The 57,671-nt window shown below is 71.7% G+C and carries 51 protein-coding genes and 1 pseudogene (1 of these 52 running past the window's edge); 31 read left to right on the top strand and 21 right to left on the bottom strand.

The features are described from left to right. Both ACZ4FV_RS15325 and ACZ4FV_RS15320 read left to right on the top strand, forming a co-directional pair. Positions 1-844 carry the 3' portion of a hypothetical protein gene (locus tag ACZ4FV_RS15325; RefSeq protein ID WP_395859237.1) on the top strand. 92 nt of this gene lie to the left of the window's left edge, so the window shows 844 of its 936 coding nt (coding positions 93-936); its start codon lies off the left edge, out of view; it ends in the stop codon at positions 842-844. A 222-nt stretch (positions 845-1,066) separates the two neighbouring features. Continuing rightward, complete coding sequence (locus ACZ4FV_RS15320) at positions 1,067-1,381, top strand: hypothetical protein (RefSeq protein ID WP_395859236.1); 315 nt, start codon at positions 1,067-1,069, stop codon at positions 1,379-1,381. Positions 1,382-1,453: 72 nt separating this feature from the next. Here ACZ4FV_RS15320 and ACZ4FV_RS15315 read toward each other — a convergent pair whose 3' ends face one another. Then, entirely contained in the window at positions 1,454-1,885 is a 432-nt protein-coding gene (locus ACZ4FV_RS15315) for a hypothetical protein (protein WP_395859235.1), read from the bottom strand. Between the two features lie 173 nt (positions 1,886-2,058). Between ACZ4FV_RS15315 and ACZ4FV_RS15310 the strand changes: the two genes are divergently transcribed. Then, the gene (locus ACZ4FV_RS15310; RefSeq protein WP_395859234.1) at positions 2,059-3,003 is read left to right on the top strand and encodes a ribose-phosphate diphosphokinase; all 945 of its coding nucleotides are present in this window, start codon (positions 2,059-2,061) and stop codon (positions 3,001-3,003) included. 43 nt (positions 3,004-3,046) lie between these two features. Here the strand turns inward: ACZ4FV_RS15310 and ACZ4FV_RS15305 are convergent, their stop codons facing one another. Further along, complete coding sequence (locus tag ACZ4FV_RS15305) at positions 3,047-4,261, bottom strand: DUF6114 domain-containing protein (RefSeq protein WP_465322752.1); 1,215 nt, start codon at positions 4,259-4,261, stop codon at positions 3,047-3,049. 66 nt (positions 4,262-4,327) lie between these two features. Further along, positions 4,328-4,981: a DUF6230 family protein gene (locus ACZ4FV_RS15300; RefSeq protein WP_395859232.1), complete on the bottom strand. Its 654-nt coding sequence runs from the start codon at positions 4,979-4,981 to the stop codon at positions 4,328-4,330. A 554-nt stretch (positions 4,982-5,535) separates the two neighbouring features. On the opposite strand from ACZ4FV_RS15300, the gene ACZ4FV_RS15295 reads away from it, so the two are divergent. Then, positions 5,536-5,739, top strand: coding sequence for a hypothetical protein (locus tag ACZ4FV_RS15295; RefSeq protein ID WP_395859231.1), 204 nt, complete (start codon positions 5,536-5,538; stop codon positions 5,737-5,739). Between the two features lie 274 nt (positions 5,740-6,013). Here ACZ4FV_RS15295 and ACZ4FV_RS15290 read toward each other — a convergent pair whose 3' ends face one another. Then, a complete protein-coding gene (locus ACZ4FV_RS15290; RefSeq protein WP_465322751.1) occupies positions 6,014-7,723 on the bottom strand; it encodes an amidohydrolase in 1,710 nt (569 codons plus the stop codon). Positions 7,724-8,052: 329 nt separating this feature from the next. Between ACZ4FV_RS15290 and ACZ4FV_RS15285 the strand changes: the two genes are divergently transcribed. The 7 genes from ACZ4FV_RS15285 to ACZ4FV_RS15255 all read left to right on the top strand — a co-directional run bounded on the left by ACZ4FV_RS15285 (position 8,053) and on the right by ACZ4FV_RS15255 (position 15,407). Then, positions 8,053-8,445: a type 1 glutamine amidotransferase gene (locus ACZ4FV_RS15285; protein WP_395859229.1), complete on the top strand. Its 393-nt coding sequence runs from the start codon at positions 8,053-8,055 to the stop codon at positions 8,443-8,445. Positions 8,446-8,510: 65 nt separating this feature from the next. Next, positions 8,511-8,744: a hypothetical protein gene (locus tag ACZ4FV_RS15280; protein WP_465322750.1), complete on the top strand. Its 234-nt coding sequence runs from the start codon at positions 8,511-8,513 to the stop codon at positions 8,742-8,744. A 1,212-nt stretch (positions 8,745-9,956) separates the two neighbouring features. Beyond that, entirely contained in the window at positions 9,957-11,024 is a 1,068-nt protein-coding gene (locus ACZ4FV_RS15275; RefSeq protein WP_395859227.1) for a phytanoyl-CoA dioxygenase family protein, read from the top strand. Next, positions 11,006-12,319, top strand: coding sequence for a DUF6271 family protein (locus ACZ4FV_RS15270; protein ID WP_465322749.1), 1,314 nt, complete (start codon positions 11,006-11,008; stop codon positions 12,317-12,319). Before ACZ4FV_RS15275 ends, ACZ4FV_RS15270 begins: the two co-directional genes overlap by 19 nt. A gap of 37 nt (positions 12,320-12,356) precedes the next feature. Then, positions 12,357-13,580, top strand: coding sequence for a type III PLP-dependent enzyme (locus ACZ4FV_RS15265; RefSeq protein WP_395859225.1), 1,224 nt, complete (start codon positions 12,357-12,359; stop codon positions 13,578-13,580). Next, positions 13,577-14,146: a GNAT family N-acetyltransferase gene (locus tag ACZ4FV_RS15260; RefSeq protein ID WP_395859224.1), complete on the top strand. Its 570-nt coding sequence runs from the start codon at positions 13,577-13,579 to the stop codon at positions 14,144-14,146. Before ACZ4FV_RS15265 ends, ACZ4FV_RS15260 begins: the two co-directional genes overlap by 4 nt. Before the next feature lie 10 nt (positions 14,147-14,156). Beyond that, positions 14,157-15,407, top strand: coding sequence for an MFS transporter (locus ACZ4FV_RS15255; RefSeq protein WP_395859223.1), 1,251 nt, complete (start codon positions 14,157-14,159; stop codon positions 15,405-15,407). A gap of 134 nt (positions 15,408-15,541) precedes the next feature. On the opposite strand, the gene ACZ4FV_RS15250 is transcribed toward ACZ4FV_RS15255, so the two are convergent. From ACZ4FV_RS15250 to ACZ4FV_RS15230, 5 genes and pseudogenes are all read right to left on the bottom strand, one after another. Continuing rightward, a complete protein-coding gene (locus ACZ4FV_RS15250; RefSeq protein ID WP_402232806.1) occupies positions 15,542-16,690 on the bottom strand; it encodes an NAD(P)/FAD-dependent oxidoreductase in 1,149 nt (382 codons plus the stop codon). 39 nt (positions 16,691-16,729) lie between these two features. Continuing rightward, positions 16,730-16,918, bottom strand: a complete 189-nt coding sequence (locus ACZ4FV_RS15245) for a ferredoxin (RefSeq protein ID WP_395859222.1) — start codon at positions 16,916-16,918, stop codon at positions 16,730-16,732. 95 nt (positions 16,919-17,013) lie between these two features. Next, complete coding sequence (locus ACZ4FV_RS15240; protein ID WP_465322773.1) at positions 17,014-17,868, bottom strand: fumarylacetoacetate hydrolase family protein; 855 nt, start codon at positions 17,866-17,868, stop codon at positions 17,014-17,016. Further along, positions 17,865-18,782 carry a DODA-type extradiol aromatic ring-opening family dioxygenase gene (locus tag ACZ4FV_RS15235; RefSeq protein ID WP_402232802.1) on the bottom strand — a complete coding sequence of 306 codons (918 nt, stop codon included), beginning with the start codon at positions 18,780-18,782 and terminating at the stop codon, positions 17,865-17,867. The genes ACZ4FV_RS15240 and ACZ4FV_RS15235 overlap by 4 nt, the downstream gene beginning before the upstream one ends. Continuing rightward, a pseudogene (locus tag ACZ4FV_RS15230) lies at positions 18,778-20,245 on the bottom strand (aldehyde dehydrogenase); the annotation flags it as partial. The pseudogene ACZ4FV_RS15230 and the gene ACZ4FV_RS15235, both read right to left, overlap by 5 nt. Positions 20,246-20,469: 224 nt before the next feature. On the opposite strand from ACZ4FV_RS15230, the gene ACZ4FV_RS15225 reads away from it, so the two are divergent. Further along, a complete protein-coding gene (locus tag ACZ4FV_RS15225) occupies positions 20,470-21,951 on the top strand; it encodes an aldehyde dehydrogenase (RefSeq protein ID WP_465322748.1) in 1,482 nt (493 codons plus the stop codon). 94 nt (positions 21,952-22,045) lie between these two features. Then, entirely contained in the window at positions 22,046-22,765 is a 720-nt protein-coding gene (locus ACZ4FV_RS15220; RefSeq protein WP_465322747.1) for a gamma-glutamyl-gamma-aminobutyrate hydrolase family protein, read from the top strand. A 118-nt stretch (positions 22,766-22,883) separates the two neighbouring features. Here the strand turns inward: ACZ4FV_RS15220 and ACZ4FV_RS15215 are convergent, their stop codons facing one another. Beyond that, positions 22,884-23,456, bottom strand: a complete 573-nt coding sequence (locus tag ACZ4FV_RS15215) for a MarR family winged helix-turn-helix transcriptional regulator (RefSeq protein WP_331771316.1) — start codon at positions 23,454-23,456, stop codon at positions 22,884-22,886. A gap of 163 nt (positions 23,457-23,619) precedes the next feature. Between ACZ4FV_RS15215 and ACZ4FV_RS15210 the strand changes: the two genes are divergently transcribed. After that, on the top strand, positions 23,620-25,080 hold the full coding sequence (locus ACZ4FV_RS15210) for an APC family permease (RefSeq protein ID WP_465322746.1): 1,461 nt from the start codon (positions 23,620-23,622) through the stop codon (positions 25,078-25,080). A gap of 97 nt (positions 25,081-25,177) precedes the next feature. Here ACZ4FV_RS15210 and ACZ4FV_RS15205 read toward each other — a convergent pair whose 3' ends face one another. After that, a complete protein-coding gene (locus ACZ4FV_RS15205) occupies positions 25,178-25,984 on the bottom strand; it encodes an acetoacetate decarboxylase family protein (RefSeq protein WP_395859215.1) in 807 nt (268 codons plus the stop codon). A 251-nt stretch (positions 25,985-26,235) separates the two neighbouring features. Between ACZ4FV_RS15205 and ACZ4FV_RS15200 the strand changes: the two genes are divergently transcribed. The 6 genes from ACZ4FV_RS15200 to ACZ4FV_RS15175 all read left to right on the top strand — a co-directional run bounded on the left by ACZ4FV_RS15200 (position 26,236) and on the right by ACZ4FV_RS15175 (position 35,482). After that, a complete protein-coding gene (locus ACZ4FV_RS15200; protein WP_465322745.1) occupies positions 26,236-27,594 on the top strand; it encodes a glutamine synthetase family protein in 1,359 nt (452 codons plus the stop codon). Positions 27,595-27,753: 159 nt separating this feature from the next. Continuing rightward, positions 27,754-29,001: a cytochrome P450 gene (locus ACZ4FV_RS15195; RefSeq protein ID WP_395859333.1), complete on the top strand. Its 1,248-nt coding sequence runs from the start codon at positions 27,754-27,756 to the stop codon at positions 28,999-29,001. A gap of 443 nt (positions 29,002-29,444) precedes the next feature. Further along, the gene (gene lanA / locus ACZ4FV_RS15190) at positions 29,445-29,624 is read left to right on the top strand and encodes an SCO0268 family class II lanthipeptide (protein WP_395859213.1); all 180 of its coding nucleotides are present in this window, start codon (positions 29,445-29,447) and stop codon (positions 29,622-29,624) included. A gap of 95 nt (positions 29,625-29,719) precedes the next feature. Then, positions 29,720-32,998: a lantibiotic dehydratase gene (locus ACZ4FV_RS15185; protein ID WP_465322744.1), complete on the top strand. Its 3,279-nt coding sequence runs from the start codon at positions 29,720-29,722 to the stop codon at positions 32,996-32,998. Then, a complete protein-coding gene (locus ACZ4FV_RS15180) occupies positions 32,991-34,346 on the top strand; it encodes a lanthionine synthetase C family protein (protein ID WP_465322743.1) in 1,356 nt (451 codons plus the stop codon). The genes ACZ4FV_RS15185 and ACZ4FV_RS15180 overlap by 8 nt, the downstream gene beginning before the upstream one ends. A 158-nt stretch (positions 34,347-34,504) precedes the next feature. Continuing rightward, complete coding sequence (locus ACZ4FV_RS15175) at positions 34,505-35,482, top strand: PI-PLC domain-containing protein (protein WP_465322742.1); 978 nt, start codon at positions 34,505-34,507, stop codon at positions 35,480-35,482. Between the two features lie 260 nt (positions 35,483-35,742). On the opposite strand, the gene ACZ4FV_RS15170 is transcribed toward ACZ4FV_RS15175, so the two are convergent. Both ACZ4FV_RS15170 and ACZ4FV_RS15165 read right to left on the bottom strand, forming a co-directional pair. Continuing rightward, entirely contained in the window at positions 35,743-36,441 is a 699-nt protein-coding gene (locus ACZ4FV_RS15170) for an HU family DNA-binding protein (RefSeq protein WP_395859209.1), read from the bottom strand. A gap of 710 nt (positions 36,442-37,151) precedes the next feature. Then, entirely contained in the window at positions 37,152-37,538 is a 387-nt protein-coding gene (locus ACZ4FV_RS15165; protein WP_395859332.1) for an MmcQ/YjbR family DNA-binding protein, read from the bottom strand. Between the two features lie 110 nt (positions 37,539-37,648). On the opposite strand from ACZ4FV_RS15165, the gene ACZ4FV_RS15160 reads away from it, so the two are divergent. From ACZ4FV_RS15160 to ACZ4FV_RS15145, 4 genes are all read left to right on the top strand, one after another. Further along, positions 37,649-38,176, top strand: a complete 528-nt coding sequence (locus ACZ4FV_RS15160; protein ID WP_395859208.1) for a gamma carbonic anhydrase family protein — start codon at positions 37,649-37,651, stop codon at positions 38,174-38,176. 598 nt (positions 38,177-38,774) lie between these two features. Further along, positions 38,775-39,947, top strand: coding sequence for a globin domain-containing protein (locus ACZ4FV_RS15155; protein WP_395859207.1), 1,173 nt, complete (start codon positions 38,775-38,777; stop codon positions 39,945-39,947). 210 nt (positions 39,948-40,157) lie between these two features. Then, positions 40,158-41,264 (top strand): nitric oxide synthase oxygenase, encoded by a 1,107-nt coding sequence (locus ACZ4FV_RS15150; protein WP_395859331.1) that lies wholly within the window; start codon positions 40,158-40,160, stop codon positions 41,262-41,264. A gap of 220 nt (positions 41,265-41,484) precedes the next feature. Further along, positions 41,485-41,694 (top strand): cold-shock protein, encoded by a 210-nt coding sequence (locus tag ACZ4FV_RS15145; RefSeq protein ID WP_395859206.1) that lies wholly within the window; start codon positions 41,485-41,487, stop codon positions 41,692-41,694. Positions 41,695-41,829: 135 nt separating this feature from the next. Here the strand turns inward: ACZ4FV_RS15145 and ACZ4FV_RS15140 are convergent, their stop codons facing one another. Further along, positions 41,830-42,216, bottom strand: a complete 387-nt coding sequence (locus ACZ4FV_RS15140) for a hypothetical protein (protein ID WP_402232495.1) — start codon at positions 42,214-42,216, stop codon at positions 41,830-41,832. A 188-nt stretch (positions 42,217-42,404) separates the two neighbouring features. Here ACZ4FV_RS15140 and ACZ4FV_RS15135 point away from each other — a divergent pair, with 188 nt between their 5' ends. The 3 genes from ACZ4FV_RS15135 (at position 42,405) to ACZ4FV_RS15125 (ending at position 46,280) form a co-directional block, all read left to right on the top strand. Beyond that, positions 42,405-44,390 (top strand): ABC1 kinase family protein, encoded by a 1,986-nt coding sequence (locus tag ACZ4FV_RS15135; RefSeq protein WP_395859204.1) that lies wholly within the window; start codon positions 42,405-42,407, stop codon positions 44,388-44,390. 146 nt (positions 44,391-44,536) lie between these two features. Next, positions 44,537-45,241 carry a hypothetical protein gene (locus ACZ4FV_RS15130; RefSeq protein ID WP_465322741.1) on the top strand — a complete coding sequence of 235 codons (705 nt, stop codon included), beginning with the start codon at positions 44,537-44,539 and terminating at the stop codon, positions 45,239-45,241. Between the two features lie 280 nt (positions 45,242-45,521). After that, positions 45,522-46,280, top strand: a complete 759-nt coding sequence (locus ACZ4FV_RS15125; protein WP_395859202.1) for a class I SAM-dependent methyltransferase — start codon at positions 45,522-45,524, stop codon at positions 46,278-46,280. 121 nt (positions 46,281-46,401) lie between these two features. Here the strand turns inward: ACZ4FV_RS15125 and ACZ4FV_RS15120 are convergent, their stop codons facing one another. After that, positions 46,402-48,003: an ABC-F family ATP-binding cassette domain-containing protein gene (locus tag ACZ4FV_RS15120; RefSeq protein ID WP_395859201.1), complete on the bottom strand. Its 1,602-nt coding sequence runs from the start codon at positions 48,001-48,003 to the stop codon at positions 46,402-46,404. A gap of 256 nt (positions 48,004-48,259) precedes the next feature. On the opposite strand from ACZ4FV_RS15120, the gene ACZ4FV_RS15115 reads away from it, so the two are divergent. Then, a complete protein-coding gene (locus tag ACZ4FV_RS15115) occupies positions 48,260-48,457 on the top strand; it encodes a hypothetical protein (protein WP_395859200.1) in 198 nt (65 codons plus the stop codon). Positions 48,458-48,968: 511 nt separating this feature from the next. Here the strand turns inward: ACZ4FV_RS15115 and ACZ4FV_RS15110 are convergent. The 6 genes from ACZ4FV_RS15110 to ACZ4FV_RS15085 form a co-directional block, all read right to left on the bottom strand. Further along, positions 48,969-49,889, bottom strand: coding sequence for a DUF6777 domain-containing protein (locus tag ACZ4FV_RS15110; RefSeq protein WP_395859199.1), 921 nt, complete (start codon positions 49,887-49,889; stop codon positions 48,969-48,971). A 556-nt stretch (positions 49,890-50,445) separates the two neighbouring features. Further along, positions 50,446-51,108, bottom strand: coding sequence for an SDR family oxidoreductase (locus tag ACZ4FV_RS15105; RefSeq protein ID WP_465322740.1), 663 nt, complete (start codon positions 51,106-51,108; stop codon positions 50,446-50,448). Between the two features lie 38 nt (positions 51,109-51,146). Next, entirely contained in the window at positions 51,147-51,476 is a 330-nt protein-coding gene (locus ACZ4FV_RS15100; RefSeq protein ID WP_402232489.1) for an AzlD domain-containing protein, read from the bottom strand. A gap of 64 nt (positions 51,477-51,540) precedes the next feature. Then, complete coding sequence (locus tag ACZ4FV_RS15095; protein WP_395859195.1) at positions 51,541-52,323, bottom strand: DUF3152 domain-containing protein; 783 nt, start codon at positions 52,321-52,323, stop codon at positions 51,541-51,543. A gap of 134 nt (positions 52,324-52,457) precedes the next feature. Next, entirely contained in the window at positions 52,458-53,381 is a 924-nt protein-coding gene (locus tag ACZ4FV_RS15090) for a hypothetical protein (RefSeq protein WP_395859194.1), read from the bottom strand. Positions 53,382-53,670: 289 nt separating this feature from the next. After that, positions 53,671-54,183, bottom strand: a complete 513-nt coding sequence (locus tag ACZ4FV_RS15085) for a SigE family RNA polymerase sigma factor (RefSeq protein WP_465322739.1) — start codon at positions 54,181-54,183, stop codon at positions 53,671-53,673. 181 nt (positions 54,184-54,364) lie between these two features. Here ACZ4FV_RS15085 and ACZ4FV_RS15080 point away from each other — a divergent pair, with 181 nt between their 5' ends. The 3 genes from ACZ4FV_RS15080 (at position 54,365) to ACZ4FV_RS15070 (ending at position 57,460) form a co-directional block, all read left to right on the top strand. After that, complete coding sequence (locus ACZ4FV_RS15080; RefSeq protein ID WP_402232483.1) at positions 54,365-55,675, top strand: WS/DGAT domain-containing protein; 1,311 nt, start codon at positions 54,365-54,367, stop codon at positions 55,673-55,675. Positions 55,676-55,977: 302 nt separating this feature from the next. Then, a complete protein-coding gene (locus tag ACZ4FV_RS15075; protein ID WP_465322738.1) occupies positions 55,978-56,544 on the top strand; it encodes an NADPH-dependent FMN reductase in 567 nt (188 codons plus the stop codon). A 418-nt stretch (positions 56,545-56,962) separates the two neighbouring features. After that, a complete protein-coding gene (locus ACZ4FV_RS15070; protein ID WP_395859190.1) occupies positions 56,963-57,460 on the top strand; it encodes a cupin domain-containing protein in 498 nt (165 codons plus the stop codon). Positions 57,461-57,671 lie beyond the last annotated feature (211 nt).

The following is a 57,671-nucleotide window of genomic DNA, read 5'->3' as shown; positions in this document are numbered from 1 at the left end:
GCTGGCGGCCCGCGGCCTGGCCCTGCACCGGGTGCAGCACCGGTTGGCCCAGCGCGGCGTGCAGGTGGGGGTGACCAGTCTCAGCTACTGGCAGCAGGGGGCCCGGCGGCCGCAGCGCGCCGAGTCGCTGCGCGCGGTGCGGGCGCTCGAAGAGGTCCTGGAGTTGCCGCCGCACGCGCTGACCAGGCTGCTGGAGCCGGCGGTCGCCGAGCGTACGGCGTCGCGGTCCTATCGCGCGGTGGTGGAGGCGTCCGGCTCGCTCGGCCCCTTGTTGACCGACCTGGAATCACCCGCCGACGGCGGCCTGCACACCGTGTGCCAGCTCGAACAGGTCCGGGTCGGGCCCCGGCGTGAACTCCTGGATCGCGCCTCGCAGCACGTGGTGCGCGCGCATCGCGACGGGGTGGACCGCTATCTCGCCATCCACATCGGCGACCGGGGCTGCGCGCCCGAGCGAGTGCGTGTCCGGGCGACCGAGAACTGCCGTGTGGGGCGCGTGCGTTGGAGCCGGGACGCGGCCGTGCTCGTGGCGGAGCTGTTGTTCGACGCGCGGCTGCGCTCCGGGGACACCTACGTCTTCGGCTACGGCTTCGAGGACGGCACCGGCGGACCCAGCGACGAGTACGTGCGCGGCTTCACCTTCCCGTGCGGCCAGTACGTGCTCCAGGTCCGCTTCGATCCCACCGCCCTACCGGTGCACTGCCGTCGCTTCGCCCGGACCACGGCAGGCGCCCCACGTACCGGACGGCGCGACCTGACCCTCAACGGCCGACACTGTGTGGTCCACCTCGCCGAACAGGACGTCGCCCCGGGCATCCTGGGCATCGGCTGGGACTGGACCTGATCGCCGTCGGCGTCCGAGCGCCCGGCACTCGCCCGCGCGGACCCGCTCACCCGAAGGGCGCACCACCGGGGGCGATCCCGCACCGGATGACGTTGGATGGGCGGGAAATCGCCGGCGACCACCGGGGCAGCCCCACCCGTCCACCACCGGACGGACACTCGACGGCCGGGACGCGACGACCGCGGCGCGCGATCCGCGCACCCGAAGGAAGGAACGACACGCGTGAGCGAGACGACGGAACGGCCGGTCCTGCGGGCCGCGGGCTCACATCTGTATCCCGGCGCGCTGGTGCGCCTGCACACGCCCGGGACGACGGACCCGCACCGAGCCGGCAGGGCACCGGGCGACCTGCTGTTCGCCGACGGTTCGCGAACGACCGCGCAGGTGCTGATCGACCCGGACGAGCGGGCGACCCTGTGGGTGGCCGAGTACACCACCGCCCGCGGCACCACCATCTCCGAACGGGTCTGGTCGACACACCCATCCCCCGACGGCTCGGGCGACGTAATCCTCCGCATCGGCACCCGACTGCCGTAGAGCGCCCCGCCCCCGCTCGCCACGCGCAACCCACGCGCGGTCGAGCAGACGTATGCCCGGTGCGCCCGATGCTCAGGCAGGCACGGCGAATCGCGCGGACACATCGCGACCGCCTCGGGTGATCACGGCCGCGACCAGCAGGACGCCCAGTGGCGGCAGCAGGAGCGGCGCCACCAGGCCGGAGCCGGCCAGTGCCGAGACGGCGATCGCCGCGCCGTGGGCCACGATCGCGGCCCCGATGCCCCGGCGGGCGCTGCCGTGCACCCGCAGCCGCCGAACCAGCGAACGACACACCCAAGCCGCCTGCACGCAGGCGCCCGCGGCCACCGTCCACATCAGGGCCCGCGACACGAAGACCTCGCGCGAGTCGGGCCCGTCGCCCTCCGGCCCGAAGCCGAACACCATGACGTCACCCATGAACCACACGAACCCGAGGGCCCAGAGCGCTTCCAGCACGACGACCACCATCGCCGACCCCGCCGCCAACCTTCGTAGCGTCTTCATGAGGGCATTGTGGTCCGTCGGCCGTCCCGGTGGGTGTGCCCGCCGGGATCGGTCCGTCGTCGGGTCCGTCGGGTCCGTCGGGGCCGTTGGTTCGGTGGGTTGGGGGGTGGGCCTTAGCATGTGGCCGGAATGCCGACTCGAGTGCGGCGATTCGATGACACAAGGAGCGGTTCGTGCGAGAGATCGCCGTGTTCAGCGGTAGCGCACACCCCGAACTGGCCGCCCAGGTCTGCGCGCACCTGGGTGTGCCGCTCAGTCCGACCCGGGTGAACAGATTCGCGAACGACTGTCTGGAGGTACAACTTCAGGCCAACTGTCGCGAGCACGACGTCTTCCTGATCCAGCCGCTGGTCGCTCCCGTGCAGGAGAACCTGGTCGAGTTGTTGCTGATGTGCGACGCCGCGCGCGGTGCGTCGGCGGGCCGGATCACCGTGGTGATGCCGCACTACGCCTACGCGCGCTCGGACAAGAAGGACGCGCCGCGCATCTCGATCGGCGGTCGGTTGGTCGCCGACCTCATGGTCGCCTCCGGTGCGAGCCGGGTGCTGGCGATGACGTTGCACTCGCCGCAGGTGCACGGGTTCTTCTCGGTTCCGGTCGACCATCTGCACGCGCTGCGTGAACTGGCCGAGCACTTCCGGCGCCACGACCTGTCCAACACCACCGTGGTCTCGCCGGACCTGGGCAACGCCAAGGAGGCCGCCGCGTTCGCCCGGATGCTCGGCGCCCAGGTCGCGGCGGGTGCCAAGCAGCGCTTCGCCGACGACCGGGTGGCGATCAGCGCGGTGATCGGCGAGGTCGCCGGCCGGGACGTGATCGTCCTGGACGACGAGATCGCCAAGGGCAGTACGGTGCTCGAACTGCTGGACCGTCTCCGCGAGTTGGGCGCCCGCTCGATTCGCGTCGCGTGCACCCACGGGCTGTTCGCCGCCGGCGCCCTCAAGCGCCTGTCGGATCAGCCCGACGTGCTGGAGATCGTCTGCACCAACACGGTCCCGATCCCCACCGAGGAACACACCGACAAGCTGCACGTGTTGTCGATCGCCCCCGCCCTCGCCGAGGCGGTCCGCCGCATCCACAACGGAGAAAGCGTCAGCGCCCTGTTCGACACCCCGTGACACGCGGTTCGGGCGGCGTGGGGTCGGGGTCGGTCGGGTCGGATCAGGTCAGGTTCAAGTCGGTGGTGATCTTGTCCGTGAGGACGAGGGCCTGTTCGGCGCGCACGTCGGTCATGAAGACGAACGGCGGGATGATCGGTGGGAGCGGCAGCCCGTCGGCGGCGAAATCGAGGCAGATCAGGCCCTCGATACAGCCGTGCAGGCGGGTGAGGTAGATCCGTACGTTGCCGTCCAGATCCAGCCGGGTCGTGTCGATCCGCATCCTCGGGCCGTCGCCGTCGCGGGTGGCGAGGCGGTAGTCGCGCAGGTGCGCGGCCCGCATGGTCAGCACGAGCACCCGCAACGGCCCGCGCGCGGTCTCCAGGGTGGTCACGCCGGCGAGGGCGAAGCCGATCGGGGCGAAGAAGCTCGCCGTGATGGTCGGAGGTGTGGCGCCGACGACGATCCTGGTCGTCGTCGGCGCCGACGCGGCGGCCGCCCTGGTGCCGCCGCACGCCTCGGCCGTGGCCCGCGCGGTACACGGCTTCGAGGCGGTCTCGGCCGCCTGGGCCCGGTTCCCGTCCGAGCCGAGTACGGACGCGACGATCAGCAACGGCAGCGCGACCGCCAGGGCCGAGGCTGCGCCGCCGGCGCGGCGCCGGTTGAACCGCCGCCGAGCCTTCGCGGGGGCGGGACGATCCGCCCCCTGATCCGCCCTCCGATCGGGCTCCTCGTCCGACTCCTCGTTCGACCGCGCGGCGGGGTCCGGCACCAAGCCGGGCCCGGGCCCCGGCCCGCCGAGCAGCGTGATCGAGGTGACGGACCCGACCGGCGCGGGCGGTGTGCTCGGCCGCGAACGAGGTTTCTCCCGAACGGACTCGGTCGCCCCGACCGCACGCACCGGCCGCCACGCGAAGCCCATCGCGCTGCCGAGCACGCCGAGCAGCATGCCCAGCAGGAAGCCGCCGAGATTGGCCACGACGAACGACGCGATCGAGGCGACCAGCGCGACGATGCCCACGAAGTGCCGGTGCTGCGCCGCGAACCACATGAACAGGCCCGCGACCATCAGGATCACGCCGATGGCCAGACTCGCGATCCCGGCGATGCCCAGGCTGACCATCACCGGCAGCGGGGACAGCGGCACGGCCAGGATCTCCAGGCCGCCCGCGATCAGGTACACGCCGCTCCAGAACGGCCTGGTCCGCCGCCAGCGGCGAATCACCCGGCGCTCGGCTCGAAACGGCAGATGCCGGTCCAACCACGATCTCGGCTCCATGTCGGTTCCGTTCTCCGGAGGTGACGTGGGATCGGAGGATGAGTTCGCAAGAGCGGTGACGTGGGATCAGAAGCAGCCCCGGCCGTCGAGGCTCACCCCGACCCGCAGTCCCTTGAGGTTGAACGTGCCGCCGGTGGCGGACCACGCGTGCGAGCGCACGCCGGCCACCGTGACGTCGCCGGCCTGGAGTCCGAACGTGCCGCGTTCACCCTGCGCACCCGGCACCTTGTCCAGGGTGGAGGCGTCCCGGCCGATCTCCACGGTCCCGAACCGGGCGTCGCCGACCAGGTCTTCGGCACCGATGATGAGGTTCTTCGCGGTCACCTCGCCCGCGTCGCCGCCGGCCGTGAGCTTGAAGGTGATGTCCCCCAGCGGGGTCTTGACCTTGGCCGACTGGCAGATGTCACTGAGCGTGGCATCGCCGATGGCGAGCATCGAGACCGGGTGGCCCTTGCCGTCGAGCGAGGTGTTGGTGCTCACGTACGACGACAGTCCGGCGCTGGTCAGCTTGCCCGAGCTGACCTGGAAGCTTGCCCCGGAGACGGCGAACGAGGCGGCCAACGCACCCTGGGCCATGGCCAGGGTGAGGAAGCCGACCGCGCCGAGGCCGACGATGCCGAGCGCCCCCGCGCGCCGCCAACCGGTGCCGCCCTCGTCGGCCTCCGCCGACGGGACCGTGTCGAGGTGGGATTGTGCGGCCGAGCCGTTTCGTGCGGACACTGTGTTCCCCTCTCGTGGGACCTGGCCGTTCACGGGTCGCCGAGGCGACGCGCACGCACGCACGGCACGGTGGACGCCGAAGGGCAGCGCGGCGGAGTGGTGGAGTGGGCCGTACTCGAGTGCGGTGGGACGGCGGAGCGGAGTTGCCTTCGACGCTGTGCGTATACCGTGCCGGGCCCGAGAGTAGGCTTCGATTTGAATAAAAGTCAACGAACTCCGCATAACTTGCCGCCATTTCGTACCTCCTCGCGGATCGGGGCGGTGCTCTCCGCGCTCTCGAGGGGTGGGAGGCCGGTGCAGGGCGAGGGTGACGAGCAGAGCGCCGATCATGCCCGCCGCGGTCGGCAGCACCACCACGAACTCCCCGTCGGCGGTGGCGGTGCGCAACGCCTCCCCGGCCTTGCCGCCGGTGCCGATCGGCGGTGCCGGGCGCGCTGAACCGCACGCTCGGCCGCCGTCCCCGCCTCGGCCCTCCGTTCGGCGCAATCGCCGTGTTCTTCGCCGGGCTTCGGGGTACTGGGTTCGCCCCTCGATCCGACGGCGGGAGAGACGCGATGGAGATCGGCACGAAGGTCAGGACGACCCGGCTGCTCGACGGCGGCCTGCGGCAGGTGGTGCCCGCGGACGCCGAGGGCTACGTGGTGGCCAAGCTGTTCGGCGGTGAGGTCGAGGTCGCCTTCACCCTGCGGGGCCTGCTCGGCGGCACCCGTACCGTCAACGTCCCGGTCGCCCCGACACACCTGGCGGTCCAGCCCTAGCGGCGGGGCTCGCGTCAGCAGCGCGGAAGGAGGTCCTCGCGCGGCACCGACCGCGTCGGGCCGTTCCAGGGACTGCGTATGCGGCGTGCCGGTCAGCTCGCGGTACACCGAACCGGAAATGCGCGCGGCCACGCCCGCCGTGAACTCCGGCCTCGACCGCGATCCGCGGCAGAGCCGGCAGGTCGCGCGGGTCGGTCGGCGTCCAGTTCTCGCCGAGTACCAGGATCAGGCGTGGGGCGGGCATGGGCATTCCTTCCTCGGGGGCGACGCCGACCTACGCGGCATACACGATCCGGCCGTCGAAGATGGTCAGCGCGACCGGGAGATCGGCGATCTCGCGCGGGCCGGTGATGGTCAGGTCGCCGTCGAGGACACAGATGTCGGCGACCTTGCCCGGCTCGAGGGAGCCCTTCCAGTCCTCGGCGAAGTCCTGACGCGCGGCGTTGATCGTGTACGCGCGCACCGCCGTGGCCAGGTCCACACACTGCTCGGGACCGCTGGCCCGACCGGTCGCCTTCGATTCGCGCAGCATCATCGCGGACACGCCGCGGCGCCAGTCGGGGTGGGTGATCGGCGCGTCCGAGCTCGCGGTGACCGCGATGCCCGCGTCCACGGCGCTGCGTACCGGCCACTGGTAGGCGGACCGCTCGGGGCCGACCACGTCGTCCATCAGGTCGGCGATCGTCCATTTGATCGCCGGGTTCATGTTCACCCCCCAGCCGTGCTCGGCGAGGGTACGCAGACTGCGCGGCGTGCAGAAGTCGCCGTGGATGACGTAGTGGCGCTCGTCCCGCCGCGGGTGCGCGCGGGCGGCCTCCTCGAACGCCTCGACCAGCGCGTCGATGGCCCGATCGCCGGTGACGTGGACACCGATCTGATGTCCGGCGGCGTGCGCGTGCCCGACGATGGCGCGCAGTTCGTCCACCCGCAGGGTGTCCGAGTCGCCGTGCATGCACAGGCAGCCGTTGCCGCCGCCGACGTACTCCTCGCGCATCCACGCGGTACGGCTAGGCGGTATCCCGTCGGCGAAGACCTTGACGCCCAGGATTCGCAGCAGTCGGGGGTCGAGGTCGGCGATCCCGTCCGGGAGCGGCTCGGCCAAGCGCTCGGGCAGTATGTCGGCTGCCTCGCCCATCGCCAGCGGGAGCAGCAACACGCTCACCCTGGCGTCGAGTTCGCCGGTGCGGGCCAGATCCGCGTAGACCGAGAGGGTCTCCGGGCCGGCCGCACCGAGGAACAACGAGCCGCCGCCGGGGCCCAGGCCCGGTTCGGTGAAGCTGGTGATGCCCTCGGCGTGGCAGATCGCGACCGCCGCACGAACGGCCCGCTCGCGTTCGGCCCGGGTCATCGGCGGCACGGCCGCGTTGACCAGGTTCTGGGCGCCCTCTCGGAGCAGCCCGGTGGGCTCGCCGGCGGCGTCCACCTCGATGATGCCGCCGGGTGGCGCGATCGTGTTCCGGTCGATGCCCGCGACCTGGAGGGCGCGGGTGTTCAGCCACGCGGTGTGCCCGCTGAACTCGTAGAGCAGGACCGGTCGATCGGCGACCACGGCGTCCAGGTCCCGGCGGTGCGGGGATCGGGGGTCAAACGCGCTCGACGCCCGGCACTCCGCCAGGTAGCCGATGTCCCAGCCGTTGCCGATCACCCACGCGTCCGGCGGTAGCGCCTCGGCGTGTCGGGCGACGGCGACCGCGATGTCGGCGATCGAATCGACGGCGGGGTACGACACGTCGACGGCGAGCGGCGGGCGGGTGGCGCCGAACGCGCACGCGTGCAGGTGGGAGTCGTTGATCCCGGGCAGCGCGGTACGCCCGGCCAGATCGATCACCTCGGTCCCGTGGCCGATCAGTGGCCGGATCTCGACGGCCGACCCGACCGCGACGATCCGGCCGGCGCGTACCGCGAGTGCCTCGGCGACGGTGAACTCGGCGTCCACGGTGAGGACGCGGCCGTTGGTCAGGACGAGATCGGCGCGGTCCGGCATCCGGGCTCCTTGGGTTGCGACGACACACCGGGGAGTCGACACCCGATATTATTTGAGGCCAAACGATATGGAGGACCCCGACCCACCACAAGACCCGGGAGCGGATTCTTCGACGCCGAACGAGGAGCCGGGCGGGCACGATCCACCGAACGACGACCCGGCCTTGCGATCGGCGGACGACCCACCTATCGTTTGGACTCAAATAAGCCCCGAAGGGGATCGGGCTCCGAACGCATCGAAACGACTGGGTTCGGTTCGATGGAGTTCGGTCCTGTTCGGATCATGTGGGGTCGGTTTGTCGTGATGTGTCGACGGAAGGTCGGGTTCCGGTGCGCGCCTTGATCATTCGCCACGACCACGTCTCGCATGCCGGGTACGTCGGTGCGCGACTGGCCGAACGGGGATTCGCGCCGTACGAGGTGGCCGTCGTCCCCGCGCAACGCTTCCACTCCCCCGATGTGCGCGTCGCCTTCCCCCACCCGACGGACTTCGACGTCGTCATGTCGCTCGGCGCGCCGTGGTCGGCGTACGACACGGAGGCGATCGGCACCTGGATCGGCGACGAACTCGCGCTGCCGGCCGAGGCGGTCCGGGCGGACGTACCCGTCCTGGGCATCTGCTTCGGCGCCCAGGCGCCGGCCGCGGCGCTCGGCGGAACCGCCGAGCCGGCGCCGAGGTTCGAGCACGGCTGGCACGCCGTCTCATCGCACGAGCGAACCTGATCTCCGCCTGCCCGTGGTACCACTGGCACTTCGACCGCTTCACCGTCCCACCCGACGGGCGCGAGATGGCCCGCTCGCCGGCGGGACCGCAGGCGTACGTGCTGGGCCGCTCGCTCGGCGTGCAGTTCCACCCCGAGGTCACCCCGGACACCGTGGGCGCCTGGCTGGACGGCGGCGGTGATGCCCTGGCCCGGGACCTGGGCTTGAACGTCGCGGAGTTGCGCCGGATCGAGGCGGGCGGCCGGGAACGGGCCGACGCGCCGGCGGACGCGTTCCCGGCGGACGTGGCCAAGCTCTGAGCCGCGGCCGGCCCGCCGGCCGAGAGCCCTCGGAAGGCCGCCCTCGGTGGGTGCCCTGATCGGGACGCGCACCGAGGGGCCGGTTCGGGCCCGGTGCCTCCTGCTGCCGCTTCGGAGGATCCGAGGGCACCTCGCGAGGATCGCGGGGGCCTCGCCGCCGCATCGGGGCCTCTCGGCCACGCGCTGCCGCGCCGATGGATAGGCGCGGCCCGCGAATCCGTGCGCGAGGAGCACGGCGGACCGGATCGATGCCCCGGACACCCGGTATTCGAGCCGCCGACACAGGCGGAATCCGCCGCGTTCATCCCGGGTTCGACTACGAACTGCCTTGCTCGGAAAGGCCGATCGACACTTCGGGGCACGCCCACCGTACCCCGTCGCGCGGGCCCGCCGCGTCCGTCACCGCGCGTCCGCGGACGGTTGCAAAAAGGATCAACGTGGGGGTTGACACTGAAAGTTGGTCTAGACCAACCTAGTGGAGCGGGGATCGGAGAGGTGTGTGTTCCGGCATGGCCGCCCGCTGATCGAGCGAGCGCGGGCCGGGACCGTACGTCCGCTGTGGGTGTGCGCGCCCTGTGCGCGGCACCGAGTACAAGGAGGTAGGAATCCCGGCTCGGTCATCGCGGAGAACCACGACCTCCGCGGCGCGACCGACCGGGCGCGGTGGTGCGCTTTCTTACCAAGTCTGCTTGCCGTAAAGCCCGTTCAGCCCTTCGCGAGATTCCACCGCGGGTCGGGGGACTCGGGGATCACCGAAGGGTCCACGCATCGCGATCCGTCGTTCGCCACCGTCTCGGGGCGACGGCCCTCACCGCTGTACGGATGAGCTCTCACAGCACCCGGGCAGCCTCACTCGACGCTCGTTCCGCGACCGGCGACAGCCGGCGACTCCCCGCGGCACGAGCGGCCCGCCGAGGTTGCGGTGTGTGCTGCCCTCGGTCGGACCGGGGCGAGTCGCCCGTCGGTCGGGATCGCAGCCCTCGGCCGCGCCCGCCCGGGACGAACTCCCTTGCACAGACCGCGACTCAGCTGCGCTCACCGTTCTCGGACCGGCGCGTCCGCCTGCTCGGCGCTCGTTGTCGTGCCCGGACGACGAGGGCGACCACGTCGAGGTCGTACTCGGCACGGGCCGCGATGCCCCCTGCCCGAACCACCGCCGAGAGCGGTCGATTCGCTCATTCACGGAAGAACTTCGAGCCCTGGAGTGGTCAGATGCCGACGCCCGACCCGTATCCGTATCGAGCAGCCTCGGATATCCCCTACTACAGCGCGGACGGTGAGACGTACCTGGCGCCGACACCGCTGCGTGATCTGAAGAAGTCGAGGCCGTTGCGGGTGTTGTCCGAGGAGGACTTCGACTTCTGGCAGACCTGTGGATACGTCGTGGTCAAGGAGGCCATCCCGGCCGCCGCGGCGGCCCGCCTGCTGGAATTCGCGTGGGACTTCCAAGGGCTCGACCCGGACCGACCGCAGGACTGGTACCGCGACGATCGGCAGTTCCGCTCCGACCTGGACCGGGAACTGCACATCTACGGCTTCGTCGAGGCCTACCACCACCAGCTCATCTGGGACAGCAGGCAGACCCGGCGCGTCTACGACGCGTTCGTGGACGTGTGGGACTGCGAGGAGTTGTGGGTGACGCTGGATCGGCTCAATCTGAACCCGCCCAACATCCGGGACCGCGATCGGGCCCTCATCGCGCCCACGGACCAGGGATTCGACATCGAGTTGCACTGGGACGTGGACACCACCCTGGAGATACCGCCGCAGCGGGTGCAGGGCATCATCGCGCTCGACGACACCCGACCCGACCACGGCGGATTCCAGTGCTCTCCGGAGCTGTTCCGTCGTTTCGGCGAGTGGAAGGCCGGACAGCCCGCGGATCGGGACCCGATCCGACCCGCCGTCGACCGCACCGAGTTCCCGGTGATCCGACCGGAACTCGAAGCCGGCGACCTGCTGATCTGGAACGGTCTGCTCGCCCACGGCGTGGCCCGAAACACCTCGGTGAACGGCGTGCGAGCGGTCCAGTACCTGTCCATGATGCCCGCGTTGGAGTCCCACCACGAGCAGCGTCGATCCCGGGTCGAGTCGTGGCGGCACCTGAGCACACCCGACTGGAACAAGACACTGGTCGGCGACGCGACGAAGCACGAATCGTTGCGCTACGGCACCGCCACCCTCGACGACCTCGGCGAGAAGCTTTTGGGACTGCGGTCCTGGAGCGGACTCGACAACGAACAGGCGACCGGAGAGCCGGCATGCGCAAAATCTGCCTGACCCTGCCCACCAACCGGGCGTGCGCCGCCACGATTTCCGCGATCGGCGAGGAAGCCGCCTATGCGGCACAGCACTTCGACGTCGAGGTGCACCTGCTGATTCTCGATTCTTCCGGCCCCCGGGCGTACGCGGCTCACGCCCAAGTCGTCGAGGCGTCGCCCGAGTCGGCGAACGTGATCGTGCACCATCTCGACGAGGCCCGGCAGCGCGACTTCCTGTGCGCGGTGATCGACCGCGCCGGCGTCGGCAAACCGGATCTGCTGCTGGACCTGATGTTGCCGAACACCGTGTCGTACGGCGCCTGCACCAACCGCGCCTTCCTGATCGCCGCCGCGCTCGGGTGCGCGTCGATCCACCGCCGGGACTCGGACAGCACCTACCAGACCCACGAGGGGGAACCGGTCTTCCCCATCCACCACGAGCTGACATCGCTCGGCAAGCGCGCCGGCGACGCGGCGTCCGGCGTGAGCGAGACCGCGCTGGATCCGGCACACGCGGACAAGCCCGTGGTCCTGGCGGGCGGTTCGTTCGTCGGTGAACTCTCCGTCGACATCGGCGAGATCCAGCGCATCGACCCCGTGGCCTACCACGACATCGTCGGCCTGTGGGCCCCGTCCGAGTGGTCGGAGCAGCAAAAGCGCACCCTGGTCGCGGAATCCTTCACCGGAGCCGGCACCGCCCCGTTCGTCCGGGATCACTCGACGCTGACCATCGTCGACCCGATGCGGATCGACATGTGCAACATCGGCTTCCACCACCAGGTGTACGAGCGGGTTCCGCTGCCGCCGGCGACCGACACCATCGGCAGCGACTACTTCCTCATGCACCTGGTGCACGACGCCGCGCTGCCGGGCGTCCTGCACAACCGCCACATCGTGAACTTCTACACGCCGGAACGGCGAACCGACTCGGGGTTCGTCGCCTACCAGCTCCGGTTGACGAAGTTCTTCCTGTCGATGCTGCACTTCAACTTCATCTACGCCCGGATGGCGACGAAGGGCGACGCGCTCCTCGACGCCGAGGGACACGTCCGTCCCGACTCGATCGCCGAACTCGCCCGCGAAAGCGCCCGGTTGGACCACGCCGAGAATGTGCGACGGCTGCGCAGTCTGGACCGGTCCTACCGAAGGCTGGGCGGCCGATACGCCGCGTTCGCCGACACGCTGGCCGAGCGCGGCCCGCGACTGCTCGACGAGGCCCAGGCGGACATCGAAGACTTCGCGCTGCTGATCGAGGCATGGGCGGCGCTGATCCACGCGAGCAAGGCCACGAGCGTCCACGAACCGCACCGATAGTGGGACCCGGACCGACATCATGCACGTAAACGCACGTATGCGCGCCGCCCTGGCGGCCTCCACCGACGACCGAATCGTCTTCGACCTCGCCGGCATCGAAGAGCGATACGACTCCCTGCTGCGCGAGTTGCCCGACATCTCCGTCCGATTCGCGATGAAGGCCTGCCCCGTGGACGAGGTGCTCGCCTGTCTGGCCGACAAGGGCGCCGGCTTCGACGCGGCAAGCCCGCGGGAGATCGAGCAGGCGATCGCCACCGGCGTACCCATCGATCGCATCCACTACGGCAACACCATCAAGTCCGACCGGAACATCGCCGACGCATATCGGCTCGGTGTCCGGGACTTCGCCACCGACAGCCTCGAGGACGTGCGGGCCGTCGCCGCCCACGCGCCCGGCGCCCGGGTCTTCTGCCGACTGGCCACCAGCGGCGAGGGAGCCCTGTGGGGTCTCAGCCGCAAGTTCGGCTGCTCCGCTGCCGACGCGGTGCTCGTCATGGAGGAGGCCCACGCGCTGGGCCTGATCCCCTCCGGCCTGTCGGTGCACGTCGGTTCCCAACAGATGACCACCGAGCCCTGGCGAGACGCCTGCGACCGGATCGCGGTCGTGCTCGCGAACCTGAATCGGCGCGGGATATTCCCGGACCACGTCAATCTCGGCGGCGGGTTGCCGGCCCTGGGCTACCTCGACCGGCACGGCCGGCCGTTGCACCCCCCGATGGACAAGATGTTCTCGGTCATCCGCGAGGGCATCGCGCGCCTGCGCGAGGTGTCCGCGACCCCGCTGGACTTCCTGATGGAGCCCGGACGCTACTTCGTCGCCGACAACGGCGCGATCCGGGCCCGGGTCTCCCGGCTGTCCGCGCGCGAACAACTCGACGGACAGCGCCAGTACTGGCTGTACCTGAGCTGCGGGAAGTTCAACGGCCTCTACGAGATGGACGAGTTGCAGTATCGACTGGTCTTTCCCACGCACGACGACGCGGAGTTCGTGCCGGCCGTCGTCGCGGGCCCCACCTGCGACAGCGACGACGCCTACCCGCACCGGGACAACCTCACCCGGGTGCCCGAGTCGGTCGCCTCGGGGGATCCGGTCTGGATCGTCTCCTGCGGCGCGTACGTCACCAGTTACACCACCCTGGGGTTCAACGGTTTCGGTCCGCTTCCCTACACGTGGACCGACGGCGACTCCGACGATCGCGACAACGTTCGGCGCCGGAATCCGCCCCGGCGCGCCGATCTGGTCCTGGAAGGTCTGCGGTGACGGGCCCACGCGCACGCATACGACACATCACCGAGGACGACTGGGACCACATCGTCGCGCTGGAGGCCGCCACGTATGCCGACGGCGCGCTGTCCGAGGAGCGGCACGCGCTGGAGTCGCGCGCCCGCTCGTCGCCGGCCACGTGCTTCGTGCTGGACGTCGAAGGACGACCGGCGGGCTACGTGCTGGCCCTGCCGTACCCGATGTTCCGGTATCCGGACCTGTCCCGCGCGGAGGACGTGGTCTTCCACTCGCGCAACCTGCACCTGCACGATCTCGTCGTCGCCGAGCGTCATCGCGGCAACGGCTTCGCGCGCGATCTGCTGGACCGGCTGATGACGACGGCGCGGACCAAGAGGTACGAACGCCTCTCCCTGATCGCGGTCCGCGGCAGCGAGGCGTTCTGGGCGGCGAACGGCTTCGCCGCCGTTCCCGACGTCCCGCTTTCCGCGAGTTACGGCGCGCACGCGGTGTACATGTCCACGGCGGTGCACCCGGGCCCCGCATCGAGAAGGCAACACCCGTCGATGGTCCGCGCCGCGGATCGTCCCCACACGACGAAGTAGGCGCATACCCATGTTTCGCGTTCGCGACGACTTCCGCCGGGCCCAGGTGGCGATCGCGGCCCTGTTCTGCTTCCTCGGGCTCCAGTACGCCACCTGGGCCTCGCGGCTGCCCGCGCTCAAGACCGGGCTCGACCTGAGCGAGGCCGAGGTCGGCCTGCTGCTGATGGCGTGCGGAGCGGGCGCGGCGGCCTCGTTCCCGCTCGTGGCGATCCTGACCAAGCGCCTGGGCTCGCGACTCCTCGCGCTGTTGTCCGCTTCGGTGCTCGGCCTGCTCCTGCTCGCGTTGGCCGCGGCACCGAACTATCCGGTGGCCCTGGTGATCATCTGCTGCGACGGGGTGGCCGTCGGGTGCCTCAACGTCGCCATGAACGCACAGGGCGCCGCGCTCGAAGTCGCCCATCAGCGCACCGCGATGTCCCAACTGCACGCGACGTTCAGCGCCGGCTCGTTGTGCGCCGCGCTGCTGGCGTCCGGGATGAACGCGGTGACATCGAACCTGACCGCGCACTTCGCGGTGGCCTGCGTGCTGCTGTCGCTGCTCCTGGGCTTCGCCCGGTCGGGCCTGTTGACCGAGGATCGACCCGCGGAGAAGTCCGCCGAGCCACAGGAGTCGCCGGAGCGGAGCGGGCGCGGGTTGACCCTGCCGTCGCGGATCACCATCTGGATGGGCTGCGCGATGGCGTTCGGCACGGTGACCGAGGGGGCGATGAACGACTGGTCCGCGCTCTACATGAAGGACGTCGCGCACGCGGCCTCGGAGGTGGCGCCGCTGGGCATCGCGGTGGTCTCGGTGATGATGGTGCTGGCCCGCGTATTCGCCGACGGCTGGCGCAGCCGGTGGGGCGACGGCCGGATCGTCCGGGTCGGCAGCGCGCTGGCCGGGGTGGGGCTGGCGGTCGCACTGCTGGTCGGTGGCGTGGTGCCGGCGCTGATCGGCTTCGCCTGCGTCGGCCTGGGCATCGCGGCGGTGACCCCGTGCGTGTACGTCGCGGCGGCCCGGGCGGGCTCGGACGCGCTGGCTCTGGTCGCCGCGATGGGCACCACCGGCCTGTTGGCCGGACCGGCGCTGATCGGCTTCATCGCGAGCGGCAGCAGCCTGGTGTGGGGCATGGGCGCGGTGGCCGCCTCGGCGCTGCTGGTCTCGGTGTGCGCCACGCGGATCCGCTGGACCGACCTGGGTGAGAAGGACCCGATCGCGAAGGCCGTCGCGCCGGCCGAACCGGTCGCCGACGTCGAGCCGTTGACCGACGCCGGTGCCTGAAGTCGGCGTTTGAAGTCGGCGTTTGAAGTCGGCGCTCGGCGCCGGTACTTGATGCCGGCGCTTGCTGCCGGGTGACCGACGCCGGTGCTTGATGCCGCGTGGTCGGCATGGGGTGCGGCGCCGCCGGGCGTAGGTCAACCGACCAGCTCCCGGCGGTACTTCGTCGCCAGCGCGACCGCCTTGCCGCCCAGCGCCACCACCCCGACCAGCGCGTCGTCCCGGTGATAGCCGACCGCGCAATCCCCGTCCCAATCGCCCTCCAGCAGGCGCACGTCCGTGCCCGCCAGGCCCGGGGCGCCGTACGACTGGAGGCGCTCGTCGTACTGGTCCGACCAGAACGTCGGCAACGGCGCGAACGGCGTCGGGTCGCAGTCCGTGCGGGCCAGGTGGGCGGCGAGCGTGCGGGCCGCACGTTTGGCGCTGTCGGTGGGCATGCTCCAGTGCTCGATCCGGCGCGGTACGTCGTCGTAGCGCGGATTGACGAACCGGGCCACATCGCCCACGGCGACCACGTCGGGGCGGGACTCGACGCGCAGGAGCGCGTCGCAGCGCACCCCGTCGCCGAGATCGAGGCCGTTTCCGGCCAGCCATTCGGTGTTCGGGATCGAGCCGACGGCCTCGACCACGACGTCGGCGGGCAGTTCCCGGCCGTCGTCCAGCAGCACGCCGGCGACGTACCGATCCCCGGTCGACTCGCGTACGGTGCGGCCGAGTTCGAACCGCACGCCGCGGGCGAGATGCCGCCTGCGCAGCGCCGCGCCCAACTCGACGCCGAGCGGGCGGTACATCGGCTCCGCCTCGGGGCCCACCACCGTCACCTCGGCGCCGAGCGAGCGCGCGGTCGCGGCCACCTCGCAGCCGATGAAGCCCGCGCCCACGACCACCACCCGGCGGCCCGGGCCGAGTGCCGCGCGCAGGTGTCGCGCGTCGTCGAGCGTGCGCACGACGTGCCGTCCGTCCCGGGGCCCCGGACAGGTCAACCGGCGTGGACGCAGGCCGGTGGCCACCACGAGGCCCGCGTACGACAACCACTCGCCGTCCGCGAGCCGGATCCGCCGGGTGGTCAGGTCGGCCGCGACGGCGGCCCGGCCGAGCCGCCAGTCCACGTCGGCGCAACTCGCCCGCAGGCGAAAGGCGAGCGAGGCGTGCGAGACCCCGCCCGCGAGCGCGTCCTTGGACAGCGGCGGCCGGTTGTACGGCATGTGCGGCTCGTCGCCGACGACGGTGATCCCGCCGGTCCAGCCGGCCGCGCGCAGTTGTTCGGCGGCCCGCAGACCGCCCATGGAGGCGCCCACCACGACGACTCGGGCAGCGGTCACGGTTCAGTCCTCGATCGTGATGGCCTGGAGCGGGCACACGTCGGCGGCCTCTTCGACCGCGTCGCGCAGCGCCTCGTCCGGTTCGCCGACGAACTCCAGTCGCCCGGCGGCGTTGATCCGGAATACCTCGGGCGCGGAGAACACGCACTGCCCGTGGTCCTGACAGCGGTCCATGTCGACGACGACCTTCACGGTGTAATCCCTTCCTGCGATCGGTGCGGAGGTGGATGGCGGGATGCGGAACGGTGCGCGGGCGGGTCGCGGGAGATGCCTGGCCTCGATCGCGGTCAGCGCCGAGGCGCCCGGATGTTGCGGAACTCCCAGTCGCCGCCCAGCGCGGTGGAGAGCACCTCTTCGGACTCGGTGGGCTGGGCGCCGCAGTCGGTACGGATCGGGGTCGGGCCGGCGATGATGTGGTTGGTGAGGCGGCCCAGTCCTTCCGCCTCGACCTCGACGACGTCCCCCGGTTGCACCGGACGCGAGCCGGCCGGCGTACCCGACAGCAGCACGTCGCCGGGGCTGAGCGTGATCGTGCGGGCGATGTCGGCGACGAGGTAGTGCATGTCCCACTCCATCTCGTCGGTCGAACCCTCCTGCACCACCTCGCCGTTGACGTAGGTGCGCAGCGCCTTGCCGCGGAAGTCCCAGCCCTCGACCAGGCCCGGGCCCAACGGGCACAGCGTGTCCGAGCCCTTGACCCGCAACATCGAACCCGCGTCGGTGTCCCGGAAGTCGTGCAGGCCGTAGTCGTTGGCCACCGTGTAGCCGCGGATGAAGGCGCCCGCGTCGGCGGGCGCGATGTTGCGGCAGGTGCGGCCGATCACGATGGCGATCTCGCCTTCGTAGTTGAGGTACTTGCAGCCGTCCGGGCGCACGATCGCGCCGCCGTGGGCGTTCAGCGACGACGTGGGCTTGTGGAAGTAGGTCGGCGCGGACGGCAGCGAGGTGCCGAATTCGGCCACCCGGCTGCGGTGGTTGAGGTGTACGGCGATGATCTTGCCGGGCTCGACCGGCGGCAGGTGCCGGGCGTCGGCGGTCTTGGTCCGTCTGCCGTCCGCGGCGACCAACTCAGCGCCCTCGCGGACGACTTCGACGATCGCGCCGTCGAGCAGGATGCGGCGGTACTCGGTGGTGCGGCTCATGTGGTGTGTCCTTGGCATGTGGGGGTGGGACCGGCGGAGGCGGTCCAGCCGTCGAGGGGTCGGTCGAACCAGACGTGGGCCTGGCCGGTGCCGGTGGCGTTCTCGTAGTCGCCGACCAGCCGGCCGGGCGCGGTGCAGCGTTCCTCGCCGAGCGCGCCGAGCATCATCAGGTAGTGCCCGAAGCGGGCCTCGGGCTTGTACCGCAGGAAGTCCGGCATGCCGGCGAGCACGCTCGCGTGGTCGCCGTGTTCCATCCAGGCGATCCGCTGTTCGTCGGCGGCGCGGGCCTGCGGTGTGCGCACGTGGATCGGGTCGGACGCCTCGTGCGCGCGCAGTTCGCGCAGGTTCCAGAAGGTGTGCGAGAAGGCGCCGGAGGCCACCAGCAACACCTTGCGGTCGGTGGCCGCGATGCCGTCGGCGAGCGCGCGCCCCAACCGCAGGTTGTCCTCGACGTCCGCGGTCTGGCAACAGCCGATGCCCATCCAGCGTTTGCCGGGCACGCCGAGGTGGTGCCACAGGTTGACGGTGGCGTAGTGGATCGGCAGGTACGGGTCCTCGATCGGGGTGATCCAGGTGCCGTGTCGGTCGGCGAAGCCGGCGGTGGCGTGCGCCAGTTCCGGATCGCCGGGGAAGTCGTAGGGGATCTGCCGCATGCCGCGCGGCAGTTCCTCGGAGGTGTACAGCCCGCTGCGGTGCGGTTGCGCGGCGATCACGTACTCGACGGTGGTTGCCCAGTGCGAGTCGAAGACCACGACCGTGTCGTAGTCGAGCCGCTCGAACACCTCGGCACGCAGCTCGGCCAGGGCCGGGACCAGGCTGATCTCCCTGCCCTCGTTGAGCTCGTGGCGGACCTCGCGCGGCAGCATGATGGTGGGCGAGTGGGCCAGGATGCCCGCACCGACGATCTCGCCCATGGTCAGTGCCACCCGTTCGGCGCGGTGACGGTGTTCTTGACGTCGCAGTAGAAGTCGAAGCTCCAGGTGCCGCCCTCGCGGCCGACGCCGGATTGCCGGGAGCCGCCGAACGGGGCGCGCAGGTCGCGGACGAAGAAACAGTTGACCCACAACGTCCCGGCGACGAGTTCCGCGCCGACCCGCTTCGCGCGCTCGCGATCTCCGGTCACCAGCGTCGCCGCGAGCCCGAATCGGGTGTCGTTGGCGAGCCTGATCGCCTCGGCCTCGGTGGTGAAGGTCTGCAGGGTCAGTACCGGGCCGAAGACCTCCTCCTGGACGATCTCGCCGTCCTGGGCGACGTCGGTGAGCAGGGTGGGGCGGTAGTACAGGCCGCCGAGTTCGGTGTTGCGTCCGCCGCCGAGCAGGGCCTTGGCGCCGGCGTCGAGTGCGCGGCGGACGAAGCCGTCCACCCGGTCCACGTGTTCGGCGTGGATGTTGGGGCCGACGTCGGTGGCCGGGTCGCGCGGGTCGCCCTGGACCAGGGTGCGCGCCCTGGCCAGGAAGCGGGTGGTGAACTCGGCGGCGACCGAGGCGTCCACGAGCAGCCGGGTGGCGGCCAGGCAGACCTGGCCGGCGTTGTCGTACTGCTCGACCGCGAGTTCGACGGCCAGCTCGAGGTCGGCATCGGCGAAGACCAACAGCGGTGACTTGCCGCCCAGTTCGAGACCGACCGGAGTCAGATTGGCGGCGGCCGCGGCACCGATGTGGCGGGCGGTGGGCACCGAACCGGTGAAACTGATCCGGCGCACGTCCGGGTGGGCGGTCAGCGCGGCACCGACTTCCTCGCCGTAGCCCTGGACCACGTTGAACACCCCTGCCGGCAGGCCCGCCTCGGCGGTGATGTCGGCGAGCAGCGACGCGGTCAGCGGTGTCCACTCGGCGGCCTTGAGCACGACCGTGTTGCCCGCCGCGAGCGCCGGGGCGATCTTCCAGGTGGCCAGCATCAGTGGCGCGTTCCACGGCGTGATCAGTACGCACGGCCCGGCGGCGTCCCACGAGACGTGGTTGTCGTGGCCCCGGGTGTCGAAGTCGTCGTGGCGCAACTGCCCGCTGAGCCAGTCCGCGAAGAAGCGGAAGTTGTGCGCGACGCGCGGCATCACCCCGCGCAGGTGTGAGCGCAGCAGCGCGCCGTTGTCGGTGGTCTCCACGATCGCCAGCTCGGCGAGCCGGGCCTCGACCCCGTCGGCGATGGCGTGCAGGAGGCGGGCGCGCTCGGCGGGCGTGGTCGCGGCCCAGGCCGGGAACGCGGCGCGGGCGGCGGCGACGGCGGCGTCCGCCTCGGCGCGGCCGGCCCGGGCGATCTCGCCGATGACGGTGCCGTCGATGGGCGAGACGTCGGTGAAGGTGTCCGAAGACCCGACGCGCTCGCCACCGATCCAGTGCCGGGTGTCGACGCGGACGCCCGCAACGGTGACCTCGGTCATGTGGAAAACCCTCCAAGTCGTTTGACCCCAAACAATCTAGCCATTCGCGATCGGGGCGGTCAAGGGGCGCGCCCGGACCCACCCCGCGCCCCCGAGGCCCGAGTCCGCAGAGCCGGCTCCGCGCTCCCGCACTCGGGCCTCGCGGAGCCCGCCTCGCGTTCCCCGTACCCGGGTTCCGTTGTATCGTTTGCCCCCAAACAATCCCGTCGGCGAAAGCGGGCAGCATGTTGCGGCTCTCCCACCAGGACTGGCTCGAACGGGCGGCGCGGCTGCGCCCGATGACCGTCCATCACATCGACGGCGCCGACCACGCCGGCGACGGCGACACGTTCCCCGTGGTCGCGCCACGCGACGGATCACCGCTCGCCGACGTGGCCCGGGCCGGGCAGCGCGAGGTGGACCTGGCCGCGGCCACCGCCCGCCGCGCCTTCGACACCGGGGCCTGGCCCCGACTCGCGCCCGCCGAACGCGGCCGCGCGCTGATCCGGTTCGCGGACTCCGTCGAGGCGCACCGCGAGGAACTCGCGCTGACCATCGCGCTGGAGATGGGCAAGCCGGTCACCGAGGCGTACACCATCGAACTGCGCGCGGTGGCGGCCTGCTTCCGCTGGTACGGCGAGATCGCCGACAAACTGGTCGACGAGGCGCCGCAGACCGCCTCGGACGCGCTCGCGCTGGTCACCCGGGAGCCGGTCGGCGTGGTCGCGGCCGTCGTCCCGTGGAACTTCCCGCTCACCATGGCCGCCTGGAAGGTCGCCCCGGCGCTCGCGGCCGGCTGCACGGTCGTGCTCAAGCCCGCCGAGCAATCACCGCTGTCCGCGCTGCGACTGGGCCGGCTCGCCGCCGAGGCCGGCCTGCCGCCGGGCGTCTTCAACGTGGTCGCGGGCGAGGGCCCCACCGCCGGCCGCGCGCTCGGCCTGCACCCGGACGTCGACGTGCTCGCGTTCACCGGCTCGACCGCGGTCGGCCGACACTTCCTGCGCTACGCGGCCGACTCCAACCTCAAACGGGTCTGGCTCGAACTGGGCGGCAAGTCCCCGAACATCGTGCTGCCCGACGCCGACCCGCTCGCCGCGGCGGCGAGCGCGGCGTGGGGCGTCTTCTTCAACCAGGGCGAGATGTGCACCGCGCCGTCCCGCCTGCTCGTGCACTCCTCGATCGCGGACCGGGTGACGGACGCGGTGGTCGAACGGGCTCGGGCCCTGCGCGTCGGCGACCCGCTCGACCCGGCCACCACGATGGGCGCGCTGGTGAGCGCGGAGCACCTGGTCCGGGTCCGCGACCACATCACCCGCGCGCACGCGGCCGGCGCCCGGCTGCGCACCGGTGGGGCGCGGTTGGACCGGGCCGGCCACTACCTGGAGCCGACCGTGTTCGACCGGGTCGCCCCGGACATGGCGCTCGCCCGCGAGGAGGTGTTCGGGCCGGTGCTCGCGGTGCTGACCTTCGATACCGAGGACGAGGCGATCCGGCTCGCCAACGCGAGCGAGTACGGCCTCGCGGCGGGCGTGTGGACCACGAACCTGTCCGCCGCGCACCGGATCTCGCGCGCGGTGCGGGCGGGCACCGTATGGGTCAACTGCTACGAGGAGGGCGGCCTGAACGTGCCCTTCGGCGGGGTCAAACAGTCCGGCCACGGACGGGACAAGTCGCTGCACGCGCTGGAGAAGTACACCGACCTGAAGACCACCTGGATCGCACTGTGACCGGCCGCCCTCGACGTCCCCGAAGCGCCCGAGGTCCCCGCCGTCGACACCGCCCCCACTGTCCACACCGTCCCCGAGAGCTGCGGAGACCGCTGTGCTGCGTCCGTTGATCGCGCTGCCGTGCCGGTTCGCGGCCACCACGTCCGCGCTTCGCCACGCTGCCGAGGTGACCGCCCGGGCGCTGGCCGAGGCGGTGTACGCGGCGGGCGGCGAGCCGTTCATGATGCACCCGGCCGAACCGGAGGAGGCCGCGTCCAGGCTGTCCCGCGCGGACGGCCTGCTGCTGCCCGGCGGCGGCGACCTGGCGCCGAGCAGCTACGACGCGGACACCGTGCACGGCGAGGTGTACGACGTCGACGCCGCCCAGGACGCCTTCGACCTCGCCGCCGCCCGGTACGCCCTCGCCGTCGGCCTGCCCACCCTGGCCGTGTGCCGCGGCCTCCAGGTGGTCAACGTGGCCCTGGGCGGCACCCTCACCCAGGACATGCCCGTCCGCCACCGCCACGTGATCCACCCGGTGACCCTCACCCCGGGCTCGGCCACCGCCCGCGCCGCCGGCACCACCGAACTCGACGCCTCCTGCTACCACCACCAGGCCGTGGACCGCCTCGCCCCCGGCCTCCGCATCACCGGCACCGCGCCCGACGGCACGGTCGAGGCCCTCGAACCCCTCGCCCCCACCGGTTGGTTCGTAGCCGTCCAATGGCACCCCGAGGACACCGCCCCCACCAGCCCACCCCAACAATCCCTCTTCGACACGCTCGCCGAATCGGCCCACCGCTACGCCGCCCGAAAAAGCCCGCACGCGGCTTAGCCGTCTCGAACCGGTCACCGCGTGGCCGAAATGGAGCGACAAAGGACAGGCCGTGCCCCAGACGACCTCACCCGGACACGGGTCCGCCCTGGTCGGGGGGCGGGCCCGCGACCGAGGTTCAGCCCTTCGCCCGCCGCCCGCCGCGTCGGGGTTTGGGGGTGTTGCCGGCCAGCAGATCCTGGCGGCGTTCCTCGCCCTTGGCCTCCAGGCGGGCCACGATGCGGCGCAGCGAGTCGGCGAGCGTCAGGCATTCGTCGGCGCCGAGGTCGTCGGTGACGAAGGCCTCCTCGGCGTTGAACGCCGGGAAGACCCTGGCCATCAGGTCCTCGCCGGCGGGGGTCAGCGAGAGCAGGACGAGCCGCCCGTCGGTGGCGTGCGCGGCACGGGTGAGCAGGCCGCGGGTCTCCAGCGTGCGGGCGACGCCGGTGAGCGTGCCCTTGGAGATGCCCGCCTCCTCGGCGACGTGTCGGGTCTCGCTCTCGCCCCAGATCCACACCTCCCACAGCACGGTGAACGCGGTCCAGGTCAACTCCGCGTCGCGCAGCACCGAGTTCTCCAGGTGTTGGCGCACCGCGGCTGCCGCGCGGTAGATGTTCGACACCGCGGCCATCTGCTCGCGCCGCAGCGGGATGTCGCCCAGGCGCGCCTGGACGGCCTTCTCCGTTTCGGTGATGGACCGCTTGCCGACCACGTGCTCCGCCTTCTTCGTCGTTCGCGTCCGAGGGTCCCCGTTACGCCTTGCACACCCCGAAATCTAGCCCTTGTGGGGACCTGTTTGCATCCGTACGATCAGCGGCACTCGCAGATCGTACGGGCCCAAACGAATGGGTTCCCGCCCCTCGGAGGCGCCGGGCATGGCATCCAGACAAGCGTCGACGACCAGCACCATCGACTCCGAGGCCGCCCCCGCACGCGGCTCGCTCGGTGTCGCGCACATCGTCTTCTTCGTGGTGGCGGCCTCCGCCCCACTCACCGTCGCCGCCGGCGGCATCCCGCAGAGCCTCGCGGTCACCGGCACCTCGGGAATCCCTGCGGTCTACCTCGTACTGGCCGCCCTGCTCGCGATCTTCAGCGTCGGCTACGCCGCGATGAGCCGGCGGATCACCGGCGCGGGCGCGTTCTACGCGTACGTCGCCCAGGGCCTGGGCCGGGCGGCCGGACTGGGCGCCGCGTTCGTGGCGTTGATCTCCTACAACGCGATGCAGATCGGCATCTACGGCCTGTTCGGCTTCACCACCGCCGACTTCCTGGACGCCAAGCTCGGGTGGCACGTGCAGTGGTGGGTGGTGGTCCTGGTCGGCATCGTGGTCGTGGGGGCGCTGGGCTACCTGCGGATCGACCTCAACGCCCGGGTGCTGGCCGCGCTGCTGATCGCCGAGACGGTGACCGTGCTCGTCTTCGACATCGGCGCGTTCACCCAGGCGCCGGACGGCATCTCGCTGCACCCGTTCTCCTGGGAGGCGCTGACCTCGGGCTCGATGGGCGCGGCGTTCTGTTTCGTGATGGCGTCCTTCACCGGCTTCGAGTCCGCCGCGATCCACGGCGAGGAGTGCGTGGACCCCAAGCGCACCGTGGCCCGCGCGACGTACGTGTCGGTCGGCGTGATCGGCGTGTTGTACGCGATCACCGCGTGGGCCCTGATGAGCGGCGCCGGCACCGACAAGGCGGTCGACGCGGCGACCGAACACGGGCCGAACCTGATCTTCGTCCTGGGCGGCGACCAGATCGGCTCGGGCTTCGCGGACCTGGCCCAGGTGTTCCTGATCACCAGCCTGTTCGCGGCGCTGCTGTCCTTCCACAACGCGGTCGCGCGCTACTTCTTCGCGCTGGGCCGCGAGGGAGTGCTGCCCACCGCGCTGGGCCGCACCCACCCGCGCACCGACTCGCCGCACCTGGGCTCCGCCACCCAGACCGCGCTCGCCGCCGCCGTGGTGATCCTGTTCGCCGCGCTCGATCGCGACCCGATGGCGACGCTGTTCAACTGGTTCACCAACCTGGGCGCGCTGGGCGTACTGCTGTTGCTGGTGCTGACCTCGCTCGCGGTGGTCGCGTTCTTCGTGCGCAACGGCGCCGACGGCGAGAGCGCGTGGAGTCGGCTGATCGCGCCGGCCGGATCCGCGCTGCTGCTCGCGGCGGTGTTCGTCGCCGCGCTGGACAACTTCGGCGTACTGCTGGGCGTGGACTCCGGCTCGGCGCTGCGCTGGGTGTTGCCCGCGCTGGTGCTCGGCGCGGGCGTGGTCGGCGCGCTGTTCGCGCTGTACCTGCGCGCGGCCAAGCCGGGCGTGTACGCGGGCATCGGACGCGGCCGGAACTGACCGCGACCACACCCGCCCGCGGCCGGAGCCGAACACGCGCGCACGAGGGCCCGAGCACCGCGATCCGGTGCTCGGGCCCTCGTGCGTGTACCGCGCCCTACGCGGCGCCCGAGCCGCCACTCGCCAGGAGCGTGCCGCCGTTCCAGACCACGCCGACCTGGCGGTAGTACGCGCCGATCACCTCGCGCACCTCCAGTCGGGCCAGTTCCTCGGTGGGCGCCTCGAACAGGGTCAACTCCGCGTCGCCCGCCCAGGCCCCACCGCCCTCGGCGGACTCGGCACCGGTGGCCACGAGTTCGTCCAGGGCCAGGCCCTTGCCCGGTTCGATCGAGGGCAACCAGCGGTGGTGCGCCATCGGGTGCCCGTTGACGAAGCCGCTGGTCGGCGACGGTTCGCGCAACGTCACCACGGCCTCGGCCAGCCGCCGGTCGGCGGCGGCGAGCGTGGCGCCGAACATCGCGCCCGCCTCGATCCGCGGCGCCGGGCCGTACGGATGCGGCCGGGTCTGGTGGATCGAACCGAGCTTCTTCGGATAACCCTGGTGCAGGCCGCGCGCGATGGCGAAGTCCTTGTCGACCCAGATGTACACGCAGCGCGAGTAGGTCACCCCCGCGTACCGACAGCGCACCACCGCGAAGCACTCCTTGTACTGCCCGCGCACCGGGTCGAGCAGTTCCGCGCCCGCGGTCGAGCAGGACTGCCAGTCGGCCCAGATCAGCGCCACCGCGCCCGGGTCCTCGTCGGCGAGCGACAGTTGCGGCGGCAGCAGTTCGGCGACCCGCGCGGGGTCGGTGCGGTACTCGATGGTGAGCAGGTCGCCCGAGTACCGCCACGGCGGTGCCGGGATCATCGAGGACCGGCCCGTGCCGGTCTTGGGGTGGAAGAAACCGTGTACACCGGTCATGGCGACTCCCTCGAAGCACGGCGCGGCCCGGAACGGGTTCGGAGCCGATTGATCGTTTGGGTCCGTACGATATGCCTCCGGTCGCTCGTTGTCACGCGCGCGCGACCACCCGCCGACACCCGCCCACCTCCCGTCGCCACACGCGCAAAGGCTTGCCCCAACCCCTTGTGCGACACCGGCGACCTCCATATGGTTTGGGCTCAAACGAATCGGCCGTCCTGCCGCCGCCCGTCCCGTGCGAGGAGAAGCCGGTGAATCCATCAGCAGTGGACCGGGCCCACGACGTCGTCGCCGACCTGAAGGCGCGGGGCATCGACGTGGTCCGGATCGCCTACCCGGACCTGATCGGCACCGATCGCGGGCGCGACGTGCTGGTGGACCACCTGCCCTCGGTGTGCGCGCACGGCCTCGCCTTCTGTCGGGCGGTCTTCCACACCACCCCGCGAGGCCAGACCGTCCCGGTGGCCGGCGGCATCGACGCGGGCCTACCGGACATCTGCGTGTTCCCGGACCTGGACACGCTGGTCGCGATCCCGTGGGAGCCCGGAGTCGCGTGGTGCCTGGGTGAGACGACGGACCCGGCGACCGGTCGGCTCGCCGCCGAGGCGCCGCGCTCGCTGCTGCGCGACGTGCTGACCCGGATGGCCGACGAGGTGGGCCTGCGACCGGTGGTCGGACCGGAATTGGAGTACTTCCTGTGCGAGCCGGACCCGGACCGCCCGGGCGGTTGGCGGCGCTACGGCGACGCCCCGGGCAACGTGTACGTGGCCGACCGGCGCGGAGATCCGGACGGACACCTGCTGCGCACGCTGCGCAGCCTGGGCGCGCTGGGCATTGGCGCCACCACCGGCAACCACGAGTACTGCTCCGGCCAGTTCGAGATCAACCTGGACCACTCGCCCGCGCTCGACGCCGCCGACCGGGCCTTCCGCTTCAAGTCCTCGATCAAGGAACTCGCGCGCCGCGAGGGCCGGTTGGCCACCTTCATGGCCAAGCCCTTCAACGACGAGGGCGGCTCCGGCTTCCATCTGCACCTGAGTTGCCTGGACCCGGACGACGCCAACGCCTTCGACGACCCGACCGGCCCGCACGGCCTGTCCTCCGCCGCGCACCACGCGATCGGCGGCGTCCTGGCGCATGCCCCCGCGCTCGCCGCGCTGCTGAACCCGACGGTCAACTCCTACAAGCGCTTCGGCCCGGACACACTCGCGCCGTGGCTGATCGACTGGGGCCTGGACAACCGCAGCGCGATGGTGCGGATACCGCCCGAGCGCGGCACCGGCACCCGCCTGGAAGTCCGGCTCGGCGACGCGAGCGCCAATCCGTACCTGGCCGTCGCCGGTCTGCTCGCCGCCGTGCACCTGGGCCTGCGCGAGAAGACGACTCCGCCGCCGCCGTTGCGGGGCTACGGCTACGACAGCGCCAAGGCGCCGCTCCTGCCCGCGACGCTGACCGAGGCGCTGGACGCGTTCGAGGCCGACACCGCGCTCACCGCGCTGCTGGGCGCGGACTTCGCCGACGCGTTCCTGACCTACAAGCGCGACGAGGACACCCGTTTTCGCCGGCACGTCACCGACTGGGAGTTCGCCGAGTACGCCTACCACCTCTGAGCCCGTCCGCGCCGGCGCACCGGCGCACCCCGCGCACCGCGCCGCCTCGCTGCCCCCGCGCCGCCGCGCGGACCGCCGATCGCGCCCGCACCCCCGCCGATCCCCCCGCGAGGAGTCTTCGTGAGCACCCCCACCACCGCCGCCGCGGTCCCCGAGCCGATGCCCCTCGACGAGATCGACCTCGCCGACAACGACCGTTTCCTGGACGGCGAAACCCCGTGGCGGATGTTCCACACGCTGCGCCGCGAGGACCCCGTGCACTGGCAACCCGAACCGGCCCCCAACAGCGGGTTCTGGGCGTTGACCCGGCACGCGGACATCGTCGCCGTCGACCGCGACCCGGACACCTTCACCTCCACGCGGTTCACCAACCTCGAGGAGGTCGACGACTCGCAGATCGCCATCCGCCGCTCGCTGCTGGAGACCGACGGGCTACGCCACACCGCGCTGCGCAAGCTGCTCCGGAAGCAGTTCACCCCGCGCGCGATCGCCGACTACGGCACGTTCCTGCGCGGGCTCACCGCCCGCACGCTGGACACCGCGCTGGCCAAGGGCACCTTCGACTTCGTGCACGAGGTCAGCGCCGACTTCCCGATCAACGTGCTGGCCAAGATGCTGGACGTGCCCGGCGAGGACACCGGCAAGCTGATCGACTGGGGCAACCGGATCATCGGCAACACCGACCCGGACTACGCGGACGTGCTCCTGGAGAGCAGCGAGAGCGAGCGCTACCGCGAACTGCCCTTCCGCAGCCCCGCCTCCCTGGAAGTCTTCGAGTACGGGCGGGAGTTGGCCGCCAAGCGGCGCGGCGGCGCGGGCACCGACCTGGTCAGCCGACTGGTCAACCAGGCTCCCTCGGACGGTGTCCCGCTGTCCGGACACGACTTCGACAACTATTTCCTGCTGCTGGTCGTGGCCGGCAACGAGACCACCCGGCACGCCATCTCGCACTCGATGCTCGCGCTGCTGCGCAACCCGGGCCAGTTGGAACTGCTGCGGGAGAACCTCGCGCTGATGCCGGACGCGGTCGAGGAGTTCCTGCGCTGGGCCTCCCCCGTCTACCACTTCCGCCGCACCGCGACACGCGACACCGAACTGGGCGGCAAGTCGATCCGCGCGGGCGACAAGGTGGTGCTGTGGTTCGCCTCGGGCAACCGGGACGAGGCGGTGTTCGAGAACCCGTACGACTTCGACGTCACCCGCCGCCACGTCGACCACGTCACCTTCGGCAAGGGCGGCCCGCACTTCTGTCTCGGCAACGCGCTCGCCCGCCTGGAGATGCGCGTCATGTTCGAGGAACTCCTGCCGCGTGTCGCCGACATCCGCCTGGCGGGCGAGGTCCGCCGGGTCCGCTCCAACTTCGTCAACGGCATCAAGGAACTCCCGGTGACGGTGACCCTGGCCTAGCGCCCGAGCCGCGGGCCCGGAGCCGACCCCCGCGGCCCGAACGGCGCCGAATCGCCCCCGAAGATCATTTCCGATTCGACCCGGCGGATCATTCGAACGAATTGAACGGGAGGCTACGGCGAGGGCCGAAAAATTGCCGCGTGGAATGTTCGCGACGCAGAATCTGTCAACAAAATCGGTTAACGGTGATTCACCGGTCGATCTCGTCGAGGCGAAGGCGACCCCCTCGTGAAGAAGCCGGACGGACTCCGCCCGCCCGACATCCTTGCAGGGTAGGAGCCTGATCGCGGCTTCCACAGGGAGATTTCCAGCCGGTCCGAATGGCCAATAATCGTTCTTGTTCGGCCGCCTATTCAACGCTTAGCGTCCTCCCCGAGATCAAACAGATCTCCTCGAATCGCAGTGCCCACCAAAGCACTGCGACCGATATCGCGGGAGTTGTCATGAACGACAAGATTCTGCTCGAAGAAACCACCGAGACGCGCGACTTCGCCGACCTGGACCTCGACGTCCGCATCGCGGACGGCGAGCTCGAGGCGTCCGCCTTCGGCTCGGCCGGCGGTGGCTGGACGTCGCCGAGCACGTACGGTGTGCAGTCGCGCTGTCCGATCTGCTGCGCCTGACCTGATAGTTCCGGGGGCGGGCGGGTCTGCCCGCCCCCGGGTGTCAACCTCCGGCGAGAGCCGGTCACACGGGCATGGGGTCGGTGCGGAACACGGTGCGACACTCCGAGCGGAATCCTGGGCGCGACGACGGTCCGAACGAGGGACGACACGACGCGCCGGAGAGCGAATACGAACCGGCCGGCCTCGTCTTCGTGCGCATGGCGAGTGTGCCGCGCGCGGAGACCGGCCCGGGTCCGGACCGCGTCGAGCCGGTCCGGGACACGGCCGACGCGCACACCCTCGCGGGACTGCGGCGGATCACCGCCGACCCGCTGCTGCGCGAGGCCGTCAGGGTCGCCAGCGGCAGTCTGTCCGCCGCCCTGGACCGGATCGACGAGGGCATCGACCCCGGCCCGAAGCGGCTTGCGGGCACCGCCCTGTCGGTGACCCGGTACGCGCTGCGGATGGCCGGTCGACCCACCCCGTTCGGCCTGTTCGCGGGCGTGACCGCGGCCCGCCTGGGCGCGTCCGCCCACGTGCGCGTGCACGGCCCCGGCAGCAAGGCGGTCCGCCTGGACGCCGGTCGACTCGACGAGCGGGTGCGGGACTGGCTCGCCGCCCCCGAGGTCCGACGCCGCGTCGACGTCATGCTCAACGACCTGTGCCGGGTGCGCGGCGACCGCCTGATGCTGGCCGGACCCGAACGCGAGATCTCGGTACGACACAGCCCCCTGGTCGCGCACCTGCGGACGATCGCGACCCACCCCGTCCCGTACGAGACCCTGCTCGACCGGGTCGGCGCGGCCTTCCCCGGCGCACCGCGCGATCGCCTCGACGCCTCGGTGGCGCAACTGCTGCGGCACGGCTTCCTGCTCAGCTCGATCACCCCGCACCGCCTGGACGACGCGCTGCTCGATCGCATCGACGGCGCCGTCGAGGACCTGCCGGACGCGGCCCGGGAGTTCCGCGCCACCCGGACCGCCGTACGCGAGTACGAGAAGGCCCGCCCCGGCGAGGGCACCGCGCCCTGGCGCCGGTTGATGGCCCTGGTCGATCCGCACACCGACGCCGCCCATCCGCCGGTCCAGGTGGATCTGCGGATGGACGCCGAACTCACCCTGCCCCGGACCGTGGCCGAGGAGGCGGGCAGCTACGCCGGCGCGATGTGGGCACTGTCCGACGCGTGGGTCACCCACGAACACATGCGCGACTACCGCAACCGCTTCGTCGAGCGGTACGGCACCACCCGCACCGTCCCGCTGGCCGAACTCGTCGACCCGCACCGGGGGCTGGGCTTCCCGACCGGCTACGGCGAACGCCTCGCCGTGGGCGACCGGCCCACCACCGGCTACCGGCCCGGCCGCGACCGACGCGTACTGACCGCCGAACTGGTCCAGGACGCCCTGCTGCGCGAGGACCGTGAACTGCGGCTCACCCCGGAGCTGATCGACCGGCTGGCCGACACCGCACAGTCCGAGCACGGCGAGCCCGCCGCGCCGCCGAACTCGCTCGACCTGTGCTTCCAACTGCTCGCGCACGACGTCGCCGACCTGGACCGGGGCCGGTTCAAGCTGGTCGCCACCCCGCACGCGGGCTCGTGGGTGGCCGGCTCGATGGCCGGCCGCTTCGCCGAACTCACGCACAGTACCGAAGAGTTGGCCAGGCTGGTGCACGCCGCGGCGGACCCCGGCACGCTGCCCGCCCAGGTGACGTTCCGGCCGCACACCGCCCGCGCGCTGAACATGATCCAGGTACCCGAACTGCTGCCCCACCACATCCCGGTCGGGGTGTACGCCGATCGGCGCGATCCGCACTGTCTGGACTGGCGCACGTTGCTCGTGGGCGTCGACGCCCGCGGCCTGACGCTGACCCTGGCCGAGACCGGCCAACGCGTGATGCCCGTGGTGCCGCACATGCTGGCGCTGGATCGCGAGGCGCCCAGGGTGGTCCGGCTGATGGTCGACATCGTCTTCGGCCGGTCCCGGACCTGGACCGGCTGGGACTGGGCGGGCCTGGAGGCGCTGCCACTGCTGCCCCGGGTGAGCTTCGGCCGGGTCGTCGCCGCGCCGCGCCGCTGGACCCCGGACCACGCGATGCGCGCGGCGGTCGAGGATCCGCGCGAGTTCGACCGCGCGCTGCGCGAATGGAGCGATCGATACGGTGTGCCGGACCGGGTCCAGGTGGTGCACTGGGACCGGGTCTACGGGCTCGACCTGGGTGAGTCCTGGCATCGCACGCTGCTGCGCCACGAGGTGCGCAAGGGCCGGCTCGCCCTGTTCGAGGACCTGACCGAAGACGGTCGCGGCTTCGGCTGGGCCGACGGGCACGGCACCGAGGTGGTCGTCCCGCTGACCCGCCGACCCGAGGCCGGCACACCGACCGCGACCGCCCGGGCAACGCCCTCGCGCGGCGCGGAACCTGCCGCCGCCGATTACCGTCTGCCTGGCGAGGACTGGTTGTTCGCAAAGCTGTACGCGACCTCGGACACGCACGACGAGCTGCTCCGGATGCACCTGCCCGCGCTGCTCGCCGAGGTCGGGGAGCGGGTCGACCGCTGGTTCTTCATCCGCTACCTGGACCCCGAGCCGCACATCCGGATCCGGCTGCACGGCGATCCGGCGGCGCTGGCCGAGCACGTGTTGCCGGAACTGGCGCGACGCGTACGGGCGATGCGCGAGGCGGGCGCGATCCGCACGATGGCACTGGACGTGTACGAGCCGGAGACCGAACGCTACGGCGGGCCGGACGCGTTGGCGGCCGCCGAGCGCCTGTTCACGCTGGACAGCAGGTCGGTACTCGCCCAACTGGGCCTGCGGGCACGCGGCGCGCTCGCGGTGCCGGACGAGGTGCTGATCGCGGTCAACCACGCACTGCTCCTGGAGAGCCTGGGCGATTGGGACTGGCCCTCGTGGGTGCGGTACGCGTTCGCCAAGGAACCCGACCAGAGCGCGTTCCGTCGGCATCGCGCCCTGGTCCGGGAGCTGATCCGGCCGGGCCGCACGGCCGCGGCGGTCGGTGAGCGCCTGGGCGTCCCGGCGCTGGCCGAGTTGTGGTCCCGGCCGCCGTACGGCCGGGCGTACGGGGAGATCGTGCTGTCCGACGCGGGTCGCCGACCGGCCGGCGCCGCGCACGAGAACGCCGTACTCGGGCTGTTGCACATGCAGCACAACCGGCTGCTCGGCATCGACCGGGCGGGCGAACAGCGCGGTTACGCGATCCTGCGCGGCATCGCGTGCGACCACCTGGGACGGCTCGCGCACGCGCCGGCGCGGCCCGGTGCCACGAAGGCGGGCGCGACGCGGTCGAGCGTCGCGAACACGGGTGCCATCGGCTCCGCGAGCACGGGTTCCGGTGCCACGAACGACGCGGAGAGGGGCGGTCGGGATGGCTGAGCCGACGGCGGCCGGCGGCACGGCGGTGGGCACGAGCACCAAACCCCGCCACGCGGAACGGGCCCGGTCGATCGTGGCCCGGGTGCTCGACCGGCTGGCCGATCCGGCGGCCGTCGCCGCCGACACCGAGGTGCTGGCCGACGCCTCCCGCGACGGCGACGAGCAGCCGCTGTGGACGGACCTGTCGCTCTCCAGCGGGTTCCCCGGCGTCTCCCTGGCCTTCAGCGGCAGCACCCGGCGCGGTCCCGGGCACGCCGAGCGCGCGCACGCCCACCTGGCTCGGGCGATGGCCGTACTGGCCCGGGAGCGCTTCCCGGCGGGCGGCATCTTCACCGGTCCGGGGTCGGTCGCCTTCGCCACCCTGGTCGCACACCGGGCGACCGGCGGGTACGTGAGCGCGCTGACCCGGATGGACGAGCACCAGCGCCGGGTGGTCCGGGCGGCCCTGCCGCGCCCGCGCGGCACCGCACCGCTCGCCACCAACGGCGAGTTCGAGACCGTCCGCGGACTGACCGGGATCGGCCGCTACCTGCTGGCCCGCGACGCCGACGGCGACGAGTTGCGGATGGTGCTGTCCTACCTGGTCGGGCTGGCCGAAGGCGAGATCCTCCACCGCGGTCGCAAGGTGCCGCGCTGGTGGACCCTGGCGGCGCCCAAGCTGGGCCAGGAGGTCGAGATGCCCGCCGGGCATCTGAACCTGGGCCTGTCGCACGGCGTCGCGGGACCGCTGGCACTGCTCGCGCTGACCTGGCGCGCGGGCGTACGGGTGCCGGGGCAACCCGCCGCGATCGAGCGACTGGTGGCGCTGCTGGCCCGATGCGCGGTCCCCGCCGGCGACGGCCTGTGGTGGCCGGCCTATCGCACCCTGGAGCAGTGGGCTTCCGAGCCCGACCCCGACTCCCCGGCACAGCGCCCGTCCTGGTGCTACGGCGTCCCCGGGGTGTCGCGCGCGGTGCAGTTGGCGGCGCTCGCCCTCGACCGGCCCGACTGGCACGAACTCACCCGGCGTTCGGTGTCCGGTCTGCTCGGCACTCCGATCGCGGAGTGGGGCATCGACGATCCGGCGCTGTGCCACGGCTGGGGCGGACTGATGCACCTGCTCGGTCTGCTGGCCGAACACCTCGACGACGCCCGACTACCCGCCGTCCGGGACGAGTTGGCCGCGTTGGTGCTCGCCCAATATCGTGACGAGTACCGCTTCGGCTTCCGCTCGACGATGACCCGCGCCGCGCAGGGCGTGGACGTACCGGCGTTCCTGGAGGGTGCCGCGGGGGTCGTGCTCGCCCTGGACGCGTACGCCGAGGGTCGCACGACGGCGGGCTGGGACCAGGCGCTCCTGGTGGTGTGACGCCGGTGCGCGGAGAGGGGTCAAAAGCCGGATGGTCCCGTGTACGTTCCCCTGCCATGGACTCTTCCAGCGGTATATCGGCCGCTCCGCCCGGATCCGGCGGGCCTGCTCGATCCCCCGGCGCCTCCCGCCCCGGGGGCCGGCCCCGGAACGCGCTCGTGGTGGTCGTGCTCGCCCTCCTGGCCGCCCTCGTCCCGTCCACGGCCTCCGTCGCCACAACCACCCACGCCACCGCGGCCACCCTCACCGCCGCGGAGCAACGGTGGGGCAACGACCGCCTCGATCAGGTCACTTCGCTGACCACGCACAACTCGTTCACCAACTACGAGGACTCGCGGTGGTCCTCGGTCAACCAGTCCGAGTCGGTGCGCGGACAGTTGGATCGCGGCGTGCGCGGGCTGATGCTCGACACGCACTGGTACGAGCACAGCACCGGTCTGTGCATCATCAGCTTCGGCAGCGACTGCTACCCGAGCGACGTGTACCTGTGCCACGGCGACTGCAAGGCGTTCGCGGGGGTGACCTACGCGTTGCCCCGGCAGAGCTTCGCGGCGACGATGCAGACCGTGGTGGACTTCCTGAACGCGAATCCGCTGGAAGTGGTGACCGTGTTCCTGGAGGACTACGTCGACACCGATCGGCTGCGTCGATCCCTGGAGCGGGTGCGCGGGCTGCCGGAGCTGCTCTTCCGGCCGGACACCGCCGGGGTGCGGGACACCGGCTGGCCGAGGGTGGCGGACCTGGTCACCGCGAACAAGCGGCTGCTGGTGTTCTCCGACAAGCCCGGCAAGGAGGGCCTGGGGGTGATGTACGACAAGGAGTGGACCGTGCAGAACTACTGGAGTCTGGGCGACCTGGGCAACGACCTGGCCTGCACGAGCCGATGGTCGGACGTGCCGCTGAACCGGATCGAGCCGGGCTTTCGTCGGTTGTTCGTGATGAGTCACTTCCGCAATGTGCCGACGATCGGGACGGCCGCCCTGGACAACGGGACCAAGCTGCGTGATCGCATCGCACAACAGTGCGGGACGGCCGCGGGCCGGAGTCCGAACTTCGTCGCCGTGGACTTCCATCGGCAGTCCGACGGGAGCGGGCGTTCGCCGGCATCGATCGTCGCGGAGCTGAACGCGGGCTGAGCGGTCCGGCGGGTCGGGGCCGTACGGGTGACCGGGCCGGGCCGCACGCCCGGGCCCGACCCGCACGAATGGGCGAGCGGGGGCGGAGGGGCGGGCCGAAGCGCACGGGCTCCGACGGCGGCGTTGACCGGCGACACGAGGGTGCCGGTCGAACCGCCGTCGGAACGCTCCGTCGGGACCCCCGAGGCGTTCCGTCGCGGCGCCCCCGGTCGGACCGCCCGGCGCGGGCGGTCCGACCATCGCATCCGACCGGGTGGTCCTCAGGCGCGCTTGGCGGTGCGAGCGCTCGTCGTGCGCTTGGCCCCGGTCGTCTTGCGGCCGGGCGTGCTGCGCGTGGTGGGCTTGGCGGTGGTCTTCTTGGCGGTGGTCTTCTTCGCCGCCGCCGTCGCGGTGGTCTTCTTCGCGGTGGTCTTCTTGGCGGTGGTCTTCTTCGCCGCGGTCGTCTTGGCGGCCGTGGTCTTCGCGGCCGCCCTGGGGGTGGCCTTCTTCGCCGTGGTCTTGCGGGCCGGGGCGGCGGTCTTGGCCGCGGTGGCCCGCGTGGTCGCCTTCTTGGCCGTCTTCTTGGCGGTGGCCTTCTTCGCGGTCGTCTTCTTGGCCGCGGCCTTCTTGCCCGCGACGGTGGTACCACCGGTCACCGTGCCCGGCGAGGCCTTCTTGATCGCGGTCTCGCCCCGGGTGAGCTTCTTGGTGCCGCCGGTGAGGTCCTTGAAGCCCTGGCCGGGGCGGAAGCGCGGCACGGAGGTCTTCTTGACCCGAACCCGTTCGCCCGTCTGGGGGTTACGGGCGTACCGGGCGGCGCGCTCGACCTTCTCGAACGAGCCGAAGCCGGTGACCGAGACCCGGTCCCCGGCGACGACCGAACGGATGATGGTGTCCAGGACCGCGTCGACCGCTTCCTCGGCCGCAGCCCGGCCGCCGAGCTTGTCGGCGATGGCTTCGACGAGTTGTGCCTTGTTCATGAGACGCCTTTCGTGGTGCGGGGGTACCGATCGCTTTCGATCGGCCGGACCATCCGACCGATCGGGTCGAACGCCGTTGCGCCAGTACCCATTTCCATGACTGTAACTCTCCGTCACACGGGGGGCATTTCGAACCGCAGCAAAGTGGTGCTCGAAACACCCCCTTGGATCAACGACGAGGGCCCGTGCGGAGATCCGCGCAACGCTCCACAAATCCTGGTGCCCGGTCCCGATGTTGATCGAGCGAGGGGCGGTTTCCCCTTGTGGCACAAGGCCCGAGGCGGTGCGGACCGGTCGTGATCCCGACCCGGCGGCGGCCTTCGGGGGGTGCGGTAATCGGGAAATACGCGCCGACTCGCGCATCCGCCGAACGGATTTCGCACATTCGGCGTGGCAACGGCCGTTCGTGGCCCTGATCCGCGCTCCGAGCCGCCGGCAACTCACCGAATCCGACCCACAATCGATCGTCCGCGTCCCGCGTCCTCCGGAACCGCCGGGCAACCCTCGAATCGGCCGTCGCCGGACCTTCCTCGACCGCCCGAAAGGGCCTTTGACGTGCACCGATACCGGTCCGCCGGATATCTTGCCGGACCGCCGGAAGGCGCGCTTCGATGCCCGGCGGGCGAATCGACCACCCCGGCCGGATTCCGCACCGCTCGGTGGGCCGCGCACGCCCGCCCGGCAGGGCTTTTCGGCTCCCCCGGGGTCGCCTAGACCCCTTCCGGCCGCTGACCCGGCCAGTCCAGTTTCAGGCGTTGCAGCTTCGGCAGTTGGGCGACCACGAGGTCGTACGAGTCCTCGATCAGGTCCCGCACCAGCGTCTCCGGCAGCGAGCCGTCCAGGGTCACGGTGTTCCAGTGCCGCTTGTTCAGGTGGTAGCCGGCCTCGATCGCCGAATGCTCGGCACGCAGCCGGATCGCGAGTTCCGGGTCGCACTTCAGGCTCACCCGCAACGGCTCCGGGTCGGTCAGCACCGAGAACGCGAAGATCTTGCCGCCCACCTTGAACGTGGACAGGTCGGGACTGCGCCCGAACGGAAACTCCTCCACGGCCCCGTTGAACCCGAGGCACATCCCCCGGAGCCGTTCCGCGCCCATCATCGGCAACCCCTGCTTGTCGACCATCCCGCCAGTATGGCGCCCGTCCACCGCACTAAAGTGCGACCGCGACGGGCCCGAGCGGGGCCCATCCGCCGAGGAGGAGGACCATGACGAACCCGCTGATCGCCGCCGTGGGCGATCGGGAACCGCAGATCGACCCCGGCGCGTTCGTGGCCCTGAACGCGACGGTGATCGGTGCCGTCACCCTCGCCGTCGGCGCGAGCGTCTGGTACGGCGCGGTGCTGCGCGGCGACGCCGAATCGATCGTGGTGGGCCCGGACACCAACATCCAGGACAACTGCACCGTGCACAGCGACCCGGAGTTCCCGACCGTGATCGGCGCCCGCGTGTCCGTCGGCCACAACGCGGTGCTGCACGGCTGCACGATCGAGGACGACGTCCTGGTCGGGATGAACTCCACCGTCCTCAACGGCGCGCACGTCGGCGCGGGCGCCCTGGTCGCCGCCGGCGCCGTGGTCCCTCAGGGCATGCGGGTGCCGCCCGGCGTGCTGGTGGCGGGCGTACCGGCCAAAATCAAGCGCGAACTCACCGAGGACGAGCGCGCCGGCATCAAGGTCAACGGTGCCGGATACCGATTCCTGGCCCAAGCCCACGGCGAGATCACCCCGCGCTGACGTCCGTTCCGGTCCGCCGACGTCCGTTCCCGCTCCGCCGAACCCCGCCGGGTTCGGCGGAGTTCGCGCGTCGGCACGCGCGCCGCGTCCCGGTGTTGCGCGGACCCGTGTCGCGGAACACCGCATCCAACCCCACCGCCGGCCGGCGCGCAAGGGCGCCCCGGCCGGCGGTGGTCGGCGCGCCGCCGGAACCCGAGGTCCCGGGCGTCCGTCCTCCGGATCCTCGATCCGGGTCGAGCGCCGCGCCCGACACCCCCATGCCTCACCGCCGCCGTCGCCGAACCGACCCGGCCGCGCGCCGGCCCATCCGGCCCTCTTCGCGGCTTTCGCCCGTGCTTCGGTGCCGGCTTGAATTCGGCCTCCCACCAGGCAATTTGTCCCAGCCATACGTGACCGTATGGATGCGGAGAGTGGGGTGCGAATCATCACCAAGCACCGCATCAAAGACTTCTGTTCATCCATAACCGGAACCGGGCCTTCGACTTGACGCCGGTACGACGAGCCCATGATCGTGTTCCGGCCGCCGGTGTTCCGCGAAGGACTCTCGACGGAGCCGGCCGGACAACCCTCATGCGGAAGGGCTACCGATGGGCCGATTTTGGAATCTCAAGACGCAGAACTCATCCGACAAAATCTCGCGGCCGTCGCCCCCCAGGCCGCAGATGTCACGTCCCACTTCTACGCTCTCCTGTTCCTGCGGCAACCCGCGCTGCGCGACCTGTTCCCCCCGGCGATGGACGTCCAGCGCGACCGTCTGCTGCACGCACTGATCCGCATCGTCGGCGACCTGGAGAACGCTCCGGCACTGAGCGGATTCCTCGGCCAACTCGGTCGTGACCATCGCAAGTTCGATGTCATCGCCGAGCACTACGACCTGGTCGGCGAGTGCCTGGTCGCCGCGCTCGCGCGATTCAGCGGCGACACCTGGAACGACGCCGTGCAGTCCGCCTGGGTGCGCGCGTACGGCGCCGCGGCGGGCATCATGATCGGCGCGGCCGACGAGGATGCCCGGACCAACCCCCCACACTGGGCCGCGGAGATCGTCGCACACGAGAAGCCCGCCGACGACATCGCCGTGGTCACGGTGCGTCCGGACGTACCGTTTCCCTACCGGGCGGGCCAGTACACGTTCCTGGAAACCCCGTGGTGGCCACGGGTATGGCGGGCGTACTCGATCGCCAACGCGCCCGACCCGCAGGGCCTGCTCACCTTCCACGTGCGCTCGGTGCCGGCGGGTTGGGTGAGCAACGCCCTGGTACACAAGGCGAAACCGGGCGATCGGATCAAACTGGGCGCCGCCATGGGCGAGATGGTCGTCGACCACCTGGCACCCAACCCGGTGTTGTGCGTGGCGGGCGGTACGGGACTGGCGCCGCTGAAGGCCATGGTCGAGGAAATGGCCTACTACGGCACCGATCGTTTCGTCGACCTGTTCTACGGCGCCAGCGCGCACAGCGGCCTGTACGGGCTCGAAGACCTGCTGCGGCTGTCCCAGCGGGTGTCCTGGCTGCGGGTGCGGCCCGCGCTCGACGACCTGACCTTGGCGGGGATCAGCGGAGGGGTCTCCGACGTGGTCAAGGAATACGGGCCTCGCTACGACTGCGACGCGTACCTGAGCGGGCCGCCCGCGATGGTGCTGGACAGTGCGCGCGTGTTGCGCAGGCTCGGCCTGAGCCGCAGACAGATCCACCACGACCCGGTCGTCGGGGCGTACGCCACCGACGTCGCGGCCGAGTCGGCCACCCCGGTCGGCGCGGAGGTGCCGGGCTGATCCTTCGGCCGCCGACGCCCACGCGTACCCCACCAGATCCGAAACAGGCTCCCGCGACCCCGTGGTCGCACCGAGCCGGTTCCCAGGAGAACCTTGACCGAGCAGAGCATCACCCGGCTCCGCGGTGATCAGCCGTCGTGCCCCGAACCGCGCCACGAGGTACCCGCCCCGCCCGCCCCACCCGCCCAGCCCGCGCGTCCGCACGGCACCGTGGATCTCGCGCAGGCCCTCTCGTTCCTGGACCGCTTCCATCAGGAGAGCAACTCGCCCACCGATCCCGAGGCCCGCCGGCGAGAGATCGCCGAGCAGATCCGCGAGACCGGCACCTACACCCACACCTCGGCCGAACTCACCTGGGGCGCCCGGGTCGCCTGGCGCAACTCGGCCCGCTGCATCGGCCGGTTGTACTGGAACAGCCTGTCCGTGCGCGACCGCCGGCACGTCAGTCGCCCGGACGAGGTGGCCGCCCAGTGCGCGGGGCACCTGCGCGAGACCTGGCGCGGCGGCCGGATCCGGCCCACGATCACCGTCTTCGCGCCCGACACCCCCACCGGGCCGAAGGTGCGGATCTGGAACGAGCAGCTCATCCGCTACGCCGGCTACCGCCGGGCGGACGGCAGCCTCGTGGGCGACGGCCGCAACCTGGGCATCACCGAACTCGCGTGCGAACTCGGCTGGCACGGGGCCGGCACCGACTTCGACCCACTACCGCTGATCGTCGAGGACGAGGGCGGCGGACTCCGCGCGTACGCACTGCCCTCGGACGCGATCCGCGAGGTGGAATTGTCCCACCCCGAGCACCCCGGGTTCGCCGCGCTGGGCCTGCGCTGGCACGCGATCCCGGCGATCTCCAACATGCGCCTGGAGATCGGCGGCGTCTCCTACAGCGCGGCGCCGTTCAACGGCTGGTACATGGGCACCGAGATCGGTGCCCGCAACCTGGTCGACGCGGATCGCTACGACATGCTCCCGGCGATCGCCGCGCTGTTCGGCCTGGACACCTCCAGCGAGCGCACGCTGTGGCGGGACCGTGCCTTGATCGAGCTCAACCGTTCCGTGCTGCACTCGTTCGACGCGGCCGGGGCGACCATCACCGACCACCACACCGAGTCCGACCGCTTCCTGCGTCACGTGCAACGCGAGGCGGAGGCGGGCCGCACGTGTCCGGCGGACTGGAGTTGGATCGTGCCGCCCGTCTCCGGCGGCCTGACGCCGGTCTATCACCGCTACTACGACGACTACGACGAGACCACCCATAGCCCGGCCTTCCTGCTCGACGAGGCGGCCGCCGGCCGCTCGGCGGGCCGGCACCCCTGACCCGCCCGCCGATCGGGCGATCGAGTGAATCCGGCGGACCGGGCGCATCCCGCCCGGTCCGCCGGAGCCGGGAGCACAGGGCCCGGTCCGCCCCGGGCGCCCGCCACTTGGGTGTTTCGCCGATGTCGGGGCGGGAAATCTCGGGGGCCGCGGTCGCGATGAGGCTCCGGCCGACGCGTCCCCCACGGCGCGTCGTGGCATCAGGTGAAGGAATGGATCGATGGCAACAGGCAAAGTGAAGTGGTTCAATGCGGATAAGGGCTTCGGCTTCATCGAGCAGGACGACGGCAGCCCGGACGTATTCGTACACTTCTCGGCCATCCAGAGCACCGGCTTCCGGCAGTTGGAGGAGAACGACCGGGTCGAGTTCGACGTCACCCAGGGCCCCAAGGGTCCCCAGGCGGAGAATGTCAGCGTCCTCAAGGGCTGACACGGCGCCAGTCGATCGGTCGACCACCGGGGCATCTTCGGGACCCTCGTCCCGAAGATGCCCCGGTTCACGTTCCGGGCCGCGGCGGCGCGGGTCGCCGCGGGCGGGTCCGACGCCGGTGCGGCAGGCGTGCGTTCAGCCGCGGGCGGGTGTGTCCCGGGTCGGGTCGCGGCGGTCCCGGCGGCGGACGATGGTGAGGCCGACGAAACCGGCGACGGTGAGTGCGGCGGTGAGCACCGAGAGGGACAACAACAGGTCGACCGTGCCCTGATGGTCGTTCCACGGGTACGACGGGACCGTTGCGCCGTCACCGAACTCGGTGGTGTCGACCATCGACTTCCGCACCCGTACGCCGAACCACACCGCGCCGGCGACCACCGCGGACAGTCCGCTCAGCCCGGCCGACACGAGCGGCGCGAGGTACCAGGCGCCGTGCGGACGCACCGGCACGGGCACCGGCGAGGGGGACGGCGGCTGCCACGCCGGGGGCGGCGGGGTCGGATACGACCGGCGGTTGATCATGGACCACATCCTGGGTCGGCGCCGGATCGGCCGGCCTGAGTACGCGTACTCGGATTCGCGTCGCGTTCACGCCCGGACGATAGGTTCTCCTGCGCACTTGCGTGATCACTCGGGGAAGGTCTCATCGGCATGTCGCGAAGATTGTCGCCGTCCGGCGGCGGACGCATCGAACTCGAGCACTTCCGGTGGTGCCCGTGCTGAGCGCGGCCGACGCCGATGTGAACCCCGCCGTGTTGTGGCCGGCCACCGCGATCACCGCGCTCCTGCTCACCCTCGGACTGGCCTGGGGCGCTCGGCGGTTGCTCGGGCTGCCGGTGGGCACGCGCCGCACACTCGCCGCGGGGCTGCTCGGACTCGTGGTGTCGTGGGCACTCGGCGGCAGCGTCCAACGGCACAATCCCGGCGTATTCATGACCATCACGCTCGGTGTGGCGCTGCTCGCCGCGATGACCTTCATCGTGGTGACCGAGGCGCTCGTCCCGAGCGGATCGTGGCCGGGCACGGTCGAGTTCGTCCGCGGACTGCGCCGCCGCTTCGCGCGCGGACGCCGCTACTCGCAGATCAGTCGGATCGCGGCCAGGCACGGACTCGGGCCCTACCTGCGCGGGCGCCGGGCCGATCGCACGAGCCGGCGGGCCGGCCTGGCCCGCTCGTTGCAGGAGGCGCTCCAGGACGGCGGGGTCACCTTCGTCAAGCTCGGCCAGGTGTTGTCCACCCGCCGCGACCTGCTGCCGGTCGAGTTCGTGGACGCGCTCGCGCTGCTCCAGCACCGCGTCGCGCCCGCGCCCTGGGCGGAGGTGGAGCGGGTTCTGACCGCCGAACTGGGCGCGCCGGTGACCGAGGTGTTCGCCGAGTTCGATCCCGAGCCGCTCGCGGCCGCGTCGATCGCCCAGGTCCATCGCGCCCGGCTGCGTTCCGGCGCGGAGGTGGTGGTCAAGGTGCAGCGCCCGGGGATCGGACCGATCGTCGAGCGGGATCTGGACATCCTGGCCCGGCTGGCGACGAGCCTGGACCGGCGCACCACATGGGGGCGCGCGCTGGGCCTGGTCGAGCTCGCCGACGGCTTCGCGGTGGCGCTGCGGGAGGAGTTGGACTTCCGGATCGAGGCGCGCAACACCGCCGCGGTGACCGCCGCCGGCGCCGGACGGCGCGACGCCCGGCTGATCCTGCCCGGACTGCATCCCGAGCTGAGCACCGCACGGGTGCTGGTGCTCGACCGGCTGGACGGCATACCGCTGGGCGACGCCATCGCGACGCTGGACGAGCGCGGGGTCGATCGGGGCGAGTTGGCCCGGATGTTGTTGGGCGAGTTGTTGCGGCAGCTCATGTTCGACGGGATCTTCCACGCCGACCCGCACCCGGGCAACATAATGTTGCTCGCCGACGGCCGGTTGGCGCTGCTCGACTTCGGCTCGGTGGGCCGGATCGACGCGCAACTGCGGGCCGGACTCCAGGAACTGCTGCTCGCGCTCGGCCGCGCCGATCCGGCCGCGATGTCCGACGCGCTGCTCCAGGTGGTGACCCGCCCGGCGGAGTTGGACGAGCAGCGGCTGCAACGCGCGCTGGGCCAGTTCATGGCCCGCCATCTCAGCGCGGGCCTGGCGCCGGATCTGGCCATGTTCACCGACCTGTTCCGGCTGGTGTCCGCGTTCGAGTTGACCGTGGCACCGGAGATCGCCGCCGTCTTCCGGTCGTTGGCCACCGTCGAGGGCACGCTGACCGGGATCGAACCTGGCTTCGACATCTTCGCCGAGGCGCGCGGCTACGCGACCAAGCACGTCACCGACCGCTTGGAGCCGGCCGGTCTGCGCGATGCCGCGGCCAGTGAACTGATGCATCTGCTACCGGTGTTGCGCCGCCTTCCGCGTCGCTTCGAGCGGGTGACGGGCGCGCTGGAGGAGGGTCGGCTGGGGGTCAACGTCCGGTTGTTGGCCGACGAACGCGACCGCCGCGTGCTCACGTCCATGCTGCATCGGACGCTGCTGACGGTGCTCGGCGCGACGGCCGGGATCATGGCCGTGCTGCTGCTGGGCACCGAGGGCGGGCCGCGGGTGGGCGACAGCGTGGGCCTGTACCAACTGTTCGGCTACAACCTGCTGGTGGTGAGCTGCGTCCTGGTCCTGCGCGTGTTGTTCGGCATCTTCCGGGCGGAACGCGCGGACGCGCGAACATGACGTCGGGGCCGGTGGCGGGCTCCGACACGGAAGTCGGCTACCTTCCGCCCGCGGTCGGAGACGCTCGGGTAGCTTGACCGTTTCATGATCGTTTCGTTCGGCGTCATGCCGTCCCACACCACTCGGCCACCCCAGGGGGACCCTCGATGAAGCGTTGGCCCGCAGCCCTCGTCCTCGCGTTCGGCATCACCATAGGCGCCGGCGGCGCCCAGACCGCGGTCGCCGCCACGTCGCACGCTCCCGCGTGCGTGGCCGACGCCTCGCCCGGACACACCCGCCGACACCTGCCGGACGCGGAGATCTTCGTCACCGACAACACCGCGGTGATCAGCGACCCGAACGATCCCCGGCTGGACACCCCCTTGAACCGGTTCGCGTGCGAGGTGCGGGCGATCGTCCGCGCACATGGCGCCGACCCGGAGAAGTCCTCGCTGCTCGACGGCGTGTTCTGGTCCGGCGACCTGCAGAGCACCACCTACGAGCGCTCGCGCGAGTTCGACGTCGACGACATCGACGCCGCGCGGCTCCACCACATCGCCGACGTGCTGCGCAAGCGCTACGCGCAGGAGTCGGTGCTGACGTTCGAGTACCTGCGCGCCGACTCGCCGCGTGCGGACGCGATCGAGGTCGAGGTGCCGGGCGTGACCGTACAGCGCCTGCACGACGGGCTGGCCGCCGACCCCGAGGCGCGCGACCGCCTGTTCGGCGGCTCGGTCACCGTGCGCGGCGGCAAACTGATCCTGGTCGCGGACCGCGCGGACACCGACCTGGTCCGCCGCTTCGTCGGCACCCTGGGTGGCGACTGGTCCAAGGCCACGATCCACCACGGCGATCGCGAGTTCGTCGGGTAGCCGGGTCGGTCGGGTCGGGGTCGGGGTCGGAACGGGCCAACGGCTCCGGAACATCGAAACCATGCCCGACGCGCAGGCCGCCGCGGCGGCGGCCTGCGCGTCGGGAAGCCCTGCCGGCGAGGTGATCCGTCTTGCCCGGCGATCCGGCCGCTGCTTTCTTCGAGGATCGAACTGCCTTGATTGTGACGGGATTTGCTCAGGCGGTGCCGACCCGCCGGCCGGGCCGGGAGACGGGGCCCGATTCTTGGTGTTTTCGATCTTTCACGGTAATGATTCGGCTATGTCACGCACCTTTGAGGATCTGTTGGCCGAGGCCGAGTCGGCCTCCGTGGAAGGCTGGGACTTCTCCTGGCTCGACGGGCGGGCCACCGAAGCGCGCCCCTCGTGGGGTTACCAGCGACTGATGGGCGAGCGGCTGGGGGGCGTGGCGGCGGCGCTGGACATCCAGACCGGCGGCGGCGAGGTGCTCGCCGGGGCGCCCAAGTTGCCGACGACGATGGTCGCCACCGAGTCCTGGCCGCCGAACCTGGCCAAGGCCACCCGGTTGTTGCACCCGCTCGGCGCGGTCGTGGTCGCCGATCCGGACGAGCCACCGCTGCCGTTCGCCGACGCCGCGTTCGACCTGGTCACCAGTCGGCATCCGGCCACGGTGTGGTGGGCCGAGATCGCCCGCGTGCTGCGCCCCGGCGGCACGTACCTCGCCCAACACGTCGGTCCCGCGTCGGTGTTCGAGCTGGTCGAGTACTTCCTCGGGCCGCAGCCCGAGGCCCGCGAACATCGGCACCCCGACACCGAGAGCGCCGACGCGCGGGCGGTCGGGCTGGAGATCGTGGATCTGCGCTCGGAGCGGTTGCGGATGGAGTTCTTCGACATCGGCGCGGTGGTCTACTTCCTGCGCAAGGTGATCTGGATGGTGCCCGGCTTCACCGTGGACGCCCACCGGGACCGGCTCCGTGACCTGCACGAACTCATCGAACGGGACGGCCCGTTCGTCGCCCACTCGGCGCGGTTTCTGATCGAGGCGCGTCGGACCGGCTGAGTGGATCCCAGGTGGTCGGAGTCGGTCGCGGCCGGTCGGAGCCGAACCGACCGGCCGATCGGAGCCGGACGGCGGACGGGCCCGGCTGGGTCGGACCCGTCCGCGGACGGCCGCCGGTGGGTCAGGCGAGCGCGACCAGGTCCAGGTAGTCCGTGCTCCACAGGTCCTCGGCGGCGTCCGGGAGCAGCAGCACCCGATCCGGGCGCAGCGCCTCGATCGCGCCCCGGTCGTGGGTGACCATCACGATCGCGCCGGGATAGGTGCCGACCGCCGCGAGCACCTCGTCCCTGGAGGCCGGGTCGAGGTTGTTGGTGGGCTCGTCGAGCAGCAGCACGTTGGCGCCCGAGTGGACCAGGCCGGCCAACGCGAGCCGGGTCTTCTCGCCGCCGGAGAGCACCTCGGCCCGCTTGTCCGCGTCGTCCCCGGTGAACAGGAACCCGCCCAGCACCTGCCGTACTTCACCGTCGCTCAGGTGCGGGGCCGCCGCTGCCAGGTTGTCGCGGACCGAACGGGAGAGGTCCAGGGTGTCGTGTTCCTGGGCGAAGTAGCCCAGGCGCAGCCCGGTGCCGGCCACCACGCGCCCCCCGTCCGGCGTCTCGTGCCCGGCGAGGACGCGCAGCAGGGTGGTCTTGCCGGCACCGTTGAGGCCGAGTACGACCAGCCGGCTGCCTCGGTCGACGGCCAGGTCGACGCCGGTCAACACGCGGTGGTCGCCGTAGGACTTGGTCAGGCTGATCGCGCCCAGCGGAATGCGCCCGCAGGGGGCCGGTTCGGGCAGCCGGATGCGGGCATGCCGGTCGGCGTGCCGGGCCGGTTCCAGGTCGGCCAACATCCGGTCCGCGCGGCGGGCCATGTTGCGCGCGGCCACCGCGGTCGCGACGTTGGCGCGCATCCGGTCCGCCTGGGCGTGCAGGGACGCGGCCTTGCGTTCGGCGTTGGCCCGCTCGCGGGTCCGCCGGCGTTCGTCCGCGGCGCGCTGCGCGAGATGGCCGGACCACCCGGTGTTGTGCACATCGAGTGCGGCGCGCTGCGGGTCGAGGTGGAAGACCCGGTTGACGGTGGCGGCAAGCAACGAAGTGTCGTGGCTGATCAGCACCAGACCGCCCCGGTGGGCGAGCAGAAAGCCGCGCAGCCAGTCGATCGAGTCGGCGTCGAGGTGGTTGGTCGGCTCGTCCAGGAGCAGCGTGCCGTGGTCGGCGAACAGGATGCGGGCCAGTTCGACGCGGCGCCGTTGGCCGCCGGAGAGCGTGCCGACGGGTTGGTCCAACACCCGTTCCGGCAGGCCGAGGCCGGCCGCGACCCGGGCCGCCTCGGCCTCGCCCGCGTACCCGCCGCGCGCCTGGAATTCCGCCTCGGCCCGAACGTAGGCGCGCATCGCCCGCTCCAACGCGGCCGGGCCGACCGCGTCGGCCGGCGCGGTCTCGGCCGCCCGCAACGCGCGGTCCGCCCGGTCCAGGCCGCGTGCGGATCGGATCCGGTCGGTGACGGTGACCGTCCGGTCGGCCGCGCGGGAGTCCTGGGGCAGGTGGCCGAGCGAGCCGGTACGGGTGACGGTTCCGGCGGCCGGCCGGACCCTGCCGGCCACGGTGTCCAGCAGGGTGGTCTTGCCCGCGCCATTGCGGCCGACCAGGCCGATCCGGTCGCCGGGGGCGATGTGGAAGTTGACGTCGGACAGCAGCAGGCGGGCGCCGACGCGTACGTCGACACCGCGAAGGGTGATCATGAATTACGCTCCGAGATGGCAAGAGGACACACGGGTGACGTGTAAGCGGGTCCTCTTGCTAGGACAGTCGGGGCGTAGACATGGGGGTCAGGCTAACAACCCACGCCCGGTGGCTGTCCAAGCCTTTTTGATCGCGTACGGAGGCGGGCGCTTCGTGTACCGGGCCGACGAGCGGGCCGTGCCGGTCGGGCCCGGCGTACGGGTCCGGGCGGGTGACAGGGCGTAGCCCGGGGGCGGTCTCCGCGTTGAGCAGGGTATGACGCACACTCGACGCATTCTGGCCGGCATTCTGCTGACCGCGGGGGCCGCCGCGCTCGCCGCGCCGGTCGCGAACGCCGCACCCGGTACGGACATCGCCCTGAACACCCCGCACCACACGCCGCCGGCGACCGACGGCGCCGACGCGGCCCTCGACGCCACGGTGTCCTCGCTGATGGGCGGCCTCAAGCACTGACACCGGCCCCGGCCCCGACCCGGACCCGGACCCGCGAGCCGGACGGCGGCGGACGTTTCCCGACGGGAGGCGACCGCCGCCCGGCACCGACGTGGGCACGGAACGTGTCGGACGCGACGGTCCGGCCTTCGGCCGGATCAGGCCGATCTGCTGCTCGACGCCCTGATCGCCGAGGGCCCGGCGGCCGACCTGCGCGCGGGCTACGCGGATCCGTTCTCCGCCGCGCTGCATTGCAGGGTGATCGGCGTCCCGTTCGCGGACCGGCGGCGACTGATGGCGGGCCTGGGCATCGCGTTCGTGACCAGTCCGCGGGTCTTCGAGGGAGTGGGCGCTAACCGGCGCAAGGATCACGCGTACATGCGCGCCCGGCTGAACGCGCCCGCCGCCGAACAGAGCGGACTGCCACTTGATCGGCCTCGGCCCGGCCGACGTGCCGCCCCGCACGTCGGCCGGGTCCGGGATCCGCGGCGCGGGGGTGGGCCGACGGGAGCGTGTCGGCCCACCCCTGCCGTCAGCGGAGCGCGGGGACCACCGACGCGGCGGCCGGACTGGCGGGCTTGGCGGACTTGCCACCGGTGCCTGCCGACGTGGATGGCCGGCGGGTGCCGGTCGAGGTCGCCGTGGAGGTCGAGGTGGAGGTCGACGACGCGCTCGCGCTCGGGCCGGTGACGCCGGCACTGCCCGTGGACCCGCTCGGAGTCGCCTTCTTGCCTCGCTCGGGCAGCGGCGGCGGGGTCGCGGTGGGCGCGTCCCGGTCCCCGGCGCTGCCGGGCGGTCGGGCGACGGCGAGGTCCGGCCGGGTCGGGTCGGTGATCACGAACGTCTTCACCGGCTGCTTGGCCTTCTTCACCGTCGTGGGCTTGGATCCGGTCCGCTTCCAGGAGGCGTCGGCGGTATCGAGACGTACGTGGGCGGCGTCCTTCTCCGGCCCGGCCAACGGATTCCCGCAGTTGCACTTGACCACCGGCTGCCCGAGCTCGTCGATCAGCACCGCGGTACCGGCTTGGAGGATCGCGTCGAAGGCCACCAGCGCCCCGTTCTTGAGCGTGTGATTACGCACGAGGGTGTCGGTGCGCAGCACGACCGGGGTGAGCCGCGTCACGAACGCGCGGATGGCGGGTGTGCCGGCGACCTTGAGCACCTTCATCCACCGGGTCGCGGGCACCAGGTTGGCGGCCAGGCCGAGGAATTGGATCAACTGCTCCTTGTCGCAGATCCGCGCCTTGTTGGAGCCGCCGAACAGACCGGGGGTGTCGCCGGACAGCTTGGCGGCGGACACCTTGGGACGCAGACCGAGCGCGTCCAGCCCGAAGTTGACCGAGAAGAACGGATCGGCGCCCAGGTCGCCCGCCACGACCCCGACCACCTTCGACACCTTCGCGTCCGCACAACCGGACGCGGCACCGAGCAGCAGCGCACACGCGGTGAACACGGCGACCAGCGCGGCGTACCAGGGGCGACGGCGAACCCGTCCATCGACGCCTCCGGTTCGCCTTCGCGCAGGCGGTGGCCAAGCCTCCATCGCATCCCCCCGAAACGACGGCGCGGAACCTCCCGGTCCGCCCTCACCTTCATGATGCGACAAATCGCCCCGTGCGGTGGGCCAATTCCCCATCTTTCACAACCCGACCGCACCACGCGCGCGGCGAGCCGGCGGGGGCGGACGGTCCGGGGCGGGCGAAGGCGACGGGGGCGGGTGGTCCGAGCGAAGGAGCTTATGGGAGCGGGGAGTTAGGGGTTGCCGCGGCAACTGGCGCGGGCTGAGCGAGGAGCCGAACGCCCGGGTCGACGGGCGGTTGGGGGCGAGGCCCGGGATTCGACCGCCCACGGGAGCCGGGGCGTGGCGAACGCGGCGGGCCGGGTGGGCCGGACGAAAGAACGCCTGGGGGTGGGGAGTTGCGCCGCGCAGCGATGCGCAGCGGTGGCGCGCGGGCTGGACGGAGGCCCGGATGCGCGGGTCGGTGGGGCGATGGGGTGGAGCCCGGGGTTCAGCCCCGGACGAGCGCGGCGATCACTTCCGGGATCGGGGTCGGGCCCTCGACCAGGTCCAACGTGCGGCCGGCTGTGGCCGGTTCGTCCAGGAGTGCCGCCAGGACCGCGGCGACGTCGTCGCGGGTGACCGCGCCGCGGTCGGTGTGCTCGGCGAGGGTGACCAGGCCGGTGCCCGGGTCGTCGGTGAGACGTCCCGGGCGCAGGATCGTCCAGTCCAGATTCGCGCGGGACCGCACGTCCGCGTCCGCCGCGCCCTTGGCGCGCAGGTAGGCCGCGAATACCTCGTCCGTGCCGGCCGGCGGTTCGCGGTCCGCGCCCATCGCCGACACGACCACGAACCGCCGCACGCCCGCCTGTTCGGCCGCGTCCGCACACAGGGTCGCCGCGCCTCGATCCACGCTGTCCTTGCGGGCGATCCCGCTGCCGGGCCCCGCCCCCGCCGCGAACACCACGGCATCGGCGCCGGTCAGGTGCCCGGCGACCGCCGCCACGGTGGCCGTCTCGAGATCGCAGACGATGGGTCGGATGCCGCGTTCGACCAGGTCGGATTGTTGCGCCGGGTTGCGGATGAGCCCCGCCGCCTCGTCGCCGCGCTCGGCGAGCAACGCCCCCAGCCGCAGACCGATTCGACCGTGTCCACCCGCGATGACAATGCGCATGTGGATCATGCTAGGCCCGTCCGAGGGGCCTTCGTGGATCAGGACACGCCCGCCAGGCGCAGCAGTGCGGTGCCGGCGATCGCCGCGAGCACCACCACCGGGAACGGCGCGCGGCGGATCGCCAGGATGCCCGCGACCAGGACGCCGGCCGGGCGGGACCAGCCGGCGAAGTCCTGCGTCTCGGTGAGGGTGCCGGTGGTGGTCAGGGCGATCAGGAGGACGGCGGCGGCCATCGCGAGCAGGCGGTGGGTGTGGTCGGGGAGGTGCAGGCGGTCTCGGCTGAGCGGGCCGACCAGGCGGAAGGCGTAGGTGCCGTGGACGCGCCGCCGGCGCCTCGGCCGTCGAGGAGCCGGACGCCGGCCGGCCATCGGCGATCCCGGGAGGCCCGGGACCGCCGACAACCGGGTGGATACGCCGACCGGCCGGCAGGACTCAGGCAGCGGCGGCCGGGTAGGGCCACGGATTCGCGACGCACAGCTTGCCGTTGTCCGCCTCGCGGCTCTTGGTCTGCTGCATCATCACCGGCGCCAGGCCGCCCGGCCCGCATCGGGTGTTGTGCTGGTGCCCCAGGCGGTGCCCGACCTCGTGATTGATCAGCATCTGCCGATAGCCGAGGATGTCGTCGCCGTACGCGGTCGAACCCTGGGCCCAGCGCCAGCCGTTGATCATCACCCACGGCGTGCCGGTCGCGTTGCACGACACATTGGACACGCTGGTGTCGCCGACGATCGGCGAACAGATCCGGTGCAGGGTGCCCGGACTGGACAGGCGCACCACGAACGACACGTCCGCGCCGTCGGTACGGTCGAACACCCTCCCGTCCCGCGCCCAACCGCGCGGATCATTGAGGGTCTGCTGAACGATCGCGACGAACAGCGCATGGTCCAGCGCGAGGCCCTCCTCGATCTCCACCCGATAGTCGACCCGCTTCGCCCCGGCCGGGCCGGAGTTCTTGCCCGGCTCGGTGACGAACCTTCCGCCGAGCCGCAGCGTCGACTCCAGCGGAAAGCGCAGGCCGGCCCCAGCGAGGGGGTCCGGTGACGCGGACGCCCGCACCGGCAGGTCCCGCTGGGCCGACGGCTGCTCCGGCGCCGGGACCGCCGCCGGCCCACCACTCGGCACCGGCGCCGGGGTGGCGCCGACGTCGACGGTCGACGCACCACCGCCACCGGAGAACCCGGGCAGCGCGGTGAGCAGGAACAGTACGGCGGCCACCGCGCCCACCCCGAACAACACCCGTCGCACGCCGCGCGGACGTGGACCCGAGTGGCTCCGGGCGTGGGCCCGGGCGCGGCCACGGTTTCGGGCGGCGCGACGCGGCTTGGCACGACGTCCGGTGCCGCGCCCGCTCACCCGGTACCCGTGCCGGCGTCCAGGAGCCGCCGGGCGACCGGTTCCCAGGCCGCGTTCCGGGCCATCGCCGCACCCTGGTCGTCGGCCAGCGGCATCCTGCCCTTGACGGCCTCCGTGCGCGTACCGTCCAGCGGCCCGTTGGCCCAGAGCAGTCGCAGCACGGTCGGGCCGATCGGCAACAGCACCGCTTGCCCCCGGAAGACGCCGTCCGGGGTGCGCAGGCTCTCCGAGGCCATCCACGTGCCGTTGCGCTCCGGTTGCAGGCATTTGATGGAATGCGTGATTCCGTGTTCGTCCGTGCGCTCGGCCGGGGTCGGGCCGTCGGATCGGCACTCCGGCAGCGTGCCGGGTCGCAGTGACACGGACACCACCCCGGTCGGTCCGTTGCCCTCGTTCATGGTCATCTCGGCCGAGACCCCGGTTTCCGGGACGTACCCGGTCCGGACCGTCGATCCCGTCCCGCCCGGCACCAAGGCGGTGAGTACGTCGCCGAGATCGCGGGCGATCGCCTGGCGAACGGCGTCCACCCGGCCGTCGGGCGACGGGCTCGGCCGGGGGGCGGCCGGCGACGCCGGTACGGCCGTGCGCTCGGACTTCGGGCCGGCCCGGTCCAGGGCGACCGCGGCGGCCCCTCCGATCGCCACCACCGCGGCCATCGAGGCCACGATGCCGGCGCCGGCGCGCATCAGCACGCGCCGTCGGCCCCGGGAGGCCGCGCGGGCCACCACGTCGGCCATCGGGCGGTTGCCCTGGTGGGCCAGTTCGTCGTGGAGCTGCCGGCGAAAGGCACGTTCCAGATCGGGGTCGAAGCCCGGTTCGAGGTCGGGTTCGAGGCCCCCGGCGAGGTCGGGTTCGAGATCGGCGCCGAGCGAGGTGCCGGGTGTGGCGCCGGGTATGGGTGCTGCCTTGTCCGGTGTCATGGTCACCTCCTCTGCTGATCGGTCATCGTTCATCGGTCGGCTCCATCGGGTGCCTTCGATGCAGACGCATGTCGTCGATACCTGTTCCGCGATACGTGTCTCGGGTGCGTGTCTCGCGTGTGTCTTCGGTGCGTGACCCGGGTGCATGACCGGGGTGCGTGTCTTCGGTGCGTGTCTTCGGTGTGCATGACTTCCGTGCGTGTCCTCGACGGACGGCTGCCGCGCGCGTCCCGGACGCGGGTCGTCCGCGGACGTGTGCGACGGCCGCCCTCGGGCCCCGCCGGCCGACTCAACCGACCAGCGGATTGACCGCGAGCGTGCCGCGCAGTCGGGCCAGTGCGCGCGGGCCCGCGCTCTTGACCGCGGAGGCGGACATGCCGAGCATCTCGGCGACCGCCTCCACGCTGTGGTCCTCCCAGTAGCGCAGGACCACCACCGCCCGATCACGCGGTGACAGCCGCATCAGTGCGTCGATCAGCGTGAGCCGAACGTCCGGGAGATCGACGTCGGCCGCCTCGTCGGGTCGGCGCTCCAAGGCCTGCGCGTCGATGCCGGGAACCTCGGTCGAGCTCCGGCGGCGTCGGCGATCCAGGTATGCGTTCAAGAGAACACGTTTCGCGTACGCGTGCGGTTGGTTGGTGTGTTCTATCCGACGCCAGGCCAGGTACAGCTTCTCCAAGGCGATCTGGGTGAGGTCCTCGGCGAGATGCCAGTCACCGCACAGCAGATACGCCGTCTGACACAGGCGGTGCGCCGAGGTCCGGGCGAACTCGGTGAACCCTTCGCGACCCTGTGGGCCCATCCCGACCTCCTTTCCTGCCGCCTCCGTCCCTGATCCATACGCAGCCGGGGGGTGCGGAGGATGCACGTGTTCTGCGTCACAATGGGCAACGGCCCGCTCCTCGCCGGGCCGACGGCTCGCCTCGACGCCGGTCACCGGACGCCGGCGGCCCCGCCCGTGACGTAGCTCGGAGGCTCGGAACGTGCCACGAACCCCGCCGCGTACGACCCATCCGGCGCCGGGCGACCTGCCGTTCGTCGTGCACGAGTGGTTCGGGAACTCCGGAGACCCCTGGTTCTTCGCCCTGGTGCGCTTACGCGGTGCCGCGCCGAAAGTGCGCGATCTGCGCGAGCTGGTCCGGGACCGCTGGGGGTCCGTGCCGCGGCTGCGGTTGCGCGCGGGCGCGGTCGTACCGGGGCGCCGGCGCGGACGACCGCGTTGGTTCGTCTCCGAGGACTTCGAACCGGACCGGTACGTGGTCGCCGCGCCGGTCGTGCCCGGCCCGAACGCGCTGCGCGAGCGCGTCGGGCAATTGCTCGCCGAGGGCATCCCGCCCACTCGCGCCACATGGCGGATGTACCTGCTGTCCGGGCACGAGCACGACGGGTTCGCCGTGCTGTTGCGGATGCATCACGCGGTGGCCGACGGGGTCACGGTGATCCGGCTGCTGGAGCGCCTGATGGGCGCCGGACCCGGGACCGACGCCGCGGCGGAACCGGCGGGGCCCGGCCCGGCGGTGCGTCGGGTACCGCCGAGCCGGGCATCCGCACGCGGGCTCGCGGCGACGGCCGGCGGCGTACTCCGCCGGAATTCCCGGCTGCCGTTCAACGGCCGGATCGGCGCGGGTCGCCACGTGACCTGGGTGACGGTGTCCCCGGAGACGGTACGGGCCGCCCGGCGCGCGACCCGGGGCGGTGGGCGGCCGACCGTCAACGACGTGTACCTGGCGGCGGTCGCCGGGGCGCTGCGCGCGGTCGCACCGGCGGGTCCCGCGCTGCCGCGACGCGTCGCCGCGCTGGTACCGGTGAACCTACGCGCGACGGGCGAGGCGGCACGGATCGGCAACGTGGTGTCCTTCTTCCGGGTCCCGCTGCCGCTCGCCGAACGGGATCCGGGCGTGCGACTGGCCCGGGTGCACGCGGCGACCACGCGCGCCAAGGCCACCGGGCAGGCCGCCATCGCGCGGGCGGCGATCGAGGTGAGCGCCCGGCTGCCGCTTCGGGTCGGCTGGTTCGCCGGGCTGGTCACGATGTCGGCGGGCTACGCGAACACGAGTTGCACCAACATCCCCGGCCCGGACGCACCGCTGATCCTGCTCGGCCGACCGGCGATCGAACTGGTCGTGGCCCCACCGCTGATGGGCGCGCAGGGCGTGGTCTTCGGCTTCACCGGGCTCGGGGACGCCTTCACCGTCTGCGTCACCGCCGATCGCACCCACGGCGTGACGGCCGATCGGTTGGCCGAGGCGATCCGCGTCGAGTTCGAGGAACTGGCGCAGACCGCGGCCCGCTGAGCGGAGCCCGGTCGGCACCGGCCGGGCCGGCGTTCGACCGCGAGCGACACCGCACGACGACGACCATCGATCCCGACGGCGCCGGCGCGATCGGTCCCCTCTGTGGCATGTCGGGCCACCCATGTCGGGGGTGTCCGGGACATACGTTTCTTCCATACCCGGGAACGGGAGCACCGCCGACCGGCCCGGTCGCCGGTCGTACCGTCGCGGTCCGAACCGCACCGGTGGTGTGCGGCGCCCGTCCGACCCTCGCACGGCGCCCCGATCCGACCATCGAAGACCCACGAAGGAGCGCTCTCGCGATGAGTGACGTCAAGATCCTGGCGATATCCGGCAGCCTGCGCGCCGCGTCGCACAACACGCGGTTGTTGCGTGCCGCGCAGAAGTTCGCGCTGGGCGGCATGGACATCGAGATCTACGAGGGCCTGCGCGAGATCCCGCCCTACGACCTGGACCAGGACAACGCGAACGACCGCCCCGCCGCCGTCGCCGAGTTGCGCCGGCGGATCACCGAGGCGGACGGTCTGCTGATCGCCACGCCCGAGTTCAACTACTCGATCCCCGGCGTGCTGAAGAACGCGATCGACTGGGTGAGCACCGACTGGTCCCGGACCGAGGGTCTGCCGCTGCTGCACAAGCCCGCCGCGATCATGGGCGCGGCGCCCACCAACTTCGGCTCGGTACGCGCGCAGCTCGCGCTGCGTCAGGTGTTCGTCTGGACGCACACCGACGTGGTGGTGCGGCCCGAGTTGATCGCGTTCCGCTCGCACGAGCGCTTCGACGACGCGGGCAACCTGACCGACGAGGACACCATCGGGTTGCTCCGCGACCTGCTCGCCGCACTGGCGGAGAAGATCGACGGCAAGTGAGCGATCGCGCGACCGGGGCCGTGCCGGGCGGGTCCGGCAGGCGCGTCCGCGATCCGCCGCCGAGGTTGTTCGCCATCCGGGCCGCCGGGATCCGACCGCGGGGAGCGCCGTCGGACCGTCATCGCGGTCGGACGCGCGCGAGGAGGGGTTTCGCCGTCACGGGGCGGCGAAACCCCTTGCCTCGTCGGCGCGACTTCACGCTCGCCAGGGGTGGACTCTCCCGAGGGACGCACGCTCGCGAGAGATGAAATTGACCCATCGTTTCGTGGCTGAAGTGAACCATTCGACGGGTCGAACCACGCCATAGTTTGGTAACAACGAACAGCGGGGCCGGGCGCCGAAGCACACGTCACTCGACGCACACCGACCGGCCGGCCGTTCTCCTCGATCGACCCAACCAGCCACGCCGGGAGCCACCATGTCCACACACGCCTCGAACGCCGCCGTCCCCGCCTCGATCCTGGTCCGCACCCAGGAGGCGGAGGTCGTCCAGGACGGTCCCACCAGCCTGATCACGTTGCTGGCCGACACCCCCGGGACGACCGCCAACCTGGCCACCTTCGACAAGGGTTCCCCCGGCGCGCCGGCCCACTTCCACACCAGGGCCGACGAGATGTTCCACGTCCTCGAGGGCACCATGCGCATCCTGCTCGGCGAGGAGATCGTCACCCTGGAGACCGGCGACTTCCTGCTGGTGCCGGCCCGCACACCGCACGCGTTCGCACCGGCCCCGGACACCGAGGCGAAGATGCTGGTCGTGTTCACCCCCGGGATGGACCGCTTCGACTACTACCGACTCCTGGAGCGGGTCTACCGCGGCGAGGCCGACGTCGCCGAACTGCGCGCGACCTCGGAGCGGTTCGACAACCACTACGTGGACAGCCCGGTGTGGCGCGAGGCCCTCGCCGGATCCTGAACCGGCGTGCCGGTACTCAGGACGAACGTTCGGTACTCAGCTTCGCGGCCGAGTAGCCCTACGGATGGTTCGTCCTGGCGGGCTCCGCCAGGATGTGGACTGCGGGCAGCGAGCACGGGTGGGGCGGAACCGCCGACACGGGGTGGCGGAACGGGCGTCGAAGCACGATGGGGTTGTCACAGGGGAGGGGGTTCGCCGCCACGGGGGCGGC

The organism is Embleya sp. NPDC025285 (genome assembly GCF_055558835.1).
The sequence above is the reverse complement of the archived record's forward strand: the minus strand, read 5'-3'. Positions and strand labels throughout refer to the sequence as shown.

Coding starts and splice junctions, on each gene's coding strand:
- ACZ4FV_RS15315 (WP_395859235.1), bottom strand. CDS start 1,885: ATGAAGACGCTACGAAGGTTGGCGGCGGGGTCGGCGATGGTGGTCGTC.
- ACZ4FV_RS15305 (WP_465322752.1), bottom strand. CDS start 4,261: ATGGAGCCGAGATCGTGGTTGGACCGGCATCTGCCGTTTCGAGCCGAG.
- ACZ4FV_RS15295 (WP_395859231.1), top strand. CDS start 5,536: ATGGAGATCGGCACGAAGGTCAGGACGACCCGGCTGCTCGACGGCGGC.
- ACZ4FV_RS15290 (WP_465322751.1), bottom strand. CDS start 7,723: ATGCCGGACCGCGCCGATCTCGTCCTGACCAACGGCCGCGTCCTCACC.
- ACZ4FV_RS15280 (WP_465322750.1), top strand. CDS start 8,511: ATGGCCCGCTCGCCGGCGGGACCGCAGGCGTACGTGCTGGGCCGCTCG.
- ACZ4FV_RS15275 (WP_395859227.1), top strand. CDS start 9,957: ATGCCGACGCCCGACCCGTATCCGTATCGAGCAGCCTCGGATATCCCC.
- ACZ4FV_RS15270 (WP_465322749.1), top strand. CDS start 11,006: ATGCGCAAAATCTGCCTGACCCTGCCCACCAACCGGGCGTGCGCCGCC.
- ACZ4FV_RS15265 (WP_395859225.1), top strand. CDS start 12,357: ATGCGCGCCGCCCTGGCGGCCTCCACCGACGACCGAATCGTCTTCGAC.
- ACZ4FV_RS15255 (WP_395859223.1), top strand. CDS start 14,157: ATGTTTCGCGTTCGCGACGACTTCCGCCGGGCCCAGGTGGCGATCGCG.
- ACZ4FV_RS15250 (WP_402232806.1), bottom strand. CDS start 16,690: ATGGGCGGTCTGCGGGCCGCCGAACAACTGCGCGCGGCCGGCTGGACC.
- ACZ4FV_RS15240 (WP_465322773.1), bottom strand. CDS start 17,868: ATGAGCCGCACCACCGAGTACCGCCGCATCCTGCTCGACGGCGCGATC.
- ACZ4FV_RS15235 (WP_402232802.1), bottom strand. CDS start 18,782: ATGGGCGAGATCGTCGGTGCGGGCATCCTGGCCCACTCGCCCACCATC.
- ACZ4FV_RS15225 (WP_465322748.1), top strand. CDS start 20,470: ATGTTGCGGCTCTCCCACCAGGACTGGCTCGAACGGGCGGCGCGGCTG.
- ACZ4FV_RS15210 (WP_465322746.1), top strand. CDS start 23,620: ATGGCATCCAGACAAGCGTCGACGACCAGCACCATCGACTCCGAGGCC.
- ACZ4FV_RS15205 (WP_395859215.1), bottom strand. CDS start 25,984: ATGACCGGTGTACACGGTTTCTTCCACCCCAAGACCGGCACGGGCCGG.
- ACZ4FV_RS15195 (WP_395859333.1), top strand. CDS start 27,754: ATGCCCCTCGACGAGATCGACCTCGCCGACAACGACCGTTTCCTGGAC.
- lanA (WP_395859213.1), top strand. CDS start 29,445: ATGAACGACAAGATTCTGCTCGAAGAAACCACCGAGACGCGCGACTTC.
- ACZ4FV_RS15180 (WP_465322743.1), top strand. CDS start 32,991: ATGGCTGAGCCGACGGCGGCCGGCGGCACGGCGGTGGGCACGAGCACC.
- ACZ4FV_RS15170 (WP_395859209.1), bottom strand. CDS start 36,441: ATGAACAAGGCACAACTCGTCGAAGCCATCGCCGACAAGCTCGGCGGC.
- ACZ4FV_RS15165 (WP_395859332.1), bottom strand. CDS start 37,538: ATGGGCGCGGAACGGCTCCGGGGGATGTGCCTCGGGTTCAACGGGGCC.
- ACZ4FV_RS15160 (WP_395859208.1), top strand. CDS start 37,649: ATGACGAACCCGCTGATCGCCGCCGTGGGCGATCGGGAACCGCAGATC.
- ACZ4FV_RS15145 (WP_395859206.1), top strand. CDS start 41,485: ATGGCAACAGGCAAAGTGAAGTGGTTCAATGCGGATAAGGGCTTCGGC.
- ACZ4FV_RS15140 (WP_402232495.1), bottom strand. CDS start 42,216: ATGATCAACCGCCGGTCGTATCCGACCCCGCCGCCCCCGGCGTGGCAG.
- ACZ4FV_RS15130 (WP_465322741.1), top strand. CDS start 44,537: ATGAAGCGTTGGCCCGCAGCCCTCGTCCTCGCGTTCGGCATCACCATA.
- ACZ4FV_RS15125 (WP_395859202.1), top strand. CDS start 45,522: ATGTCACGCACCTTTGAGGATCTGTTGGCCGAGGCCGAGTCGGCCTCC.
- ACZ4FV_RS15120 (WP_395859201.1), bottom strand. CDS start 48,003: ATGATCACCCTTCGCGGTGTCGACGTACGCGTCGGCGCCCGCCTGCTG.
- ACZ4FV_RS15115 (WP_395859200.1), top strand. CDS start 48,260: ATGACGCACACTCGACGCATTCTGGCCGGCATTCTGCTGACCGCGGGG.
- ACZ4FV_RS15105 (WP_465322740.1), bottom strand. CDS start 51,108: ATGCGCATTGTCATCGCGGGTGGACACGGTCGAATCGGTCTGCGGCTG.
- ACZ4FV_RS15100 (WP_402232489.1), bottom strand. CDS start 51,476: ATGGCCGGCCGGCGTCCGGCTCCTCGACGGCCGAGGCGCCGGCGGCGC.
- ACZ4FV_RS15090 (WP_395859194.1), bottom strand. CDS start 53,381: ATGACACCGGACAAGGCAGCACCCATACCCGGCGCCACACCCGGCACC.
- ACZ4FV_RS15085 (WP_465322739.1), bottom strand. CDS start 54,183: ATGGGCCCACAGGGTCGCGAAGGGTTCACCGAGTTCGCCCGGACCTCG.
- ACZ4FV_RS15075 (WP_465322738.1), top strand. CDS start 55,978: ATGAGTGACGTCAAGATCCTGGCGATATCCGGCAGCCTGCGCGCCGCG.
- ACZ4FV_RS15070 (WP_395859190.1), top strand. CDS start 56,963: ATGTCCACACACGCCTCGAACGCCGCCGTCCCCGCCTCGATCCTGGTC.